39 protein-coding genes are annotated in these 42544 nt (G+C 56.8%); 20 read left to right on the top strand and 19 right to left on the bottom strand.

The window, feature by feature from the left end:
* Window positions 1–222: 222 nt before the first annotated feature.
* Window positions 223–3066 (top strand): toll/interleukin-1 receptor domain-containing protein, encoded by a 2844-nt coding sequence (locus tag JUK32_RS12510; RefSeq protein WP_204139188.1) that lies wholly within the window; start codon window positions 223–225, stop codon window positions 3064–3066.
* Between the two features lie 294 nt (window positions 3067–3360).
* Here JUK32_RS12510 and hppD read toward each other — a convergent pair whose 3' ends face one another.
* Entirely contained in the window at window positions 3361–4431 is a 1071-nt protein-coding gene (gene hppD / locus JUK32_RS12505) for a 4-hydroxyphenylpyruvate dioxygenase (RefSeq protein WP_204139187.1), read from the bottom strand.
* Between the two features lie 514 nt (window positions 4432–4945).
* The gene (locus tag JUK32_RS12500) at window positions 4946–5437 is read right to left on the bottom strand and encodes a hypothetical protein (RefSeq protein WP_204139186.1); all 492 of its coding nucleotides are present in this window, start codon (window positions 5435–5437) and stop codon (window positions 4946–4948) included.
* 411 nt (window positions 5438–5848) lie between these two features.
* Here JUK32_RS12500 and JUK32_RS12495 point away from each other — a divergent pair, with 411 nt between their 5' ends.
* Window positions 5849–6874: a zinc-binding dehydrogenase gene (locus JUK32_RS12495; protein WP_204139185.1), complete on the top strand. Its 1026-nt coding sequence runs from the start codon at window positions 5849–5851 to the stop codon at window positions 6872–6874.
* A 7-nt stretch (window positions 6875–6881) separates the two neighbouring features.
* Here JUK32_RS12495 and amt read toward each other — a convergent pair whose 3' ends face one another.
* Entirely contained in the window at window positions 6882–9584 is a 2703-nt protein-coding gene (amt, locus tag JUK32_RS12490) for an ammonium transporter (protein ID WP_204139184.1), read from the bottom strand.
* Window positions 9585–9916: 332 nt separating this feature from the next.
* On the opposite strand from amt, the gene JUK32_RS12485 reads away from it, so the two are divergent.
* Window positions 9917–10105: a hypothetical protein gene (locus tag JUK32_RS12485; RefSeq protein WP_204139183.1), complete on the top strand. Its 189-nt coding sequence runs from the start codon at window positions 9917–9919 to the stop codon at window positions 10103–10105.
* Here JUK32_RS12485 and uvrB read toward each other — a convergent pair.
* Window positions 10102–12117, bottom strand: coding sequence for an excinuclease ABC subunit UvrB (gene uvrB / locus JUK32_RS12480; protein WP_309224538.1), 2016 nt, complete (start codon window positions 12115–12117; stop codon window positions 10102–10104). The genes JUK32_RS12485 and uvrB overlap by 4 nt on opposite strands.
* 83 nt (window positions 12118–12200) lie before the next feature.
* Here uvrB and JUK32_RS12475 point away from each other — a divergent pair, with 83 nt between their 5' ends.
* From JUK32_RS12475 to JUK32_RS12455, 5 genes are all read left to right on the top strand, one after another.
* On the top strand, window positions 12201–12428 hold the full coding sequence (locus JUK32_RS12475; protein WP_204139182.1) for a hypothetical protein: 228 nt from the start codon (window positions 12201–12203) through the stop codon (window positions 12426–12428).
* A gap of 220 nt (window positions 12429–12648) precedes the next feature.
* Complete coding sequence (locus tag JUK32_RS12470; RefSeq protein ID WP_204139181.1) at window positions 12649–14421, top strand: sugar phosphorylase; 1773 nt, start codon at window positions 12649–12651, stop codon at window positions 14419–14421.
* 112 nt (window positions 14422–14533) lie between these two features.
* Complete coding sequence (leuD, locus tag JUK32_RS12465; protein ID WP_204139180.1) at window positions 14534–15130, top strand: 3-isopropylmalate dehydratase small subunit; 597 nt, start codon at window positions 14534–14536, stop codon at window positions 15128–15130.
* A gap of 422 nt (window positions 15131–15552) precedes the next feature.
* Window positions 15553–17310: a bifunctional 3,4-dihydroxy-2-butanone-4-phosphate synthase/GTP cyclohydrolase II gene (ribBA, locus tag JUK32_RS12460; RefSeq protein WP_204139179.1), complete on the top strand. Its 1758-nt coding sequence runs from the start codon at window positions 15553–15555 to the stop codon at window positions 17308–17310.
* Window positions 17311–17477: 167 nt separating this feature from the next.
* The gene (locus tag JUK32_RS12455; RefSeq protein ID WP_204139178.1) at window positions 17478–18461 is read left to right on the top strand and encodes an ion channel; all 984 of its coding nucleotides are present in this window, start codon (window positions 17478–17480) and stop codon (window positions 18459–18461) included.
* Here the strand turns inward: JUK32_RS12455 and lipA are convergent.
* Window positions 18373–19269 (bottom strand): lipoyl synthase, encoded by an 897-nt coding sequence (lipA, locus tag JUK32_RS12450; protein ID WP_204139177.1) that lies wholly within the window; start codon window positions 19267–19269, stop codon window positions 18373–18375. The genes JUK32_RS12455 and lipA overlap by 89 nt on opposite strands.
* 44 nt (window positions 19270–19313) lie before the next feature.
* Between lipA and JUK32_RS12445 the strand changes: the two genes are divergently transcribed.
* From JUK32_RS12445 to JUK32_RS12435, 4 genes are all read left to right on the top strand, one after another.
* Complete coding sequence (locus JUK32_RS12445) at window positions 19314–19505, top strand: hypothetical protein (protein ID WP_204139176.1); 192 nt, start codon at window positions 19314–19316, stop codon at window positions 19503–19505.
* Complete coding sequence (locus JUK32_RS28030) at window positions 19502–19630, top strand: hypothetical protein (protein WP_255538232.1); 129 nt, start codon at window positions 19502–19504, stop codon at window positions 19628–19630. The genes JUK32_RS12445 and JUK32_RS28030 overlap by 4 nt, the downstream gene beginning before the upstream one ends.
* A gap of 31 nt (window positions 19631–19661) precedes the next feature.
* The gene (locus tag JUK32_RS12440) at window positions 19662–20414 is read left to right on the top strand and encodes an MIP/aquaporin family protein (RefSeq protein WP_239112602.1); all 753 of its coding nucleotides are present in this window, start codon (window positions 19662–19664) and stop codon (window positions 20412–20414) included.
* Between the two features lie 260 nt (window positions 20415–20674).
* Entirely contained in the window at window positions 20675–21688 is a 1014-nt protein-coding gene (locus JUK32_RS12435; protein ID WP_204139175.1) for a YhjD/YihY/BrkB family envelope integrity protein, read from the top strand.
* A 92-nt stretch (window positions 21689–21780) separates the two neighbouring features.
* Here the strand turns inward: JUK32_RS12435 and JUK32_RS12430 are convergent, their stop codons facing one another.
* The gene (locus tag JUK32_RS12430) at window positions 21781–22116 is read right to left on the bottom strand and encodes a hypothetical protein (protein WP_204139174.1); all 336 of its coding nucleotides are present in this window, start codon (window positions 22114–22116) and stop codon (window positions 21781–21783) included.
* 312 nt (window positions 22117–22428) lie between these two features.
* On the bottom strand, window positions 22429–23208 hold the full coding sequence (locus JUK32_RS12425; RefSeq protein ID WP_204139173.1) for an SDR family oxidoreductase: 780 nt from the start codon (window positions 23206–23208) through the stop codon (window positions 22429–22431).
* 155 nt (window positions 23209–23363) lie between these two features.
* On the opposite strand from JUK32_RS12425, the gene JUK32_RS12420 reads away from it, so the two are divergent.
* The 4 genes from JUK32_RS12420 (at window position 23364) to JUK32_RS12405 (ending at window position 28251) form a co-directional block, all read left to right on the top strand.
* Window positions 23364–25142 (top strand): glycerol-3-phosphate acyltransferase, encoded by a 1779-nt coding sequence (locus JUK32_RS12420; protein WP_204139172.1) that lies wholly within the window; start codon window positions 23364–23366, stop codon window positions 25140–25142.
* A gap of 143 nt (window positions 25143–25285) precedes the next feature.
* Entirely contained in the window at window positions 25286–25921 is a 636-nt protein-coding gene (locus JUK32_RS12415; protein ID WP_204139171.1) for an RraA family protein, read from the top strand.
* The gene (locus tag JUK32_RS12410) at window positions 25918–26985 is read left to right on the top strand and encodes a ring-opening amidohydrolase (RefSeq protein ID WP_204139170.1); all 1068 of its coding nucleotides are present in this window, start codon (window positions 25918–25920) and stop codon (window positions 26983–26985) included. Before JUK32_RS12415 ends, JUK32_RS12410 begins: the two co-directional genes overlap by 4 nt.
* A gap of 438 nt (window positions 26986–27423) precedes the next feature.
* Window positions 27424–28251, top strand: a complete 828-nt coding sequence (locus JUK32_RS12405; RefSeq protein ID WP_204139169.1) for an LPS biosynthesis glycosyltransferase — start codon at window positions 27424–27426, stop codon at window positions 28249–28251.
* 232 nt (window positions 28252–28483) lie between these two features.
* Here the strand turns inward: JUK32_RS12405 and psbA are convergent, their stop codons facing one another.
* The 6 genes from psbA to fraC all read right to left on the bottom strand — a co-directional run bounded on the left by psbA (window position 28484) and on the right by fraC (window position 33774).
* Entirely contained in the window at window positions 28484–29542 is a 1059-nt protein-coding gene (gene psbA / locus JUK32_RS12400) for a photosystem II q(b) protein (RefSeq protein WP_204139168.1), read from the bottom strand.
* 272 nt (window positions 29543–29814) lie between these two features.
* A complete protein-coding gene (locus tag JUK32_RS12395) occupies window positions 29815–30162 on the bottom strand; it encodes a histidine triad nucleotide-binding protein (protein ID WP_204139189.1) in 348 nt (115 codons plus the stop codon).
* Between the two features lie 70 nt (window positions 30163–30232).
* Window positions 30233–31492, bottom strand: a complete 1260-nt coding sequence (locus JUK32_RS12390) for a glycoside hydrolase family 10 protein (RefSeq protein WP_204139167.1) — start codon at window positions 31490–31492, stop codon at window positions 30233–30235.
* A 100-nt stretch (window positions 31493–31592) separates the two neighbouring features.
* Window positions 31593–32189 (bottom strand): hypothetical protein, encoded by a 597-nt coding sequence (locus tag JUK32_RS12385; protein ID WP_204139166.1) that lies wholly within the window; start codon window positions 32187–32189, stop codon window positions 31593–31595.
* Between the two features lie 32 nt (window positions 32190–32221).
* Window positions 32222–33214, bottom strand: coding sequence for a DUF5357 family protein (locus JUK32_RS12380; protein ID WP_204139165.1), 993 nt, complete (start codon window positions 33212–33214; stop codon window positions 32222–32224).
* Entirely contained in the window at window positions 33211–33774 is a 564-nt protein-coding gene (gene fraC / locus JUK32_RS12375) for a filament integrity protein FraC (protein WP_204139164.1), read from the bottom strand. Before fraC ends, JUK32_RS12380 begins: the two co-directional genes overlap by 4 nt.
* A gap of 137 nt (window positions 33775–33911) precedes the next feature.
* Here fraC and JUK32_RS12370 point away from each other — a divergent pair, with 137 nt between their 5' ends.
* Window positions 33912–35045 carry a cob(I)yrinic acid a,c-diamide adenosyltransferase gene (locus JUK32_RS12370; protein ID WP_204139163.1) on the top strand — a complete coding sequence of 378 codons (1134 nt, stop codon included), beginning with the start codon at window positions 33912–33914 and terminating at the stop codon, window positions 35043–35045.
* Window positions 35046–35149: 104 nt separating this feature from the next.
* On the opposite strand, the gene JUK32_RS12365 is transcribed toward JUK32_RS12370, so the two are convergent.
* The 3 genes from JUK32_RS12365 to petJ form a co-directional block, all read right to left on the bottom strand.
* Window positions 35150–35695, bottom strand: a complete 546-nt coding sequence (locus JUK32_RS12365) for a hypothetical protein (RefSeq protein WP_204139162.1) — start codon at window positions 35693–35695, stop codon at window positions 35150–35152.
* Window positions 35696–35806: 111 nt separating this feature from the next.
* Window positions 35807–36730, bottom strand: coding sequence for a tetratricopeptide repeat protein (locus JUK32_RS12360; protein WP_204139161.1), 924 nt, complete (start codon window positions 36728–36730; stop codon window positions 35807–35809).
* On the bottom strand, window positions 36687–37016 hold the full coding sequence (gene petJ / locus JUK32_RS12355; protein ID WP_204139160.1) for a cytochrome c6 PetJ: 330 nt from the start codon (window positions 37014–37016) through the stop codon (window positions 36687–36689). The genes JUK32_RS12360 and petJ overlap by 44 nt, the downstream gene beginning before the upstream one ends.
* Before the next feature lie 636 nt (window positions 37017–37652).
* On the opposite strand from petJ, the gene JUK32_RS12350 reads away from it, so the two are divergent.
* Window positions 37653–38435: a response regulator transcription factor gene (locus JUK32_RS12350; RefSeq protein ID WP_309224536.1), complete on the top strand. Its 783-nt coding sequence runs from the start codon at window positions 37653–37655 to the stop codon at window positions 38433–38435.
* Between the two features lie 440 nt (window positions 38436–38875).
* Here the strand turns inward: JUK32_RS12350 and psb27 are convergent, their stop codons facing one another.
* Window positions 38876–39268: a photosystem II protein Psb27 gene (gene psb27, locus JUK32_RS12345; RefSeq protein ID WP_239112600.1), complete on the bottom strand. Its 393-nt coding sequence runs from the start codon at window positions 39266–39268 to the stop codon at window positions 38876–38878.
* A gap of 401 nt (window positions 39269–39669) precedes the next feature.
* On the opposite strand from psb27, the gene JUK32_RS12340 reads away from it, so the two are divergent.
* Window positions 39670–40194 carry a hypothetical protein gene (locus tag JUK32_RS12340; protein ID WP_204139157.1) on the top strand — a complete coding sequence of 175 codons (525 nt, stop codon included), beginning with the start codon at window positions 39670–39672 and terminating at the stop codon, window positions 40192–40194.
* Window positions 40195–40259: 65 nt separating this feature from the next.
* Window positions 40260–40622, top strand: a complete 363-nt coding sequence (locus JUK32_RS12335) for a Lin0512 family protein (RefSeq protein WP_204139156.1) — start codon at window positions 40260–40262, stop codon at window positions 40620–40622.
* 140 nt (window positions 40623–40762) lie between these two features.
* On the opposite strand, the gene JUK32_RS12330 is transcribed toward JUK32_RS12335, so the two are convergent.
* Both JUK32_RS12330 and JUK32_RS12325 read right to left on the bottom strand, forming a co-directional pair.
* On the bottom strand, window positions 40763–42361 hold the full coding sequence (locus JUK32_RS12330; protein WP_204139155.1) for a glucose-6-phosphate isomerase: 1599 nt from the start codon (window positions 42359–42361) through the stop codon (window positions 40763–40765).
* Window positions 42354–42544, bottom strand: a 191-nt coding sequence (locus tag JUK32_RS12325; RefSeq protein ID WP_204139154.1) for a hypothetical protein, incomplete at its 5' end; no start/stop codon positions are given. The genes JUK32_RS12330 and JUK32_RS12325, both read right to left, overlap by 8 nt.

The following is a 42544-nucleotide window of genomic DNA, read 5'->3' as shown; positions in this document are numbered from 1 at the left end:
CAACTCTCGATACTGGTAGGTTGAGCGAAGTCGAAACCGGATTGAACGGGTACTTTATTTAGTTGCAGATCCCTTACAGCATACCCACGGCCCCCAGCCCGCCCCCGGCTGTTGAATTTTGAATTGCTTCCCGGCGCTGGCCTCTGTGGGTCGCACCGGCTAGGCTGAGCAAATATAGTGGTAACAGAATTTTTTGTTGCTGTCCGGAGCACCCGCTGGCCCATGACCGCCGCCCCCACCCCCAAGGCCTACGCCTACGATGTGTTTATCTCCTACAGCACCCAGGACAAAGCGTGGGTGCGGGGCGAACTGCTTCAGACGCTAGAAGCAGCGGGGCTCCGGGTGGGCATTGACTTTCGGGATTTTCGACCGGGGGCGGCGACCATTACAGAAATTGAGCGACTGGCCGAGACCAGCGAACGCACCCTGCTGATCCTGAGTCCGGCCTACATGGAGAGCGAGTGGACGGACTTTGAAACCATCCTGTTGCAAACCTTCGATCCGGCGAATAAGAAGCTACGGATGATTCCCCTGCGCAAGGCGGTTTGCGAGATTCCCAAGCGGCTGAAGGTGTTCACCTATGTGGACTTTGCGGAGCCGGACGATTTGGAACTGGCGTGGACGCGGGTGCTGACGGCGCTAGGTAAACCGCCTCAGGTGAAAGCTGCTGACCAACCGGCGACTCCGCGCGATTGGTTTTTGGCGCACCCCTATGGCATGCCGCCGAACTTTACGGGGCGCGAGGCGGAACTGGGGATGCTGGATGAGTGGCTGGCGGGGGCAGGCACCCCGGCGCTGTTGATGTTGCGGGCGTTGGGGGGCTTTGGCAAGAGTGCGCTGACCTGGCACTGGCTGACGAAGCGGGTGGATGCGGGGCAGTGGCCCCAGGTGGTGTGGTGGAGCTTTTACGAAACGTCGGCGAGCTTTGACGCCTTTTTGCGGGTGACGCTGACGTATGTGACGGGGCGGGAGCCGGAGGGGGGGAAGCGGGAGCAGTTGGCGCAGTTGTTGGGGCTGTTACAGGAACGGCGGGTGCTGCTGGTGCTGGATGGCTTTGAGCGGGAGTTGCGGGCGTATAGCGGCCTGGGGGCGGCGTATCAGGGAGATGAGCCGATTCTGCGGGCAGAGGAAAGCCCCTCACCCCCAGTAACTGATCCAAAACTGGGAGAGGGGGGAAGACCCTCACCCCCAGCCCCTCTCCCAAAACTGAGAGAGGGGGGTACAGACGCGGGGCGGGACTGTGTGAATCCGTTGGCGGAGGATTTTTTGCGGGGGGTGGCGAGTTTGCCGGGGGTGCGGGGCCGGGTGCTGATGTCGACGCGGTTGCGACCCAAGGCGGTGGAGGTGTCGGGGGGCTTGCTGTTGCAGGGCTGTCGGGAGGTGGCGCTGACGCAGCTACAGCCGGAGGATGCGGTGGCGTTTTTTGGGAAGCAGGGGATCCGGGGGACGCGGGGGGAGATAGCGCAGATTTGTGGGGCATATGGCTATCACCCGCTGAGCTTGCGGCTGCTGGCGGGCTTTATTTTGGATGATTTTGAATATCCGGGGGATGTGCAGGCGGCGGCGAGTCTGGATTTGACGGGGGATCTGGTGCAGCGGCGGAATCATGTGCTGGCGCGATCGTATGAGAATTTGTCGGCGGCAGCGCGGCAACTGTTGGGGCGGATTGCCTGTTTTCGGGGGCCGGTGCAGATTGTCGTGCTGGAGCAGGTGGGTGATGCCGTAGGGGCGCACGGCCGTGCGCCCCTACAAGGTTTGCTGCGGGATTTGGTGACGCGGGGGCTGTTGCAGTTTGATGGGCCGACGCGGCGGTTTGACCTGCACCCGATTGTGCGGCGCTATGCCTATGACCGCCTGGCGAGGCCCGAGCGCACCGCCGCCCATGCCCAACTGCGGGACTACTTTGAGGCGGTGCCCCCGCCAGAGCGGGTGGAGACCCTGGCGGATCTGGAGCCGGTGATTGAGCTGTATCACCATCAGGTGCGGGCCGGGCAGTATGACGAGGCGCGGGTATTGTTTCGCGATCGCCTCAACCAGGCTACCTACTACCAACTCGGAGCCTACCAACTGCAGATTGAACTGCTGCGCGCCCTCTTTCCCCAGGGGGAAGACCAGCCGCCGCAGTTGCAGGATGAGGGGGCGCAGGGGTGGACACTGAACGAGTTGGCGAACAGCTACAGCCTCAGCGGGCTGCCCGCCAAGGCGGTGCCGTTGTTTGAGAGAGATGCGGAAATTAGCGAGCGACGAGCGGACAAGAAAAATTGGGCGATCGCCCTCGGCAACCTGGCTTATATGGCGCAACTCCCTATCGGTGCCCTGCAAGCGGCAGAGGCCAACCTGCGTCGCAGCATCGCCATCTGCCAGGAAATTGAGGATGAGTTTTGGGAAGCTGTCGCTCACCAAGAGCTGGGCCGACTGTTGGCCTACCGAGGCCTCTGGGCCGAATCTGCCGCTGAGCTAGACCAGGCCCTGGCGATGTTCGAGCAGCAGAAGCACGTTCAGGCCCAAGGCAATGTCTGGGCTTACCGATCGCTGGCGGCCCTGCTCCAGCATCGGGCGGGGGCAACGGCCGCGGCGGCCCCGGCGTTGGCGGCTGCCCAGCGCGCCCTCGACCTCGCCGACGAATGGACTCGCACTCAATTTCCGCTTGAGCGAGACTACGTGCAGGCGCACTGGCTACTGGGGGCGGCCCACCGCGTCAACGGCGACCTGGCCCAGAGCGACGGCCACCTCAGCGAGGCCCTCACCCGCTGCCGCACCATCAACTTGGTTGAGTTTGAAGCTGATATTCTGCTCGATCTGGCGCGGTTGCGGGTAGACCAGGGGCAGGGTGACGCGGCGCTGCGGCAGGCGCAAGCGGCGCTGCTGATTACGGAGCGCAGCGGCTACGTATTGAAAGAGGCGGATGTGCGGCTATGTTTGGCGCAGCAGGCACTGGCCCAGGGCGATGGGGCGGCGGCGTTGGGGCATGCGCGCGCGGCGCGGGAGCTGGCGCGGTGTGACGGCGGTGAGTGGGTGTATCGGGTGGCGTTTGATGAGGCGGGGGCGTTGGGGGTGGCAGGGTGAGTGGGTGGCAGGGTGGCAGGGTGGTTGGGTAGCAGGGTAGCAGGGTGAGTGGGTGGCAGGGTGAGTGGGTGAGTGGGTGAGGTGGGTGGCAGGGTAGTCGGGTGGCAGGGTGGTTGGGTAGGTGAGGTGGGTGGAGTGGGTGGGGCGATCGGTTGGGTGGCAGGGGGGATGAGTTACTCGTATGCCCGGGCGTCCCGCCCGTCATGCCGGTGCCGTTTGCTACTCCGGACGAGACGACCGGGCAACAAGACTGATTATTTCCACCCCAGGCGAGACGCCCGGGCACAAGACTGATTATTCCAAACTGCCTCGGACGGCTTGTTCGCGCTCGATCGCTTCAAACAAGGCGCGAAAATTCCCTTCCCCAAAGCCATCGGCGGGGCGCTGACCTGTGGGGGTGGGGGCCGACTGCCGCTCGATGAACTCCCAAAAGAAGGTGGGGCGCTCAAACAGGGGCTGGGTAAAGGTTTGCAGTAGCCGGGAATGGGGGGCGTCGGCGGGCCAATCCACCAGGATTTGCTGCTGGGCGATCGCGGCCCAATCGGTGGCCTCGCGCCAAAAGCCCTGGCGTTGCTTAAGCTGGCTGTAATAACTCGCCGGGACGGCTAAAAACGCCAAGCCTCGTCGCCGCAGAGTGGCGATCGTCTGGATCAAGTTGGCGGTTTTTAACGCCGTATGTTGAATCCCGGCACCGCGATGTTGGGTAATAAATTCCTGCACCTGGGAGTTGTCTGAGATCGGCTCGTTAATGGGCAAGGTGGCATCCCCATCAGGATGTTTGAGCACGACACTGCGCAGCCCCGAACGCGGGGTTTCAATCACAAATTGCTGCGCTGGGGTAAATCCCAGACATTGTTCATACCAGGTGGCGGCGGCGGTGAGTTCGCCAGCGGGCACGTTCAGCACAGTATGGTCAATGCTCAGCCAGCGCAGGCTCGGTGCAGGCCCAGTCAAGGTGGCGGCCCCGACCGGGGGCGGAGTCCGCTCGATGAGGGTATGGGATAGGCTGCCCCAGCCCTGAATGCGGCACCACCGCAACGGCCCCGTCGTCGTCGTCAGTGAGCGAATGGGCTCGACCAACTGGGTGCCCAAGCGCTGTAGCCGGGTCGCGATCGCATCCAGATCCCGCACCCGAAAGGCCACATCGCCCACCCCCTCAGAGTAGCGCTGCAAAAACTGCTGCACCTCGCGGCGTCCGGTACGGGGGGACGACAGCAAGATGAGAATGCGATCGTGCTGCACGGCAAAATCGCCCAACTCTTGCCAAACGCGATCGGTCAGAGCGCAAAAATCCAGCGTTTTGACCAGCCAATCGCGCCATGCCTGGGCGTTGTTCACAAAGAGATGTAAATACTCAAAATCCATCCCTAAAACTGCGTCTCCTCACTCATAAAGCCTACTGTAGGCATGGGAGCGGTCATTTGGGTAGCAGCGTTAGACGGATTTTGGGCACCCATGATGGATCAAGGCCACAATTTCCAGTCGGCCTTTCGGGACGAGTCAATAAAGATTCGAGTTAAGTCTGAGCAACTGGCAGCTCAATCTGGGCTCAACATTGCCCCCCCGCTGTCGCCGCTCTCTGGTCAAACTATTCATAAGACATAATTCTGTCAAAGCTATGAATAGCCAAGCTTCTGTCAGTGATTTACCGGAACCCGTCAGGTGGACAGGCCTTCCTCAGGTTCGTGTAATGCTGGTGTCAGGACAGCCATCCAGGGCGGGCGAGGTGACAGCTTTCTAGCTCGACCATCTTTTGCCTGTTCCAGGGGTGGCTGGGGACAGCAGGTGGCTGAACCGGTCAAGCTGGTCGTGGGGCAGGTGGCGGCGATCCGCTTGACGCATGAGCTTGCCCAGTACCCTGGACATCCATACTCGCAGCCTACACTGAGAAGGTTTCTTTACTCGCTGCCCGACTTTTAAAACACTTTCTAAGCGATCGCCCGTCGGCTCCAGACTGACGCGAGTACCTGGGGCGCGATGGTGACGGCGGCATCATGGATGGCAGCAGCGGCAATTCCTCAATTTTCCAGCATGCCGGCTGCCAGCGACTTGAAATCCATTGATCCGTCGCGGCATCGTAAATACAGGCTTCGTCGTTGCGGGAGCTAATGCTAAAAAAAGAATCCTTTTGAGAATGGGAACCAGACAAAATCGTCTCTGCGGTGGTGTAGGTGAACTGCCCAAACACCTCGTCAAAACTCATCATCAGATGGCCTTGGGGCATGACGGCGATCGCCCGCAGCGATCGCACATTAAAGACATAATCTGGCTGACCGCCGTAACTGTCACCAATCATGGTGCCGACTAATTGGTGACCCGAGGCAAACGAATACGCAAAGCGGTAATGACTGTTTCGTAGACGCAAAGTCATAGATGGAGTCTCAACTAGAGAGCGCATAGCCTGACCCGAAGAGGATTGACAACGGTAGACGCAGAATTGGCTAGAACATTCGTCCGCAGAAGTAGGGGCAATCAGGCTAATCTCATTTGGACGATTGCGGCGTAATCTTCAGTAGTTACGCGGTCATGGCACACCCTTGTTAAATAAAACTATAGGTTTCTGTAGGGTAAATCCGTATTTTTTCTGATGCATTTCACATAGCCTTGAAGAAAAACGGGCCAAACCTGAAGGGAGTGTGAACATAGCTTCACGATTGCCGGTCATCGTCGCCCCCTAGTCCTGAGGCTGCACCATGGTCATCAGTCGTGCTGTTAACACCGGCAATCCGCCGGGGCCGCCAGCATCAGGCAAAAGCAAAACAGCACCAAGGAGGGATTTGACATGTATCGAGCGGTTGTGAAGGGATTTGGCGATATTGATCAACTAGTCATCGAAGATGCCCCGACGCCAGCACCAGGGCCGGGCGAGGTCGTGGTGCGCCTCACCAGCATCGGCATGAACCACGCCGAACTCATGGCCCGACGGGGAGAATATCGTCTGGTTTCAGGCAATCCGCCCTTTATTCCCGGGTTAGAGGGGGGCGGTGTGATCGAGGCGGTGGGGGCGGGCGTCAGCGATGCGGCAAATGCTGACCAGCAACGCACAGTGGGTCAGCGGGTGGCACTCGCCCTCGATGCCCCAGCGAGCCGAGGACTGGGTCAAGGCACCTACCAATCGCATTTCGTCGTGGCTGCCAATAAAACGGTGATTGCTCCAGCGGCAGTTCCCGATGAGTTGCTGGGGGCTTTATGGCTGCCCTTTTTGACGGCGTGGGGCTGTCTCGTGTGGAAACAAAATATGCAACCGGGAGCTCGTGTCCTCATTCCCGCCGCGAGCAGTAGTGTGGCGATCGCCGCCTCTCAGGTGGTGAAATATTACGGTGGCATGGCTGTGGGCACCACCACCCGACCCGAAAAAGTCGAGCGACTCGCCGCCCTGCCCGAGGCCCGCTTTGACCATGTTGTGGTGACGCAAGCGACTAACTGGTGGCGCGAGGCCAAGAAATTGACCGGAGGCCAAGGCTTTGACATCATTTTTGATCCCGTCGCCGCAGGGGATTTTCTGAATCAAGAAATTCGCCTGCTCGCGCCCCACGGCACCTTATGGATCTATGGCCTGTTGGGCACTCCTGACACCGTCGATGTCACCCCGTTGATCCGCAAAATGGCTTCGATGCGGGGTTGGCTGCTGAATGAGATTGCCGCCAGCGGCTCCGAGCAGAGTGCGTACCGCCACGTGTTAGACCGGGTGGCCGATGGTACCTATGCGTTGCCCGTCGCCCAAACCTTTTCCCTGCGGGATGTCCAAAAAGCTCACGCCACCATGGAACGCGGCGAGCACTTGGGCAAGTTGATTTTGGTGCCGTAGGCCGCGCTCAAGTCGCGGATAGCACCGACGGCTCCAGGGGTAAATCGATCAAAAAGCGGGTACCGTGCCCCGGTGTCGAGAGGCAGTTGAGTTGGCCGTGGTGCCGCTCGACGATGATTTGATAGCTGATGGCCATGCCGAGTCCGGTGCCTTGGCCCACGGGTTTGGTGGTAAAAAATGGGTCCATCATGCGGCGTTTCACATGGTCGGGAATGCCGGTGCCATTATCCGTGAAGTGTAGGTGAATGCGATCGCCTGCCACCTGTTCCGTCCGCAAAATGATTTTCGGCAGCCACTGGGAAGGGGTGGCATCAGCTACGGTATGCTGAGTGGCCCACTTTTCATCCAGGGCATCGATCGCGTTGGTCAACAGGTTCATAAAGACCTGGTTCAATTGACCCGGAAAGCAATCCACCAGGGGCAAGTCGCCATATTCGCGAATGATCTCGATTGCCGGGCGATCGCCCCGCGCCTTCAGCTTATTGCCGAGAATCGTCAGGGTACTATCCAGCCCTTGATGTAAATCTACCCGCTTACGCTGTGTCCCCCCCTGGTGCGAGAAGTCCTTCAGCGATCGGACAATTTCCGTAATCCGTTCCGTGCCCACCCGCATCGACTGCAAAATTTTGGGCAAATCTTCGACCAGATAATGAATATCCATCGCTTTGACTTGCTTTTGAATTGCCTCCGATGCCTGGATCTCAGGATCTGACAGGTACAGATTAATCAGCGTCAGCAAATCCTCAATATATTCATCCACATATGTCAGATTGCCGTGAATAAAGCTCACTGGGTTGTTGATTTCGTGGGCGACCCCCGCCACCAGCTGCCCCAGGCTCGACATCTTTTCGCTATGCACCAGCTGCAACTGCGCTTCCTGCAATTCAGCCAGGGTTTTCTCCAGCCGCTTCGCTTCCAAATCTTTCGCTTCCGCCCGCTGGATCGCCGCTTCGGCCTGTTTGCGCAGCGTAATGTCACGCACGATCAGAGTGTAACTATCCTCTGGCTGACTTTTGAGGACCGCCGCCGTCACCTCCACCGGAAACTCACCCCCACTGCGGCGACGACCGATCAACTCATAGGGCGTCCCTTCCTCACTGGCTTTTTGTACGACCCGAGCCAGCTCCAGAGCCGCCACTGGCCGCTGCCCCCGGTCAACGATCGCTGTGATCTCCTTTTCCTCAGCAGTCGGTTGGGCCTCGAATACCAGTAACGTGCTGAGGGGCATCCCCGGCAATTGGCCTTCCGCCAAACCAAACATCTTGCGCACCGCTGGATTCGCCGTCTGAATCAGCAAGTCGCGCCGCGACACCGTCAGAATTACTTCGATCGCACTCTCCACAATGGCATCCGTGCGGGCCAGCGCCTGTTCCAAACTGCCAATGACGCGATTGTAGCGAGCCGCAATTTGCCCCACCGGCGTAAACGGTTCCACCGGGGCGCGCAGCCGCAGGTCACCGGTGCGTTCTTGCCGCTGCATCACCGTAAAAAAATCCACTAGATCACTCGCCGCCCCGTGTTCAGCCACATTCAGCCCAATGTGCTCATCGCGATGGCTGACTCGCAGCGGCCAGCGGCGATTGGTCAGCCACAGCAGAAAAAAGGTCACGCCAAAGGCCCACACACTCGCCGTCACAATGCCCGCTAGCTGCACACCCAATTGGGCCACCCGGCTTAACCCCGTATTGAGCACCGTCAGATCACCAAATAGCCCTACGGCCAAGGTGCCCCAGATGCCCGCGGCTAAATGCACCGGAATCGCCCCCACCACGTCGTCAATCTGGTAGCGCTGGAGTTGGGCCTCGGCAAACAACATGCACAGGCTGCCGATCGCCCCAATCAAGATGGCGTTGTGGGTGGTCACCGCGTGACAATTGGCGGTAATCGCCACCAAGCCCGCCAGTGACCCATTCGCCACCGCACTCACCCGCAGCTGTTGTTGCTGAAACAGGCTGAGCAAAATGGGCGTGACTAAGCCGGCGGCCCCCGCCATCACCGTGTTGGTGATGATGCCAGGCACCTGGTCGTTCAGCGCCAACACGCTGCCCCCGTTAAAGCCAAACCACCCGAACCACAGCAGCAGCGTGCCTAACAGCGATAACGGCAAGTCGTACCCCGTTAAAAATCGCCGTCGCCGCTTGCGCGAAAATCGGCCAATGCGCGGCCCAACGATGATGGCCGCAGCTAAGGCCACCCACCCGCCGACACTATGGACGACGGTCGAGCCCGCAAAATCCACAAAACCGAGCTGCCCGAGCCAGCCGCTACTCTCGCCCAGATTCAGGCCATTCCAGGTCCAATGACCAAAGAAGGGATAGATAAAACCGGAGACCAGCACCGAAACCGCCAGATAGCTAGAAAACCGCATCCGCTCGGCCACCGCCCCCGAGACGATGGTGACCGCCGTGCTGCAAAACATGGCCTGAAACAGGAAAAACACGACCAACCAGGTCTCGCCTTGGCCGACTTCGGGAGCCCAAACGTTAGTGCCCACCCAGCCAAAGTGGGTTTGCCCAAACATCAGGCCATAGCCAAACAGCCAAAAACACAGCACCGAAATGCCAAAGTCAGAGATGTTTTTGATAACGACGTTGATGTTGTTTTTGCTGCGGGTGCTGCCTGCTTCTAAGCACATAAACCCCGCCTGCATTAAAAACACTAGGCTGGCGCTAATTAGCACCCAGAGAATATCGATGAGGGATGGAGTCATGCAGCTGGGGTCAACCTTGTAGGCAGCGAAAAAGAGTCAAAATCAGCCGGAAGCCAAATCAGCCGTGAGCTGTTCAGGATTAATTGGCGAATCAATGCGTCCGTTGGTCTAAACGCCAGCGGTCTGAACAACAAAAAATGTCATGACAACTTGGTATCAGGGGGTAATCGCTCCTATGGCGATAGGCAAACTATGAACCACAGCAATCAAACCGATTTCAGACAAAGCTATCCAAGCGCCAAAAAACATCAATAAAAGTGAGAACCTGATTTGTGATATAGATTACCCACTTTTATCAGTGAGTCATGCGGTAAATCAGGAAAATCTCCCAAATGGGCGGCGCGATCGCGCGATCGCACCGCCTCAACCCCCAAAAATGTAGCCGCCCCCCGCATCAATGGCCCGACGCGCCCCCGGCTGCCGTCTCTGCGCTGCCAGCAGCAGAACCGCTCACTCCATCGGCGAGCGGTTGGGCACGTCGGGCGGCGCTCAGTTGGCGGCGCTCAGTTGGACGCGGCTAATCGGCCACGGGCGATCGCCGACCCAGCAGGCGATCGCGGAGCTGTTTGACGCGATCGCGATACTTGGCGGCCTCTTCAAAGTCGAGGTTTTTAGCGGCTTCCTTCATCTGTTTTTCGAGCTGGCTGATCAGTTCCGGAATATCTTCCAGGGCCAGGTCATCTTTGTGCTCATAAACCTCATCGAGTTCCTGCACGTTGAGGCGACGGGAAACTTCCAAAAAGGACAGGATGGAATTGCTCTTTTTGCGAATGATGGCATGGGGCACAATGCCGTTGTCTTCGTTGAATTTTTGCTGTAGCACTCGCCGCCGTTCGGTAACATCGATAGCTTTCGCCATGCTGTCGGTCAGGTTGTCGGCATAGAGGATGGCCTTGCCCTCTACATGTCGCGCCGCTCGGCCCATGGTTTGGATCAGCGATCGCTCCGCCCGCAAAAAGCCCTCTTTGTCCGCATCTAAAATGGCGACCAGGGAAACTTCGGGCAAATCTAGCCCCTCCCGCAACAGGTTGACCCCAATCAGCACGTCAAAGTGGCCGTCCCGCAGGTCTTGAATCAGCTCAATGCGTTCGATCGAGTGAATTTCGGAATGCAGATACCGCACCCGCACATTTTGTTCGTCGAGGTATTCCGTCAGGTCTTCGGCCATGCGCTTGGTCAATGTCGTCACCAGCACCCGCTCGTTGCGCACCGCCCGCTCGCGAATTTCGCCCAGCAGATCGTCCACTTGCCCTTCCGTCGGACGCACAAAAATTTCGGGATCAAGCACTCCGGTGGGACGAATGATTTGCTCGACCACGCGCCCCTCGGATATCTCAACTTCCCAGTTGCCTGGGGTGGCAGAGACAAAGACGCACTGATTGACTTTTTCCCAAAACTCCTCGGCCTTGAGGGGGCGGTTGTCGGCGGCACTGGGCAACCGAAAACCATGTTCGATCAGCACCATCTTGCGGGCGCGATCGCCGTTATACATCGCGTGAATCTGGGGAATGGTGACGTGGGACTCGTCAATCACCAACAGCCAGTCCTGGGGAAAATAATCGATCAAACATTCTGGCGGCGACCCCGCGAGCCGCCCCGCCAGATGGCGCGCATAGTTTTCCACGCCGTTGCAGTAACCGACTTCCCGCAGCATCTCTAAGTCGTAGCGGGTGCGCTGTTCCAGGCGTTGCGCTTCCAGCAGCTTGCCCTCTTTTTCTAATGATTCCAGGCGATCGCGCAACTCATCCTGAATGGCTTGACAGGCCGCTTCCAGCTTGTCATCCGGCGTCACAAAGTGCTTGGCCGGATAAATATTGATCGCCTCCATGCTTTGCAGCGTCGCCCCCGTCACGGGATCAACGTAGCGAATGGCGTCAATCTCGTCGCCAAAAAATTCCACGCGAATGATTCGGTCTTCGTAAGCGGGGCCGATTTCCAGGACGTCTCCTTTCACCCGAAATCGCCCCCGCCCCAAATCCAAATCGTTGCGGGTGTATTGAATCACCGCCAAATCCCGCAGCACCTGGCGCTGGTTCACCTCCATGCCCACCTGTAGGGGAATGGACGCCTTCAAATATTCCGACGGAATGCCCAAACCGTAGATGCAGCTAATGGAGGCCACCACAATGACGTCGCGCCGCTCAAACAGCGATCGCGTGGCCGAGTGCCGCAGCATATCAATCTCTTCGTTGACCGAAGCGGTTTTGGCGATGTACGTGTCCGTCACCGGCACGTAGGCTTCCGGCTGATAGTAGTCGTAATAGCTGATGAAATATTCCACCGCGTTGTCGGGAAAAAACTCCCGCAGCTCGTTGCAAAGCTGCGCGGCCAACGTCTTGTTGTGGGCGAGCACCAGAGTGGGCTTGCCAATTTTGTCAATCACCCGCGCCATGGTGTGGGTTTTGCCCGTGCCCGTCGCCCCCAGCAGGGTCTGATATTTGTGCTGATCTTGCAAATGTTGAGTCAGACCCGCGATCGCCTTGGGCTGATCTCCCTTCGGTTCAAAAGGAGCCTGAATGTTGAAATCACTCACGATACCTGTCCCACACTTGGCCGACGACAACTTGTTTATGATGGCGGATTTTTCGCCTAGTTGTAGGTGTCCTGGGTGACGGAATGCGGGCTTGCCATCCAGCGATCGCCGTCTTTGCCCCCCGGTTGGTCAACCTGGCGGCCCAGACGGTGGAGCGAGTCACCCGCCCAGCCATGGGCCAACTGCCCGTCAGTCCTAGCGCGACGGTCTTCAGGCCGATGTCGTGTCAAAGATTACAAGACTTTTTGGTCAGAATGCTACGCTATGCCGATAAATCACCTGGCGCTGGCGCGATCGCTGCCAGGGCTTGACTCCGCTCAATTCCCTGACTGACCTTTCGAGTTATTGCTGTCTTTGCGATTACATGAAGAAATTACCTGGGTTATTTCAAAGCCGCTGTTTTTTGCATTGAATGATCGATATTTACCGAATAAGAACGACTGCCCCCTCTGAGGGGTCATCCTCTGACGGTATCGGCAGCGGCTTTAGCTTCCGATTTCTTTCTATCTGTTCTGTTATTGATGTTTGCTGATGGATTTTTCTGCCCGTATTCACCCCTTACTCAGCAAGGTGTATTCACCTGAACAGGTTGAAGCCCTGATTCCCCAACTGCAAGACTTGTTGGCCCCCCACTTGCAACACAGCAGCCGTGAAAACTGGCGCAAATGGAGCCATGACAACGTTATTTTGATTACCTACGGCGATAGTCTGGTGGCCGATGATGGGCGATCGCCGCTGGCGGTTCTCGCCGAGTTTTTAGAAACGCACCTCCAAGACAGCCTCACGGGCGTTCACATTTTGCCGTTTTTTCCCTACACCTCTGACGACGGCTTCGCCATCCAAGACTACACCGCCGTCAACCCAGAACTGGGGGATTGGTCAGACGTTAAACGCATCAGCGAATCGTTTAACCTGATGGTCGATTTAGTCATTAACCACGTCTCCAGTCAGCATCCCTGGGTCCAGCAATTTCAAGCCGGGGAAAAACCCGGTTGCGACTACCTCATTGAGGCCGATCCCCATGATGAACAACTCGCAGGCGTGGTGCGTCCCCGCAGTTCGCCCCTGCTGACCAAGCTTGAAACGGTGGATGGCCCCAAACATGTTTGGAGCACCTTCAGCAGTGACCAGATCGATGTTGATTTCAGCAATCCCGATGTGCTGCTGGAATATGTCAAGATCATCCTGTTTTACGTCGCTGCGGGCACGCGCTACATCCGCCTCGATGCGGTGGGCTATCTGTGGAAAGAAATCGGCACCCGCTGCATTCATCTGCCCCAGACGCACACGGTCGTCCGGCTGCTCAGGGAACTCCTACAGATGATTGATCCCCAGATTGCCATCATCACGGAAACGAACGTTCCCAACCGCGAAAATCTGAGCTACTTTGGCAACCGCAACGAAGCCCACATGATTTACAACTTCAGCCTGCCACCGCTGGTGCTGAATGCGTTGATGCAGGGGCGATCGGATTATTTAAAGCAGTGGATGATGAGTATGCCCCCCGCCCCCATTGGGTGCGCCTACTTTAACTTCACCGCTTCCCACGACGGCATTGGACTCCGCCCCACCGAAGGTCTACTCACCGCTGACGAATACAACACGCTGCTGAGCACGATGAAGTCCTTTGGCGGCAAAATTAGTATGCGCAGCCATGCCGACGGCTCAGAGTCGCCCTACGAAATCAACATTTCCCTCTTCGACGCGATGAAGGGGACGGTGGCCGGCGAAGATGAGTGGCAAATTGAGCGGTTCCTTTGCTCCCAGACCATCATGATGTCCCTAGAAGGCATTCCCGCGTTTTACATTCACAGTCTGCTGGCGACCCACAACAACCATGAGGGAGTCGTTGAAACCGGTCACAATCGCACCATTAACCGCTACAAGTGGAATATTCAGGCATTAGAAACGGCTTTGGCTGACCCCACCACACCCCACGCCAAAGTCCTCGCTGAGCTGTCCCGCCTGATCAAAATTCGCCGTCGGCAGCGGGCCTTTCATCCCAACGCCACCCAGTACACTCTGCATCCGCTGAACCAGGCGATTTTTGCCTTTTGGCGGCAGAGTATGGCGCGGGATCAGAGCATCTTTTGCATTCATAACCTGAGCCGCGACTCGCAAGAACTGCGGCTCTCTGATCTGAATCTGCTGGATACCGATGAGTGGACTGACCTGATTTCGGGCGATCGCTTGACCACCCTGGACGCAGCTTACAGCCTCCAACCCTATCAATCGCTGTGGATTACCAATAAGGTCGATTCCGCTGAAGACCACATGACCCCTGACCCCCTGCTCGGCGATTAGGCTGACTGCCCCTGACGCAGAGGGAAAATTACGTCCCTCGAATGTTCCCTCTGCGTCAGGCGGTATCATAAAAATCCACTCCAAATCCACCCCAGAAGTTGCAGCGTAGCGTATGTCTCAAGTCAAGACCGTGTCAGGGCCAGGGCTGCCCCTCAAGGGCGATGATATTGACACCGATCGCATCATTCCCGCCCGCTTTCTCAAGTGCGTCACCTTTGACGGCTTGGGTGAACAAGTATTTGCCGACGATCGCACCCAGCTCAACGGCCAACATGCCTTCGATCAGTCACAATATCAAGCCGCCGAAATCCTCGTGGTGAATCGCAATTTTGGCTGCGGCTCCTCCCGCGAACATGCCCCCCAAGCGATCTCTCGGTGGGGCATCAAAGCCTTGATTGGTGAAAGCTTTGCCGAAATCTTTTTGGGGAACTGCGTGGCGATGGGGGTGCCCTGTGTCACCGTGAGTTCTGAGGTGGCCAGTCAACTCCAAGCTCTGATCGCCGCACACCCCCAAACACCGCTGACGCTCGATCTAGAGTCTATGACCGTGACGATGGCGGAGTTCACCGCACCGGTCGCACTCGCCGATAGTCTGCGGCAAATGTTTACTGCCGGCACTTGGGATGCCACTGGGCAACTGGTTGCCCAGAGCGCTGCCGTCAAAGCGACCGCCGCCAACCTGCCTTACATCACCTGGCAAAGTGCATAGTCTCTCACCTGTTTAGTCCCAAGGAGTTGATAACCGGGCAGGGTTCTTTAACGCTCCATCTATAGGAATGAGGATCATTATTATCCACATTGTTAGGTAAGAGGGCTGAATTAAATCCGGTGCAGGTTTCCGGGTTTCGACTCCGCTCAACCCTCTGCCTAGCAGCAGCTTGAGCATTGAGCGAAGTCGAAATGCGTTTTACAGTTAATGACGCCTGCCTACTTAGCGCAGGCATCTTGCCTGCCTGGGGACAGTCGATACGGCTATCCCAACTGATTCAAGTCTCATTCCGGCGCTCCCAGCCCGATCTTTCGTAGTGAGAATTGCGGGCAGAAATCTTGATGACTGGGCGAATCTGCCGTCAGGGATCAAGCCAGCACACTAAAATCGATAATGAGGACGAATGAGTGAAATAAGTAATTTTGGCAAACCTTGAGGACGTAACCCCGGTAGGCAACTCACCATCGCAGCCCGGTGACTCAAGACAGTTAGAGTTTGCGTTTGACAGCATTGCCGACGCCTTACAAGATTTAGCTGCCGGTCGAGCGATCGTCGTGGTAGACGACGAAAATCGGGAGAATGAGGGGGACGTGGTTTGCGCGGCCCAGTTTGCGACCCCAGACATGATCAACTTCATGGCGGTCGAAGCGCGGGGCCTGATCTGTCTGGCGATGACGGGTGAGCGACTCGATGACCTGGAGTTGCCGCTGATGGTGACTCAGAGCTCATTTGAAGACGAAAACGAGCAAACGGCGTTTACCGTGAGCATTGACGCGGCTCTCAAGTGGGGCGTCACCACGGGCATCTCGGCGGAAGATCGGGCGCGCACCATTCAGGTGGCGCTTAATCCGAGTGCACGACCTCAAGACCTACGTCGCCCTGGCCATATCTTTCCGCTGCGGGCCAAAGCGGGGGGAGTCCTTAAACGGGCGGGCCATACAGAGGCGGGGGTTGACCTGTCCCGATTGGCGGGGCTGTATCCGGCGGGGGTGATTTGCGAAATCCAGAATCCTGACGGCTCGATGGCGCGACTGCCGGAGCTGATTGACTATGCGCAAACCCACGGGTTGAAACTGATCAGCATTGCGGATTTGATCAGCTATCGACTCGAACACGAGCGGTTCATCAAGCGGGAGGCGATCGCGGTTCTCCCCACCCAGTTTGGCCATTTCGACATCTACGCCTATCGCAACCTGATGGATAACTCGGAGCATGTCGCGCTGGTGAAAGGGGATCCGGCCACGTTTGCTGATGTCCCGGTGATGGTGCGAGTGCACTCTGAATGCCTGACTGGCGATTCGTTTGGGTCGCTGCGCTGCGACTGCCGGATGCAACTGCAAGCGGCCCTCAAAATGATTGATGCCGCTGGTCGGGGGGTGGTTGTTTATCTGCGTCAAGAGGGCCGAGGCATCGGCCTGGTCAACAAACTCAAAGCGTATTCGCTGCAAGACATGGGGCTCGATACCGTGGAAGCTAACGAAAAATTGGGCCTCCCAGTCGATCAGCGCAACTACGGCGTCGGGGCGCAAATTTTGAATGATATTGGCGTGCGCCGGTTTTGCCTCATCACTAACAATCCGCGCAAGATTGCGGGTTTGAAAGGCTACGGGCTTGACATGATCGATCGCGTCCCGTTGATTATTGAAGCGACCCCTTACAACTCCCATTATTTGGAAACCAAAGCCCAAAAGCTGGGGCATTTATTGATCCAAACGTATCTGGTGACGATCGCGATTCAGACCAAAGCCGACTTTTCAGCGATCGCGGCCAAGTACGAGCAGTTAGAAAAAGTGCGGGAGCTGGCTCATCAAGCGGGCTTCTTAGCCCAGGAAGAAGTGCGATCGGTGGCGGTCGCACTCTTTGGTCAAGGAACGCTCATCGTCAATCTGGGCCTCGAAGCCCCGCAAGCGGTGTCGCCCGGTTGGTATAACCAAGCCGGGGCGGAAACCTGGCGATCGCTTACCCCCATTTTGGACGAATTGGTCCAATCGCCCGACTTAGAGCAGCTGGAAACGATCGTGTCGGACGGGGCTGACCCCTTCAGTCATTTGCAAGTGGGGCTGAGCCGCCAGGTCTTCTCACTCCAGCCCGGCCCAGACATGCTGTATCCGTCCGAGCTGCAAGGGCGCTGGCAAACCCAACGCATCTATACCTTTACCCGGCACCCTGTGAACGACTAGGACAATTTGCAGACAGGCGTCGCTCCCGTTCCCACCTCGCTCCTTGAGCAGTACTGCCAGATTCGGCATCATAGAGGCAAGGAATCGGTTTCGCCGCTTGGAGGCTGACAGAATAGATTAAGCAATCGCAGCCTTTCTTTGCCCCCCTACGTCAGTGTCATTCGCCCATGGACAAGCATCCCTATTCCCGTCCCACCCCTCAGCGGATTGTTAAGCGCGATGGCGAATTTCCCGACATTATTCGCTTGGGCGACCCCCATTCTCCCTGGCGGGATCTGTATCATCTGCTGATCACGATCTCCTGGCCCGGATTTGTCGCCGTACTGTTGCTTGCCTATTTGCTGGTGAATGCCACCTTTGCGGTGGCCTATTTGCTGGGGGAAGATGCGATCGCCAATGCGGATCCCAACTCCTTTTTGGACGCCTTCTTCTTTAGTGTGCAGACCATGGCCTCGATTGGTTACGGGGCCATGTATCCGCAAACCGATTACGCCAACTTTCTCGTGGTCGCTGAATCCTTTGTCGGTCTGCTATTCATCGCCATGGCCACGGGCATGATCTTCGCCCGCTTTTCGGTGCCTACGGCGCGCATTTTGTTCAGCCACTACGCGCTGATTGCCCCTTTCAACGGCTCACCGTGCCTGATGTTTCGCACCGCCAATAAGCGCCGCAACCGCATTTTAGAAGCCCAGCTTTGGGTGACCCTAGTGCGTGATGAGTTCACTAAAGAAGGCGACCTCTTTCGTCGCTTTTACGATTTAGAACTCATCCGGTCGCACACCCCGCTGTTTGCCCTCACCTGGACAGCGCTGCACCCAATCAACGAAAACAGTCCTCTCTACAGCGCGACCCCTGAGTCCCTACGGCGCGACCATGCCGAACTCATCGTCATTCTGACGGGCATTGACGAGAACCTGTCACAAACCATTCACGCGCGCCATTCGTTTGTGGCCGATGAAGTACTGTGGAATTTTCGGTTTAAGGACGTGTTGGGGTGGACGCGGGACGGTCGCCGCGCCATCAATTTCAACAACTTTGACAGGGTTTATCGCGTTGATCCGGTCAACGGCTATGCTCTGACGCAGGAGCCGTTCGAGGATAGCGCGCCATCAAAGTCTGCACCTGCTCGGCGTGGTAAGAGCTCCGAGTAAGGGGCGAGGAAACCACTTGCAAAAAGCCCATCTCTTCACCGATGACGCGCCACGTTTCGAACTGTTCAGGCGTGATGAAATCTTGCAGCTGTAAGTGCTTGTCGCTGGGTTGCAGGTATTGGCCGATGGTCAAAATATCGCAATCGACCCGCCGCAAATCCGCCATGGTCTGCCGTACCTCGTCATCGGTTTCTCCCAGGCCGACCATGATGCCAGACTTGGTGTAAACCCAGGGGGTTAGTTCCCGCGTCCGCCGTAACAGCTCCAGCGACTGTTCGTAATTGGCCTGGGGCCGCACCCGCCGATAGAGGCGCGGTACCGTTTCGGTGTTGTGATTGAGCACTTCGGGCTGCGCCTTCAAGATGCTGGCGAGGGCGTCCCAGTTGCCGCACAGGTCAGGGATCAAGACTTCAATCGTCGTTTGGGCCGATGATTTGCGGACTTCCTCAATGCAGCGGACGAACTGCGATGCGCCGCCGTCGGGTAAGTCATCCCGGTTTACAGCCGTAATTACCACATGGTTTAGGCCCATGCGCTTCACTGCTTCCGCTAAGTGCCAGGGTTCCGTCGGATCCAGGGCCTGGGGCTTTTTCTCAAAGTCAATGTCGCAATAGGGACAAGCCCGGGTGCAGGCTGGCCCCATGATCAAAAATGTGGCAGTACCCGCATTGAAACATTCGCCAATGTTGGGACAGGATGCTTCTTCACAGACTGTGTTGAGCTGCAAATCACGCAGCAAGGATTTGACATTGCCGACTCGCTCCCACTGCGGAGCCTTGACCCGAAGCCACTCTGGTTTTACCGCCACGATGTTCTCTTAACGCTGTAATTACCTGTCTCCCATCCTAACGGTTGGACTGGGGATTTTGGGATGCGCGATCGCTTAAAATCCCCAGTCCAACCCTGACCCCGCCGACCCGTGACGATGTCACTGGGAAAGCGTTTGGGAGGAGCGATCGCGGAGTCGCTCAAACGGACAATCAGCCTGCACCAGTCGTTTCACCGCAACTGCCCATGACGAGCTGGCAACGCTTCACACCATGAAGCAGTGGGCGATCGCGAGAGCGGTGGGAGCCGTCCCGGAGCGGCATCCCCAAAACCTTGAGGTCATGGCCCAGGGAGCGGTTCCCGGGGGAGACATTCGTTGCCACAGCAATTTTGTATGGTGAACAGTAATTGGCGGTCTGACGAATAATCATCATGGAATCATTTCACGGGGAAGTTATTGGGACAGCGCTGCTCATCCTGTTGGGCAATGGCGTGGTGGCCAATGTGGTGCTCAGTGAAACTAAAGCTGACCGCGCGGACTGGAACACGATTACCCTGGGTTGGGGCATGGCGGTGTTTGTGGCGGTGTTTTCCGTCGCGGCGATTAGCGGTGCCCATCTGAACCCCGCCGTCAGTATTGGGTTAGCGATCGCGGGCAAGCTGCGCTGGAGTGTGGTGCCGGGCTATGTGATCGCCCAGTTTTTGGGGGCGATGTTGGGTGCGTTCTTGGTGTGGCTGTTCTATCGCCCCCACTTTGCCAAAACCCGCGATCGCGACCTGAAGATGGCGGCCTTCTGCACTTCTCCAGCGATTCGCGACCTGCTCTCTAACTTTATGTGCGAAGCGATGGGCACCTCTGTACTCGTGTTTGCGGTGTTGCAGTTAGCTCAGCCCGCAGTGGGGCTGGGGGCACTGGATGCCTTGCCGGTGGGGCTGCTGGTGCTCGCTATTGGCCTGTCTCTCGGCGGCACCACGGGCTATGCCATTAATCCCGCCCGCGATCTTGGCCCGCGTCTGATGCACATGCTGTTGCCCATGCCCGGTGGCAAGCGCGACAGTGACTGGAGTTATGCCTGGATTCCCGTAGTTGCCCCCATTGTGGGCGCAGCGATCGCGGCGGGGCTTTACCTCGTACTCGGCGGTGAAATCCGCATCGACTTGCCCAGCATTACTTCGTTCATGTAGTGATGGCAGCTAAGTATCGGCGCATCATCACCGCCTGGTTTACCGGGCGCTGCTAGGGGCCACAGTGGGGCAAGGTTCAGACGATCTGAGGTGCCTTATCTAAACAAGTGCAAAGGATTACATGACATACTCAGGTGTTTTTAGGGAGATCGCTGCATAATACTGTCAAGTAAAACGCCTGTTCGGGGTCACGCCCATCCATTGCAGCTCACGGTCAGGCCCTTGAGACCCATTACCGCTTTATTTCTGAGCTTGATGCTATGTCGCTGCCGCCTTCTCGACCTTATCCACCCGATGGATCGTCATCTCAGTTTTTATTGCCGCCGGCGACACCGCCACCGACTAAGCGAACAGTGGGCAGTTATCTCAACTATCCTCTGTGGAAAAACTTGGGGCAGCAAGCGGCTCGCCATCGCTATTGGATGAAGGGAGCGGCGATCGCCTACGGCATTGTCTGTTGCTGTTTATTGAGCAGCTTTATGGCGATCGCCGCTGCCAGTTTGTGGGCTGCCGTTGCCCAGGGGCTAGCCAACGGTTTACAACGTTGGGTTCCGGCTGTTGTGGCCCCGATGCAGACCGTCATTGCCGACATGAGTGCCGATTGGCCGCTAAACCGCCGCTGGTGGCTCTTTTTGCTGACTGCTGGAGCGAGTTTGGCGCTCTGGTGCAAAGTGGTGGGGTTAACGCAGCAGATCATTCGTTCCGATGGCGATCTCGCTTCACATTTGATCCCGACGCTGCGCCAACGGAGCCTGACAGGACTGGTGGCGATCGCGACTGCCGCCCTGACTTTACTCGCAGTGGGGGTAGTCTTGCTGGCGCTACCAGTCGGAGTACAGCAACTGGCCGAAGTCAGTGTCATTGGGCTGATTCGGCAATGGCTGGTGCAAAGCCTGCGGTGGAGTTTGGCCGCCTCGACCATTGCTCTAAGCTACGGCGTGCTCTACCGTAGCAGTCAAAAATCATCCGCGCGTTCGGTTCCGGTCTTACCGGGCACCGTGTTTGCCACGGTCATCTGGCTCGCCACGGCCATGGCGTTTAAACATCATTTAGAGTCCCTGGCCGACTACCATTGGCTATTCAGCGCTGCCAGCACCCTCACTCTGGCCCTCATCGGGCTCTATATCTGCACATTGGGACTCTTGCTCGGCGGCCAGTACAACAAGCTGATCAATCGCTACTTTCCACCGGGGCGATCGCCGCAGTCATCGCCCCAAGGGCCACCCCCCTCGTTTGAGTCTTTTACCATTCCCAAACAACGCCCCTATCGATGAGGGCGGCTGGGCGTGACCCAACCTTCACAGCCCAATGCTCGCAGGTCGTCTAATCTGAACCGTCCAGGGCTCATTGGAGGGGCGTGCGATCGCTACTGATGTCGATTAATCTCAACCAAAGTTTTGCTCAGCACTCTGACTGGGTCTTTGGTCTCAGCCGAAAAGAGCGACAAGTCAATCGGACCCAAATGACTGTGCGCACTTTCTGCTAATTGCAGCAGCAATGGATGCCGCAAGCGAACACGACCTGGCGCTCTTAGCACTAAGAGCGGTACCTTGGCTTGACCCGCGCCGACAATCAAAGTCCATTCACAGGCGTTGAGCCACGCTTTGACCGCATCAGGAAGCCGTTCCTTAAACTGGCTGAGTCGATAATGCTGAGCGAGTACATCATGCCAGCGATAGCTAGAATCGGCAGGAGTTGCCATAAGTAAATGCCTACATTACTTACCACTGAGTTTAGCTTTCCCATCTCTGTTGATCTCTTAAAACTATCTATATACGGGATATGCAACTCAATATTGAGCACAGGTTCCCTCTCGGTAAGCTAGAGCGCTGAACAGTTTGAGGTCTTTAAGGAGAGACGACGTTTCCTTGCTGGCTAAGGTACAGATGTTGTCTGAGACCGTTGCATGGAGAGGGGTTTAGAGATGGCGCTGGACCTCACGGGAACGGGAAAGCTGTAAACCTTTCCAGCGGTCGCGTGGCAGTAGAGCACCACTTCTGGTGCAGCCGTTCCGCTATGTAGTGCTGAACATTTCGCCAACAAATTTTGTGAGGGCTTCTCGAGGCAAAAATCGGCCGCTATTCACGATGATTTGATTCATTAGGCCGCCAGTGACGACATTGGAATGTCCTTTTTCCAATGCTTGTAGCGCTTCTTTGACCACGACTTCTGGTGCCGCTAGGCTTTGCTCAGAGGAGGCTAACCCGTCAGGAAATTCCGCCGTTTTGAAAAATTGGGTTTCGGTAGGGCCAGGGCAGACTCCCAGCACCTGGATACCGTAGGGCTGACATTCGTACCACAAGGCTTCGCTAAAGCTCAGCACAAAGGATTTGGTCGCCGCATAGACTGCAAAGTAGGGCATCGGCTGAAAGGCCGCGATGGAACTGATGTTGAGAATGCTGCCCGATCGCCGCTGCTGCATGCCTTGTAGGGCTCGATGGGTCAGATCTACCAGCACCGACACATTGAGCTGAATCATGTTGAGGTAAGTCGGCAAGTCACCGTCGGCCACCTCACCGTAGGAGCCAAATCCAGCGTTGTTGACCAAGAGATCGACTTGGATGTCTTGCTGTGCCAGTTGGTTGAATATCTGAGCTGCGGCTCCCGCCGCCAGTAAATCTTGCACCATGACGGTGGTGGTGACGCCATGGGTGGCGGCGAGTTGCTCGGCGATCGCCTGTAATTTATCCTGCGATCGCGCTACTAACACCAGGTCATGGCCTCGTGCAGCGAGCTGTTCGGCAAACACCGCGCCAATACCGCCAGAAGCGCCGGTAATCAATGCTGTCGTCATCCGTTTCCTTAGAAGTTGCTCGGCTAATTATTACTTCACCATGAATGTTTGCCCCTCGATAGTCCCGATGACTACAGAATAAAGTTTTGCCTCAACGGTCAGCCCCGTTGAGGAACCCTGTTAAGTTCTAAAGCGATCGCTGATTTTTCCGGCCTATGCTGACGCTGACGCAAGTTTGGGGAGCCCTGCTGATTTTTACCCTCTGTCCGTTGGTGGGGGCATTGCCGCTGAGTCAATGGGCGACGGCAGCGGTGGCCGGTGCGCGATCGCCCGCTCCGCCACCGACAGCAATCGGTGTCCCCGCCGCGTTTGAACTGAGCACTCCGGCGGGGTTACTGGCGCTCTTGCTCGAAGCGGCCAAAGGGATTGGGACGGTGCTGCTGGCCCGGCATTACTTTGCCACCGACCCCACGTGGGAAATCGTGGCGCTGATTGCCCTGGTGATGGGGCGCTACTGGGCGGCCAAAGCAGTGGGCACGACGAGTGTGCTGTCGGGGGCGATCGCCCACAATCCCATTGCGGCGGGTTTGACCCTGCTCATCAGTGTGCTGGGGTTCACCATCTTTCGCGAACGGCAGCAGGGGCGCTTGCTGGTGCTCATTCTATTCCCCGTGATTACGGCCTTGAGCCAAGCCCAGGGGATGCAGATCTTGCTAACGGCCTGTCTCAGTGGCCTCATCGCCTGGATTTATGACCAACAGCCCGAAGATTTAGCGCTGCCCAATCCCGCTTCACGCCTGGAATCGCGGCGGCTGTTTGGCTTTTTTCGTAGCGATCGCGCCCTGCTGTCACTAGACACATCGCTGGATGCCGCTACCGTTGGGGGCAAAGCGGCGCGGCTGGCTGAATTAAATGCGTGGGGCTATCCGGTGCCGACAGGCTATGGGCTGCCCGCTGGCGATGACCCCGCCATGCTGCTAGACATTACTCGCCCTTCGGTGGCGTCGCCCGTGGTGGTGCGGGCTTCGATGGTGGGCGATCGGCCTGCCCTGGCTGCCAGTGCCGGACAATATGCGGGGAGTGCTGACCTGACCTCCCAAGAGGCGCTGTACGCGGCGATGAATCAGTGCTTTCGCACCTACGATCGCCCCAGTGCGAGACAATATCGTCGCGATCGCGGCTTGCCCGACGGTAGCTTGGCGGTGGTGGTGCAGCAGCAGGTGCAAGGACTATGCAGCGGTGTCGCCGCCAGTCGCGATCCGTTCACCAGTCAGGGCGATGCGGTGCTGATCGAAGCGGTGCTGGGTCCAGCGGCGCAGGTTACCGCCGGGAAACAAGACCCCGAGCGCTTTCGCGTGATGCTCCAAGACAATGACCTGCCAGACGATGTCACAGCGGCTGACAGTTGGGCGATTCCCGATGTCCTCTCGTTAGACGTGCAAGGGGCGGGCGACACGCCCCAGCGGTTGCTGCAAGAGGTGGCGTTTTTGGCCCGCCATGTGGAACGGCGATCGCAGGGCATTCCGCAAATGGTGGAATGGAGCTTTGACGGCGATCGCCTCTGGCTCTTGCACAGTCGCCCGCTGATTCCCCCACCCTCTGACTTGCCGCGAGACCAGACGCCCGCACTGCCCGGCACCGCCCCATCCTTGGCCGCAGAGGCCCAGTACGCATCATCACTGGTGGGATTACCCGTGTGTCCTGGTCAGGTGCGGGGCGCGTTGCGCTGGCTCAAAGCCGTGCCCGATCTGCGAGCGTTGCCACCCGCCACGATTTTGGTCGTGCCCTATCTCAAAGCCAGTGAAATTCCGGGCCTGAGACAACTGGGAGTAACTGGGCTGATTGCCGAAACCGGCGGGCAATTGTCCCACGGCGCTGTGGTGGCTCGGGAATATGGCTTGCCTACCGTGGTGTTGCAACGGGGGCGCGATCGCCTGCAATCGCGGCAGACTGTCCGGCTGGATGGCGGCACCGGCACGATCGACTGCCCGTAACTCGCTCGACGGCTTGAGCCCACACCAGCGCTTCAGCCTGGGGCAAGCCGCCCGGCCAGATCATTGGACGAGCCGCCCGCGATCGCGTTAGGCCTTAAGATAAGAAAATTCAATTTTGCTGGGTCAACAGGGAGGTTCGCGGCATGAACGATTACTCAAGATTTGCGGCGATTTCTCCCACGAGCTATGCCGATGCGGGCTTAGAGCGATCGCAATTTATGGATCTGGGCATTCGCGAAATGTGGCCTCAGATTCCTCGTATCGCTGGCCCCGCCTACACCGTAAGTTGTCCGCCGGGGGATAACCTGATGCTACATGCGGCGATTTATCGCGCTGAACCCGGTGCCGTCATTGTGGTGCAAGCGGGCGATACCGATTACGCTATGTCGGGCGGCAACGTGTGTGCCACGGCGCAGCAGCGGGGCATTGCCGGATTCGTCATCGATGGCGTCATTCGCGATGTGGCAGAAGTGCGAGCCGCCGAATTTGCGGTGTTTGCCCGCGGGCTGTCGCCGGTGCCGGGTAAAAAGCAAGCCCTGGGCACCCTCAACCAGCCCATTACCTGCGGCGGCGTACAGGTGCATCCGGGCGATATTGTGGTCGCTGACGAAGAAGGGATCGCGGTCATTCCAGCGGCACAGCAGGAAGATATTCGACTGTTTGCGAAACAACGCATGGACAAAGATGCCGCCCAATCCTTAGCGGAGTGGAAGGCTAACCATCACGCCAAAGTTGAGCAAATGCTGCAAAGTTTGGGATTTGCCGCGTCGGACTCATGAAAGTAGGTGTCTTCAAAATTCCCCAAAGCCGTCCCGATGACTTGAGTGGCTTGCACCACCTGATCGAAAGCCAACAGCTCGATCCTCAGACCATCGTTGCCATCCTGGGCAAAACCGAGGGCAATGGCTGCGTCAATGACTTCACGCGCGGGTTCGCCGTAGCGACCCTCCAACATTACCTGCGCCCGCGCATTGGAGAAGAACGCACGGCGCAAATTGTCTTCGTCATGTCGGGGGGCACCGAGGGCGTGTTGAGTCCCCACATGACCGTCTTTACCCGCCAAACCGAGGGCCTGACAGGGCCGACTCATGCTGGGTTGGCGCTGGGCGTTCACCACACGCGAGATTTTGCAGTGGAGGAGATCGGAACGCTGGCGATGGTGAAAGTCGTGGCTGAGGGCGTGACCGCCGCGATCGCGGCCGCTCACCTGACGCCTCAGGACGTTCACTTCGTGCAGATTAAATGCCCTTTGATCACGGCCTCGCGCCAGAGCCAAGGCGAGGCCGTAATCACCCAAGACAGCTATAAATCAATGGCCTACTCCCGGGGAGCGGCGGCTTTAGGTGTTGCCGTCGCGCTGGGCGAAATTATGCTGGCGGATCTCACCGCAGCGGACATCTGCCACAACTATGCGCTTTATTCGTCGGTGGCTTCCACGTCGGCTGGGGTCGAGTTGCAGAACTGCGAAATTTTAGTGTTGGGCAATGCGCCCAATTCCCACAGTGACTACGTGATCGGTCACAGTGTGATGGCGCACGCGCTGGATGTAGCGGCAGTGCAGCGGGCGATCGCCAGTGCCGGGTGCGAGGAGGATCGCGATCGCATCGTCAATATCTTTGCCAAAGCAGAGGCCGACCCGTCGGGACAAATTTTGGGCTGCCGTCACACCATGCTGGATGACTCAGACATCAACCATACCCGCATGGCCAGAGCCGTCGTCGGGGCCGCGATCGCCGCAGCCGTGCAAGACCCGATGATTTACGTTTCCGGTGGCAGCGAACATCAAGGCCCCCCGGGGGGCGGCCCCATCGCGGTGATTAGTCGGCGATCGGCACCAGCTTAATGCCGTCACTGTTCTGCCAACGGCGGGGGGTGTCTTTTGCAAAAGTACCTGACAAGGCTGATTGGGAGACCTTGACACACCGCCCAAAAGTCAACTGAACCAGGATTGCTGGGCATATTAACCCTAGGCGATAACGCTAGGGCTGTGCCAGGACTAAAAATTAGGACTTGTAAGTGTCATACATTCTGCACTTGTCAACAGCCGCGTTTCTGCCCGATAGGAATCAGATGTTGACAAATAGACATTTAGATAACCCCCGAAACACACACTGACAAAATATTAGCTACATCGACTATTGTTTCTTGCGATTACAAGCTGAAATGGCCGAATCGTCGTCCTTGTCTCAACCACCTGCCGTGATGAAAAATTGCGATGGTCTGGGATCGGGACGCTGAACTGCCACCGGATTTAGCCTCACCCAAAATCTTGACGAAGAACATGTCCTCGATCAAAGACGCGATCTCCCAAAGCATCATCCTGGCCTACAAAGAAGACACCCAGCAGCTAGAGACCTACCTTACCGAACAAGGGTTCGACTGCCAGGTTATCCGGCAAACCCATCAGGCCGAGTACAGTCAATACTCGCCTAGCTACCTTTGCTTGCTCAATCATCTCAGCGCCTGGCAACAGGTGGTCAGCGCTCAGCAGCCCATCCTGATTTGCGAAGCTGATTTTGTGCCCGTTCGCAATCTATCAACTTTGCCCCTGCCCTACGATCCGTCGCTCGACAACGTCGGCATTGCATGGCTCTATACTTGCGCTCCCCAAATTTATAACGTTTCCTCGACCAATCACGCGATCGGCTTTTCGACCTCGATGGTGGCCTACATTTTGACCCCAGCCGGAGCCCAACACCTGATTCAATTGGTTGATCAAATTACTGAGCATCCCGGCCCGACTCAATACTCCACCTGGGACAGTAATGTTGAAGAATTTTTGCGTCGTCGCGGCCTCAATGGCTACGTGCCCTGGCGCAATTACGGCGAACATGGCGGCAAGCCCAACCCTGAGCATAAAAAAGCTGGTTTGAGTCCGGCACACCGCGCTGATGTTTTATACCGCAAATTGGCCTTCAACCCGGTTTACACTGCAACACAGTCCCATCCAGCCCTGCATGTGCTCTTTTCACGGCTCAAGGCCCGCACGAAAGGCATCGGTCGGTTATTGCTGGGCAAGTATCTGCGGCGGCCTGTGCTAGCCGAGTCTACAACTCCTGGGAAAATGCTGCGGTTTGCGATCGGGCGGCAGTTAACCCTGCGGCCCTAGTTGGTTTTAGGAGTGCGAGCGCGGTCATGTCAATTCCGAAAGGTTTCTGGAATTAAGTGATGACGCGCCCTAAGCATCACAACCTACGGTAAGGTAAGCCTCCAAAACTGCCAAACCAGCCATCACTTTGTTGCCGCTGATAGCTGCTGCGCCCACACAACAAAACAGCGTCTCCCTGAGCGAGAGACGCTGTTTTGACTAGGCTCAAACGAGCTGGGCTAGCGAGAGAAGCTTAACCGATGATTTCGGGAGCTTCAGTCGTCGCCAAATCGAGGGGGAAGTTGTGAGCATTGCGCTCGTGCATCACTTCCATACCCAGGTTGGCCCGGTTGATGATGTCGGCCCAAGTCGCAATCACCCGACCTTGAGAATCCAACACCGACTGGTTGAAGTTGAACCCATTCAGGTTAAACGCCATGGTGCTGATGCCCAAAGCGGTGAACCAGATACCGATCACCGGCCAGGCACCCAAGAAGAAGTGCAAGGAACGAGAGTTGTTGAAGCTCGCGTATTGGAAGATCAACCGACCGAAGTAGCCGTGGGCGGCCACGATGTTGTAGGTCTCTTCTTCCTGACCGAACTTGTAGCCATAGTTCTGGGATTCGCTCTCAGTCGTCTCACGGACCAAGGAGGAAGTCACCAAGGAACCGTGCATCGCGGAGAACAAGCTGCCGCCGAACACGGCTGCGACCCCCAACATGTGGAAGGGGTGCATCAGAATGTTGTGCTCAGCCTGGAATACGATCATGAAGTTGAACGTACCGGAGATGCCCAGAGGCATCCCGTCAGAGAAGGAACCCTGACCCAAGGGATAGATCAAGAACACAGCAGTGGCCGATGCCAAAGGCGCGGAGTAGGCCACGCAGATCCAAGGACGCATGCCCAAGCGGTAAGACAGTTCCCACTGACGACCGAGATACGCAAAGCAGCCAATCAAAAAGTGAAAAACGATGAGCTGATAAGGGCCACCGTTGTACAACCACTCATCGAGGGAAGCGGCTTCCCAGATGGGGTAGAAGTGCAGACCGATCGCGTTAGAAGAAGGCACCACCGCACCGGAGATGATGTTGTTGCCGTACATCAAGGAGCCAGCCACGGGCTCACGGATGCCGTCAATATCAACAGGAGGAGCGGCGATAAATGCGATGACGAAACAAGTGGTAGCGACGATCAAAGTGGGAATCATCAGCGTACCGAACCAACCTACATAGAGGCGATTTTCGGTGCTGGTGACCCACTGACAGTAGCGCTCCCACAGGCCCGCTTGGCGGACTTGAGAAGTAGTAGTCATAGTGATGATTGCCAGTATAGATACGACAAAAAAGAACAGATGAACCCCTGTTAAGTACAGTTATCCACCTGCTGATTAGCGTAAAGATTCTTTTTGGAGATTTGAATACCCCGGATAGGATTCTTTGTGTTGCGAAACACTCCGTAATTCTTTTGGCGAAAGAGTTTACGCTTGGCTCGGCGCTGTGGACGATCTGGCCAGGCAACAGGGGGCCGATCGCTGATCGTCCCTGGGCTCAAGGGTTGTAGCGGGGACGTTCAGGCCGGGACAGATTAGCCGGGTGGCCACTGTAGCGATCGCCCACCCAACAAATGCATGTGTAAATGAAAGACGGTTTGACCGCCATCGGTGCCCGTGTTAATCACCACACGATAGCCGTCTTCGGCAATGCCCAGTTGCTCTGCCAGAGACTTGAGGGTCACCATCATGTGGCCCAGCAGTGCTTTGTCGTCATTGGTGACATCAGACAGCTTGGGAATCGGCTGTTTGGGAATCAGCAGCACATGGGTGGGCGCTTGGGGGGTAATGTCGCGAAACGCCAGGCAGAGGTCATCTTCGTACACGATGTCGGCGGGAATCTCGCGGCGAATGATTTTGCCAAAAATCGTGTCTTCACTCATGGGGGCGATTGCCTCTAAAACCATCATCCCCGTCATCATACCGGGCGAATGACCTCTACCCAACTGAAATCTAAGCGCGGGGTTGGGGCTGCGCGAACAACTGCTGTAACGCCTGGGTGCGATCGCCTAATGTCTCCCCTGGCGCGACCTGCCACAGGGATTCATAGAAGAAGAACGACACCCCCCGAAAGCCCATTGATCGCGCCGTTTGGACCTGTTGCCGAATCAGCGATGCGGGGACGGGGGCGTTGCGTAAGCCAGTGAGAATGCCGATGCCGGTGGGGACGTGGCGACTGGCATCGTGGAGGGTGCGATCGCGGAGGGTTTGCCGAAAGCTGTCGAGACTGGCGCGATAAACCTGCACCACCAACTCTTCCACGTAGCCCAGGTCGCGCCACCGGGGCCAGTCTTGCAGCGAGTAGTGATAGGCGAAATAGGCCGGATTGGGCGAGATTGAAATCACTGCATGCGGGCGTCGGGCTTTGATCGTGCGAAAGATGAGATCCATGAAATCGGTGATTTTGTCGGCTCGCCACCGCACCCAGTCGGGATCGTTGTAGTTGGTCGGGGGCGACTTGCCCCCATGCTCGCGCTGATAGAGGCTCACGGTGTAGGGGTCGTAGCCAAATTCCACGGGTAGGCTGAAGTGATCGTCAAATTGGATGCCGTCAATGTCATAGTTCTCGGCCAGTTCGCCCAACAATTCCAGCATGAAGCGCTGCACATGGGGATGAAATGGGTTCAGCCAAACCCGGTTGTGATCACCTTCTTGAGAATATTGGGCCGCTGGCAACGCCCCGCGTTTCTGGGTTAGCCAGTCGGGATGGCGTTGGGCCAAGGGCGAAATGGCTGGAGCCATGAAGCCGAACTCGAACCAGGGGATCACCGTGAGATGGCGCTCATGACCGAGGGTGATCACTTCTTGCAACATGTCGCGATCGCCCTGGGCGGCTTCCAACGCTGCATTGCGGCCCACACCATCAAAATCGGGGTAAAGCCCCTGAGCGTAGCCAATTTCGCGCTCGGCGACCTGACTGGGATACAGCGTGTAGCCCCAATTCCAGACGACGGGGTAAACCGTATTGAAATGATAGTCGGCCAGTTGCTGAAGCCCGTGTTCTACTGACTGGCGCGAAAAGAGCACAGCACTGTCAATGTTGGTCAGCCACACGCCGCGCAGTTCTTGCTGAGCTACGGGTATCGACGGCGGCGACGGCGGCCCGCCGCCATCGGACGGATAGCCAAACGGCAACGCCCAGAGGGCTCCCTGACTCAACCCGAGCCAAATCGCCGTCAGTATCGTCAGTCCGAGATAACGCAACCCTTTCATACCCAGTGCTGTAACTACTGGTATGGAATTTCACGGCGGCTGATCAAGCATCCGGAGAATTTCTGATGGGACAAGCGGGCGATCGCCGTTCCATGCCTCTTCACTCCCGCACCCAAATGGCCAGGCCGCCGCCGCGTCCCCGAGCTGCAATGTAGTCTTCAGTCGCGGCGAAAAAGGCAAAAAACGGTAACTTCGCGATCGGGGTCGCCGCAAAGGATTGCTCATCGCGCTTCCCGACTTTGCCGCTGTAAATCGTGAGGCCAAAGCATTGCAGCTGGAGGTGGGTGAAATCAAAGGCGAGAAGGTTTTTCTTGCCGGGATAGCGGGCTGGCCCCGTAAAGCGCACCGTCAGCGGGCCGACCTGTAGCTCATTCTTAATCACGAGTAAGTCCTCACTCGCTTCGCTGTGGGCAAAGGTGATGCGGGCGATCGCCAGCTGCGGCACATAAAATCCATTGCCCATCGGCTGGCCCGACTGAAATTTGGCTTTTTTACCCGCGCTAAAACACAGCCGCCAAGTGCCCAACAGGGACTCTAGTGACAGACTTTGGCGGGTTTGCTTCGCCGTTTTTTCCGCCATGAGTAGAGCAGCAGTCAGGGTTTTGCCATCGGGCCGAGCCTGACTCCGTGGGGCCAGAAAGCCGTGGGCAGCAGCCGTCAAAAGGGGAATTGGATCGAGGTCAAGCGTTGTGGGCATAACAAGGGTCGTCATTTAGGCCCGTCGGGCCATTAGGGCAAGGTCGGTTGGCCAGGAGTTTTGGGAGTCGCCAGATCGCATTCCACCCGGGCCATGGGGGGCGGCTGTGCCCCTGGGGGCGTGCCGGGGCTGGCGGTGGCCACGGTGTGCGGTTGCACCACACAGGTTTTGGTCAAAAAATAGCCGTCTTGGGTGGAAGCGGGGCCGGACCACAGCGCCATTAAATTGAGGACATAGCTACCGTTTTCAAGGGCATCGCGTTTGGCTTGCAGTTGCCACAGGTCGCTTTCTTGAGGCGAGGTCAAAGAGACGATATTGCTGTTTTCAATATTGGCTAAGCGCTCGTCCAGTCCCAGGAGCCAGCGCTCAACATAGGGCCAAGGGGTGTTGTCGAGTTCTTTCGTGATTTCGGTTTCGGCGGAGGTGAGCAGCACGATGCCGCGAGCTTTTTCGGCGGGGGGCTCTGAGGCCCGAAAGACAAAGCCACTGTGGGCAAAATCGTCGGCGAGCAAACTGGGGTAGTCGTCAAACCAGGCTTGTAGCCGAAAGTACAACTGAAACCAGTTGCTAAACAGCAGGGCTAGCAAGGTCAGGAGAATGAGTTGCTGGCGTACGGGGGGCGGGGGCAGTTTGGGCTGGAGTTCCCAGGTCAGAAAGCAGGGTATGGCAATGATGGCGACGGACACCAACGGCCAAGACATTAGCCCCACTTCCCAGGTGCCCCAGGGCATGATGCCAAAGACGTAGAGGCAGGCGATCGCCCCCATCACCCAAGGGGCGACGGGAATGCCAAAAAAGCGCACTTTCGAATCGTCTAAAAACCAGCCGATGCCGAGGGCGAAAAACAGCCAACCGCCAGTCGCAATGAGGTTGACGGTGAACCCCTTACCGATAGTCAGCCGTGCTACCCAGGACATCGTGAAGGAAAAGATGCCTAGATAAATTAAGGTTTGCCAGGCGTAATAGTCAGCCGGAAATAGAAAGCTCGAAATGCGTGTCCAGAGGTCTTGTAGGAGCTTGATCATAGCCGCTGGGTCACTCCGTAACGCAGCATCAGGAGCACCAAAATGGCCGTAAAGCTCCACGCATTGGCTTGCAGCACCGCCAAGATATGGGGGGACTTGGTGGTTTGCTGAGGCGATCGCCGATGACGATAACGATTTTTGTTACTGTTCGTATCTTTGGGGACAATGGGATTGCCTAAAGCCCAGGTGAGCCCCTCTAGTCCCAAAACTTTGAGCCAAAAGGTGAGGAAAAACGTGACTAATCCGGCCACCACAATAAAGATACCTAAGCTGCCGGATAGTCCATTGACGTAAAAATTGCCAAAGAGCACGTAGCTAATCAACTGCGTGCGCAGATCGTCTGGCAATAACGACTCCACACTAAAAAAGGCCATCCACCCCAAGACCACGGTCAACAGATTAAGGCTGGCGGCATAGCGAATGCTAGGTTGATAGCCTAACTGCAACTGTTTGCGGAGCACCTGGGCTTCGAGGGCGATCGCCACCAGCAGCAGCAAACACTGAAAAACAATTGCCCGCAGGGGCAACACCGCAGCACTATCAAGCAAAGAAAACGGCATACAATCGCTAGCTGGTTAGGGGCACTAGAAAGGTCAATACCGCCGTACGCACACAGGCAACTAGGGTATCTCGTTGGTAAAGGTTTCGATAGAATTTTAGGCGGTACTGCTCAAAACTTAACGCCCAACAATTACAAATGGTCAGAACTGGCATCGGAATTCGCACTGCACAGCTCCATAATGAGCGCTTGGCCGGCCAAATTCACGTCTACGACGGTGAGGGCAAGGGCAAGTCGCAGGTGGCGCTAGGGGTGGTGTTGCGCTCCATTGGGCTCGGCATTCAAAATTTTATGGAGAGTCGGGTGCTGTTGCTGCGCTTTCTGAAAGGGCCGGGACGCACCTATGACGAAGATGCGGCAATCGAGGCGCTACAGCGCGGGTTTCCCCACTTGATTGATCAGGTGCGCACGGGGCGGGCGGAGTTTTTTGGCCCAGAAGGTATTACGAAATTTGACCGATTGGAAGCGCAGCGAGGGTGGGATGTGGCGAAGGGGGCGATCGCGTCCGGGCTGTATTCCGTGGTGGTGCTGGATGAAATTAATCCAGTGATCGACTTAGGGCTGTTGTCGGTCGATGATGTGGTGCGATCGCTGAAAAATAAGCCCGAGCATCTGGAAGTCATCGCGACCGGACGGGGGGCTCCCTCGTCGCTGGTGGAAATCGCCAATCTGCATTCCGAGATGAAGCCCCAGCGCTCGCAAAACATGGATTTTCCGGGCATTGAAGGGGTCGAAATTTACACCGGCGATGGCAAGGGTAAATCCACCAGTGCTTTGGGCAAGGCGCTGCAAGCGATTGGGCGGGGCATCAGTCAAGACCAGTCGCACCGGGTGCTCATCATGCAGTGGCTCAAGGGCGGGCAGGGCTATACCGAAGATGCGGCGATCTCCGCCCTGCGCAAAAGCTATCCCAACCTGGTGGATCACCAGCGCTGTGGACGGGATGCGATCGTCTGGCGCGGTCAGCAGCAAGAGATTGACTATGTGGAAGCCGAGCGCGGCTGGGAGTTGGCTTGCACCGCGATCGCTTCGGGCCTTTACAAAACCATCATTTTGGATGAGTTGAACCCCACCGTTGATCTGGAACTGCTGCCCGAGGAGCCCATTGTGCAGGCACTGTTGCGCAAACCCCGCGATACCGAGGTGATTATTACCGGACGCTGCAAAAATCCTCCGGCTTATTTTGCCCTGGCCAGCACCCACTCCGAAGTGTTTAACCACAAGCACTATGCGGAAAATGGGGTCGATCTGAAGCGAGGCGTCGATTATTAATGGGCTTCACGACCGAAATAACGGCAGCCTGATCAAGAAAGGAGCGATCGCCGCGATCGCTCCTACACAGTTGAAATAGACGTTTTTGAGAAACAGGCTGGCGTTTACTGCACCTCAGAGGCGCTTGCGGGCAAGATCACCGTTACCGAAGCCTCAATCGGTTCGCCGTCGTGCATCAGCATTTCGTGGCCGTTGGCGTTGAGCCCCACCGTCAAGACATGCTCCCCTGGCGGCAGACTCGGCAGGTGGTACCACTCACTGTAGATGCGAGTCACCTTTTCCCCATTGATATACAAGTGACCGTGGCCTTCGGTGAAGTTGCTAGTGGTGTTCACAGCTGCTGGCGCAAACTCCCAGTTAGCAGTCTGTACCTGCAAATTCCAGCCTGCGACGGGATCCGGAAAAATATCCACCGTAAGCTCTGGCACCGGTTGCCCTGCCGGAATTGCTAACATGCCGTGGCTGTGGCTGCCATGGTCGCTATGCCCACCGCTGCGTGGTGCTGCTGTCGTGGGCGTGGTCGGTTGCACGTCAGAGGCATCTTGGCTGTGGTCGTGGCCCCTGTCGGCGCCTAAGGGGGCGGGAGCGATCGCTGCCAGCCCTAGCGTCAAAAGGGTCGTAGCGGTTAAAGTGGCGATAAATTTAGACATATTTCAGAGAGCTGTGCAAGTTTCGGACAGTTTTCAAAAACTAAGGATGGGGCTGACCCAGCAGTCATGGGATCAACAGCAGTCATCAAGATGGGCCCGGATTACCCACGCCTAACCGACCGTGACTGGAGATTTTTGCAGCTGTTGCAAACGGAGCTTGGCGTTCTGAGCGCTGTGCAAATCGCCTTGCTGACGAAACTGCTCCGCCGCCATTTGGTAATCTTGCTGGGCCGCTTGGCGATCGCCGAGCTGTTGCTGCACCAAGCCGCGATTCAGGTAGGTTTCGGCATGGTGTGGATCGAGTGCCAATACTTGCTCAAAGTTCTGAAGCGCCGCCCGATAGTGACCTAAATGGTGGCAAATACAGCCACGGTTAAAATACGCCCGGGTATCGTTGGCATCCATCACCACAGCTTGATCCAGGGCGAATTTAGCGGCCGACAGGGAGTCTGCCGCCCAATAGGCGATGCCCAAATCGTTGTAAAGGTTCGACATTTCCAGCGCCGTGAGATCGCCAGCATAGGCGAGCGCTTGCTGATAGTGGGCGATCGCGCCCCCCACGTCCCCTTGGGCAAACCGCGCTAAGCCAGAGTTGTAGTAAGCTCGCGGATCGGTGGGGTGGGCGTCCAGATGATGACTGAGCGCGGCGATCGCCGCCTCAAATTGACCCAGTCGATACTGGGCCAACCCCTGGTAAAACCAAGCCTGAGGATGTTGGGCATCCACCTGGAGGGCCGCCGCGCAGCGCTCAGTCGCCAATTGGGGCTGATTGAGCATGAGATAGGTCAAGCACTGATAGCTCTGGGCATCGCCCCCGGTCTGCTCCGACTCAGCCGCCACCGCAAACTGCTGCATGGCGGCTTCGTAGTGTTGTTGCTGCAAAGCTTCGACTCCCCGCTGTAAGGGAGAAACTGGGGCTGCGATCGCCTTATCCCCGCCGCTCCACATCATGGCAATCAAGCAAAGGCCCAGCAGTTGGCCCAGCAGTGGCCTACCAGCCTTTTTCCGCTTGTGCCAAAACGTAGGTCGCGACATCTTCAATATCTTCCTCAGTGAGACGGCCAAGAAAAGCCGGCATGGCACTCTTGCCATTAGTGACCTGGGTTTTGATCGCCTCTAGGGAAGCCATGCCATATTTTTCTAAATCCTCCAGCTTCAGCGTTTTCGCCCCATTGACCACGTTGCCGCCGCCAATATGACAGGCCGCACAATTGCTGGCAAACACCTGACCGCCATGGCCGCTGTCTCCAGCAAAAGCGGGTGTCATCGTCACCAACCAAGTTAAGCAAACGAGACAAAGACCCCAAACAAAGTTTTTCATGATGTTTTGTAGACCTGTGAGTTCAAAAATATCCAGTAAGTGGAGAAATAACTTCCACTGAGAGGAGAGTTTAAGGGTTGAGTGCTAGTTTGGCCTGCCATTCTTTACAAAAAGTTGCGCTGGCGAGGTTTTGGAGATTGGCGTCGGTACTGCTCAACAGTCACGCTTTAGGGTGCCGCTGTTATGGGGCGAGGCCTCGGCGAGCACATCACAGCGCGACTGAGGGCAGGGGATGGGGCGATGAGTTTGGGGCTATCCCTGGTCTTGGCCCAGGCATGAGAGTTAAAAAAATGAGAATTGAATCAGTTGGGATCGCCGTCTCGACTGTTCCCAGGCAGACATCTTGCCGGCCTGAGGACAATTTGGACTTTATTGGATCCTCATTCCCAAGCGGGGGCTTTTAGGTCGAGCGTGTCTCCAGACCAGGGGCTGATCAGCCGCGACTGCTGATGCCCACTTGGCGACTGGAAACTTACCCCCTCAGCCGCTATGGAAATTCTTTAGATTTGCTCAGCCACGTCTGCACCTGCCCAATCACTGGCTTGCCCCAAACTCAGGTAGTTGCCGTTACAAAAACCTCGTTAACGCTTTGTTATGTTGAGGGTCAATTTTAGGATCCTGTACAGAGAAGATCTGGTGGCTATAGCGACTATTCAAGTTATTGAGGGCAACCCTCATCTGCGATCGCTGTTGGGATGGCATTTGCAGCAATCTGGCTATCGCGTGCATCAGTCTGCTGATCTTGTGCGGGCGCGGGAAGCGTATCAGACTCACCAACCGAATCTCGTTGTATTAGATGCACAACTGCCTGGCAGCAATAGCTTGGAGTTTTGTCAGTGGATTGTGCAGCAGGGCAATAGTTATCTGCTGATGTTGTCCGCTCGGGATACCGAGGCCGACATTGTTGCCGGGCTTAAATCAGGGGCGGATGATTACTTGACTAAGCCGTTTGGGATGCGCGAATTTTTAGCCCGAATCGAAGCCTTAGCCCGCCGCTTCAATCGTCTGAGTGCTCCGGCGTCACTCAACTACGGCTCACTGTACATCGACTTGGTGCAGCGCCGAGTGCGCTATCGCGACGAATATATTGATTTGACGCCTCAAGAATTTAGCCTGCTATATGTGCTCACGCAGGTTAGCGGCAAACCCCTCAGCCGCACTGATCTCTTGCAACGGGCGTGGCCGGATGCGATCGATAATCCCCGCACGGTCGATACCCATATTCTGTCATTGCGCAAGAAGATCGAAGCCGATCCCCGTCAGCCCAGCATTATTCAAACCGTGAGAAATGTCGGCTACCGTTTCAATGTTGACCGTTTAGTGGCGGATGCTGACTTACCTGGGCAGTCGCGCAGCGAGGTGCGCTCAATGGCGACCGCTGCATCCGTCCCCGTTCCCGGTTCTAGCAGCGCGATGTGAGCTGCCCAGCATAAGCTGAATGCCGTTAAATTAACACCGAATCAACCCGATCTCGACTTTGCTCAACTTTTCAGCTCCGAAAGTTAAGCAAAGTCGAAACTCGATTTACAGCTAGTGCAGCGTCAAGACTAAAATCTAGGGCTTGCTCTTGGAGGGAGCCACTGCGTGAACGACCAGCTCAGCCCGAACGTACAGCTCCCGCTCACCCTGAGTTTATCGTAGGGCGTGCCTGACTGAAGGACATAGGATGTTGGCGACTGTGCATCACCCTAAAATTAAGAGCTGACAGAGCACTCGCTTGTGCTCAGACGTTCCCCTTGGGACAGGGGAAGGCGATCGGCAATCAACCCGCTCTTCCCAAAGACGTGTTTAACGTGACAGTCAGTTTATCGATCGCGCCTTTGGTCGGCAGCGGTTGGGTGATCGAGTGGCCAAGGGGCTCAGGCTCCTCGCTTCAAGGCTGCCTCAACCTGTTTGAATTCTTGTTCTAAACGCTTTTTGAGTTTTTCGGGAATGGGACGATTGGGATAGGAACTGTAGTGCCCAGCCAAGCCGTTAAGGGCAGTACGGAGGGTGGCAAAGGAGCTCAGCCCATCGATCGCGTTATCGCGACGGTAATAGGAGAAGTAGTCGTTGATGATGTTACGAGCCTCGGCCTCGGCCTCGGCCTTTTCCGGACCATCAGGAGCAACGTTGATGGCAGTTCTCAAATCTTCAATGACGGTCAGGGTGTCTTGTTGGTAGTCGCCCGTCATCTTGCCGCTCACGCCAGCATTGCTGCAACCGGCCAAACCAACGACCGCAACGAGTACTATTGCCAATAAGCGCGTCATGAACTGTCTCATAATTTCCTAAAGGGTGAGCAACAATGATGCCAAACAGATGCAGCATGTCTAGCCATATTACCCTGTTGGCAGTGCCTCCTCGTATGTCTTTTTGTAGGTTTGCGCTTGAGCGGAGCGATGAAAGGAATGGTTTTGGCCGTCAAGAGACGAGGGAGCAATCGGGCTGAAGGCTAGCAAGCTAGGGTTGCTTGAGTAAATTGAGAGGGGACTGATGAAGTGAGGCTGCAGACGGCACAATCCAGTCAACGGATCAACGGATGACCAGTTGGCACGTAATAATTAGAAGGCTGTACTGGTACTCACTAAAGAGCTCTCTGGATGCAAACGGATGGAGACGCTTGGGTACCCAAACACTTTTTTGATGATGTTGTGATTAGTTTGAGTTATTGATGAATTATTTGATCGCGGTTTTAGACGATCGCATGCAGGCAGAAGGAGCCTACTCGGCGCTGGAGGAGGCCAAGTTTGGGATGGACGAGGTCACCATTTTGGGCCGGGGATACAAGAGTGCTGACGAGTTTGGCCTGATTGATCCCGCCAACCAAGTCTGGAAGCAAGTACGGTTGATGATGTTCTGGCTGGTGCCGTTCGGCTTTATTGCCGGGTTTGGGTTCAACGCGATCACGGGGTTAGACACGTTTCCCTGGGCGGGAACGACTGGCAACCAAATTATCGGTGGCATTCTAGGCGCAGGATCGGGAGCCATGGGAGCCTTTTTTGTCGGCGGTGGGACGGCGGCGGCCTTTGGTAGTGGGGATGCGCTGTCGTATCGCAACCGCTTGAACGCGGGGAAATATCTGGTGGTGGTGCGCGGTTCGGATGCCGAAATTCGACTGGCAACGCCGATTATTCGTCGCTTCCGCCCTGAAAACATTCAGGGCTATCAATCGCCCATGGCCGACTCGGCCGCGTAAATCGCTGCGGTCTATGGGCAAATCTTAAATTGGTAAAAAGAGCTGGTAAAAAGAGCAGGAACAGGATGACCGCAAAACGTTTGGTGATTGAAATGGGCATGGGCGTTGACCAGCACGGTCAGGACCCGACGGTGGCGGCAGCGCGGGCGGTGCGGAACGCGATCGCCCACAATGCCCTACCCGGAGTCTGGGAAGTCGCCGGTCTGGCCCATCCGAATGAAATGCTAGTGGATGTGCAAGTCGCAGTGCCGTTTCCCGATACCGTCCGGCGGGATGAAGTCTTGGCGGTCTTGCCGTTTGGCCAGAAGACATTGACGCTACAGGATGGCGGCATGGTGGTCGTGGGTAAAGCGATCGCGGAACTCGACGACAAAAACGACGATATGTATATCGCGACCGCAGCCGTGACGGTTTCCATTCCTGATTAGGTTTGGGGCATCAGGGAGCAACGGCTAGTGGTTGAGTAGCTGGGTAGCTGGGTAGCTGAATTGGCGCTGTCCCACCGAACTAATCACTTCACCGACTCACCGACCAATCACCGCCGGGATATGATTTCCCTGCCAGTCCCTTAGCAGTCGCCAGTCTGGCGCGTCACCTGGAGTTGGTCTAATTGATGGAGCGAGCCGGAGAGTTGAATGTGGCGCTGATTGGCATTCAAATGCCGCAGGATTTGGTACAGCGTCTCAATGTCTGGTTCGGCCCCAATCTTGGCGGCTAGCTCCCGCAAAGTGTAGGGACTAGAGGCATTTTGCACCGCCGCGATCGCCCGCGCTTGTAGATCCAAAATTCCGGCAGCGGCTTTTTTGCCCGCTTCCACACCGGGTTGGTGATAGGCGTTGATATTCACCAGTGAGGCATACAAGCCCACCGCTCGCTCGTACAGGGCAATGAGGGCACCAACGATGGCGGGCGTCACGCTGGGCACGGTGATGGTGATCGAATCGCGCTGATTTTCAAACAGGGCTTGGCGGGTGCCGAGGAGAAAGCCATTGAGAAAGTCGCCCGCCGTTGCCCCCTGATCAATCGGGAGCGAATCCCCTTGGCGGTCTTGCAACACCTCAATAAAGGTCACAAAGAAGTTGTTGACCCCCTCGCGGAGCTGCTGCACGTAGGCGTGTTGATCGGTTGAGCCCTTGTTGCCGTAGACCGCAATCCCTTGATTGACCACGTTGCCGTCTAAATCACGCTCTTTGCCCAAAGATTCCATGACCAACTGCTGGAGGTAGCGGCTAAAGAGAGCCAGGCTGTCTTTGTAGGGCAGCAGCACCATATCTTTCAGACCGTGCCCCTCGCCCACGTAGTACCAACTCAGGGCGAGCATCGCGGCGGGATTTTGGCGCAAATCGGCCACTCGCGTCGCCGCGTCCATCACTTTGGCCCCTTGCAAAATCGCAATGATGTCGATGCCTTCGAGGGCGGCAGGGAGCAAGCCCACGGCGGACAGCTCCGAGGTACGTCCGCCCACCCAGCCGTGCATCGGAAAAGTGCCCAACCACCCCTGGGAAGTGGCTACTTTGTCTAAATTGCTGTCGATGCCGGTGACGGCGACAGCCTGCTTGGCGAATTGCAGGCCCATTTTCTCAAAGCGATGCTGCACTTCCACCATGGCGTTACGGGTTTCGGGAGTGCCGCCGGACTTGGAGGTCACGATCACCAAGGTGGTGGCGAGGCGATCGCCCAAACGATTGAGCACGCGGTCGATGCCAGCGGGATCGGTATTGTCGATGAAGTGAGCCGTCAGGGGCGGCTGGTCGGCCGTCAGCGCTTGGGAGACAAATTGTGGCCCCAGGGCGGAACCGCCAATGCCAATGCACAGCAAATCGGTGAACTTTTCTTGCCCGGGCGGATAGAGCGCGCCGGTATGGATCTGCTGGGTAAATGTCTTGATGTCTTGCAGGGTCGAGAGGATGTCTTGCTTCAGTGCGGCGGACGGAGCGCGATCGGGATCACGGAGCCAATAGTGACCGACCATGCGGTTTTCGTCGGGATTGGCGATCGCCCCGTTTTCCAGCGCGGTCATATCATCGAAGGCTTTGGCAAACTTGGGTTGCATCTGGTTAACAAAGGCGTCATCAAACCGGATGCGGCTGATATCGAGATAAAGCCCGAGGTCTTCGTGCCGATAGAGCCAGTCTTGATAACGTTGCCAAAGTGCAAGTTCATCCATAGCAATTTTCCTGTGCAATGCAGCGCATGTATGAGATTAACCTCAAAACAGTGTAAGGAAACACGGTCTCAGGAATCGGTAATGCCGCCGCACTTTTATTGAAAATTGGTAATTGCTCAACCCAGTAGCCAATCAGCTTGTTGTGAGGTAAGGACGCGGGAAATCGCCTCAAAGGCAGACAAC

Source organism: Halomicronema sp. CCY15110 (genome assembly GCF_016888165.1).
Taxonomy (GTDB): Bacteria; Cyanobacteriota; Cyanobacteriia; order Phormidesmidales; family Phormidesmidaceae; genus Halomicronema.
The sequence above is the reverse complement of the archived record's forward strand: the minus strand, read 5'-3'. Positions and strand labels throughout refer to the sequence as shown.

Bases quoted from the DNA above. Each gene is read 5' to 3' on its own strand.
- JUK32_RS12510 (WP_204139188.1), top strand. From the start codon at position 223: ATGACCGCCGCCCCCACCCCCAAGGCCTACGCCTACGATGTGTTTATC.
- hppD (WP_204139187.1), bottom strand. From the start codon at position 4,431: ATGGATTTTGAGTATTTACATCTCTTTGTGAACAACGCCCAGGCATGG.
- JUK32_RS12500 (WP_204139186.1), bottom strand. From the start codon at position 5,437: ATGACTTTGCGTCTACGAAACAGTCATTACCGCTTTGCGTATTCGTTT.
- JUK32_RS12495 (WP_204139185.1), top strand. From the start codon at position 5,849: ATGTATCGAGCGGTTGTGAAGGGATTTGGCGATATTGATCAACTAGTC.
- amt (WP_204139184.1), bottom strand. From the start codon at position 9,584: ATGACTCCATCCCTCATCGATATTCTCTGGGTGCTAATTAGCGCCAGC.
- JUK32_RS12485 (WP_204139183.1), top strand. From the start codon at position 9,917: ATGGGCGGCGCGATCGCGCGATCGCACCGCCTCAACCCCCAAAAATGT.
- JUK32_RS12475 (WP_204139182.1), top strand. From the start codon at position 12,201: ATGCGGGCTTGCCATCCAGCGATCGCCGTCTTTGCCCCCCGGTTGGTC.
- JUK32_RS12470 (WP_204139181.1), top strand. From the start codon at position 12,649: ATGGATTTTTCTGCCCGTATTCACCCCTTACTCAGCAAGGTGTATTCA.
- leuD (WP_204139180.1), top strand. From the start codon at position 14,534: ATGTCTCAAGTCAAGACCGTGTCAGGGCCAGGGCTGCCCCTCAAGGGC.
- JUK32_RS12455 (WP_204139178.1), top strand. From the start codon at position 17,478: ATGGACAAGCATCCCTATTCCCGTCCCACCCCTCAGCGGATTGTTAAG.
- JUK32_RS28030 (WP_255538232.1), top strand. From the start codon at position 19,502: ATGAAGCAGTGGGCGATCGCGAGAGCGGTGGGAGCCGTCCCGGAGCGG.
- JUK32_RS12440 (WP_239112602.1), top strand. From the start codon at position 19,662: ATGGAATCATTTCACGGGGAAGTTATTGGGACAGCGCTGCTCATCCTG.
- JUK32_RS12435 (WP_204139175.1), top strand. From the start codon at position 20,675: ATGTCGCTGCCGCCTTCTCGACCTTATCCACCCGATGGATCGTCATCT.
- JUK32_RS12430 (WP_204139174.1), bottom strand. From the start codon at position 22,116: ATGGCAACTCCTGCCGATTCTAGCTATCGCTGGCATGATGTACTCGCT.
- JUK32_RS12425 (WP_204139173.1), bottom strand. From the start codon at position 23,208: ATGACGACAGCATTGATTACCGGCGCTTCTGGCGGTATTGGCGCGGTG.
- JUK32_RS12420 (WP_204139172.1), top strand. From the start codon at position 23,364: ATGCTGACGCTGACGCAAGTTTGGGGAGCCCTGCTGATTTTTACCCTC.
- JUK32_RS12415 (WP_204139171.1), top strand. From the start codon at position 25,286: ATGAACGATTACTCAAGATTTGCGGCGATTTCTCCCACGAGCTATGCC.
- JUK32_RS12410 (WP_204139170.1), top strand. From the start codon at position 25,918: ATGAAAGTAGGTGTCTTCAAAATTCCCCAAAGCCGTCCCGATGACTTG.
- JUK32_RS12405 (WP_204139169.1), top strand. From the start codon at position 27,424: ATGTCCTCGATCAAAGACGCGATCTCCCAAAGCATCATCCTGGCCTAC.
- psbA (WP_204139168.1), bottom strand. From the start codon at position 29,542: ATGACTACTACTTCTCAAGTCCGCCAAGCGGGCCTGTGGGAGCGCTAC.
- JUK32_RS12395 (WP_204139189.1), bottom strand. From the start codon at position 30,162: ATGAGTGAAGACACGATTTTTGGCAAAATCATTCGCCGCGAGATTCCC.
- JUK32_RS12390 (WP_204139167.1), bottom strand. From the start codon at position 31,492: ATGAAAGGGTTGCGTTATCTCGGACTGACGATACTGACGGCGATTTGG.
- JUK32_RS12385 (WP_204139166.1), bottom strand. From the start codon at position 32,189: ATGCCCACAACGCTTGACCTCGATCCAATTCCCCTTTTGACGGCTGCT.
- JUK32_RS12380 (WP_204139165.1), bottom strand. From the start codon at position 33,214: ATGATCAAGCTCCTACAAGACCTCTGGACACGCATTTCGAGCTTTCTA.
- fraC (WP_204139164.1), bottom strand. From the start codon at position 33,774: ATGCCGTTTTCTTTGCTTGATAGTGCTGCGGTGTTGCCCCTGCGGGCA.
- JUK32_RS12370 (WP_204139163.1), top strand. From the start codon at position 33,912: ATGGTCAGAACTGGCATCGGAATTCGCACTGCACAGCTCCATAATGAG.
- JUK32_RS12365 (WP_204139162.1), bottom strand. From the start codon at position 35,695: ATGTCTAAATTTATCGCCACTTTAACCGCTACGACCCTTTTGACGCTA.
- JUK32_RS12360 (WP_204139161.1), bottom strand. From the start codon at position 36,730: ATGTCGCGACCTACGTTTTGGCACAAGCGGAAAAAGGCTGGTAGGCCA.
- petJ (WP_204139160.1), bottom strand. From the start codon at position 37,016: ATGAAAAACTTTGTTTGGGGTCTTTGTCTCGTTTGCTTAACTTGGTTG.
- psb27 (WP_239112600.1), bottom strand. From the start codon at position 39,268: ATGACGCGCTTATTGGCAATAGTACTCGTTGCGGTCGTTGGTTTGGCC.
- JUK32_RS12340 (WP_204139157.1), top strand. From the start codon at position 39,670: ATGAATTATTTGATCGCGGTTTTAGACGATCGCATGCAGGCAGAAGGA.
- JUK32_RS12335 (WP_204139156.1), top strand. From the start codon at position 40,260: ATGACCGCAAAACGTTTGGTGATTGAAATGGGCATGGGCGTTGACCAG.
- JUK32_RS12330 (WP_204139155.1), bottom strand. From the start codon at position 42,361: ATGGATGAACTTGCACTTTGGCAACGTTATCAAGACTGGCTCTATCGG.